Raw genomic sequence first — 57,671 nt, forward strand, 5'->3', positions numbered from 1 at the left:
CCTGATGAGTGAAGCAGCGGATGAATCATAATCTGCTCATGCTTGCACGAATGATTGCTTTTTTGGTGTGGGGTTTGCTCGCCTGTAGCGGCGGCTATTGGCTGATTCAATTGCTGGCCAAACCCATACAGGTACCCAGTCAGGCGCAGCCGGCGCTGGAGCAGCGCAGTGGTCAAGCCGATTTGACGCGCTTGTTCGGCGCGGCTGCGTCGGTGGTGGCCGAAGCGGCACCGGCGGTCGAGAGTCGATTCAAACTGCTGGGTGTTGTCGCGCCTAAGAAGGTCGGGGCGAGCCAAGCGGGTGAGGGCGTCGCCTTGATCGCGGTGGACGGTATTGCCCGCACGGTCCGCGTCGGAGCCTCGGTGGATGGCAATCTGCAATTGTTGTTCGTTGACGGGCGCTCGGCCAGTTTGGGCGAGGCGGGCGTGGTCAGCATGACCTTGCAAATCAGCCCGCTGGCAGCAGCCGCAACCGGGGCCTTGCCTACGGCGCAGGCTTCGCCGGTGGTGCTGGGCTCTTATGCGCCACCTCCTCCACCTCAACAGCCGCAGCTGGAAAGTCAACCGCGGCCATTGAATGATCCGTCCGGGCCGCCCAATTCGCGTTAAGACTCAAGGCGAGGCTGCATCATGCAGATCGGTGAGCAGGGCGGCGGCGCTGCGGATCATCGGCCAGGCCAAGGCCGCACCGGTGCCGTCAGCGCTGTCCATGCCCAGTTCCAGCAAAGCCGAGGCATGAAACATGGCCAGTGCCTCATCCAGGCCGCGGTGCACATGGCTGCGGCAAAACACCGCAAAGTCGGTGACCGGCGGCGCAATTTTTGCGGCAATTTTCAAGGCCGCGCAGGCGGTGATGCCGTCGACGATGATGAGGCTGCGCTTGGAGGCGGCCACCAACATGGCGCCTACCATCACGGCAATCTCGAATCCACCAAACGCCGCTAACACTTCCATCGGGTCGCTGACATCGCGGTGCCGGGCCTGCGCCGCCTGCAAGACATTGAGCAAATGGGCCAGGTCGTCCTGACGCATATCGGGGCCTGAGATCACAAAGTCACGCAAAGGGCAGTCCATCAAGCGCGCCAACACCAAAGACGCGCTCTCGGCCGAGCCCTGGCCCATGCCGGCGCAGGCCAGCACATTGCCGCTGAGCTTGTCGGCAATCTCCATGCCGACGCGCACACCCGCATGGGCTTGCTCCAAAGTCATGGCTGAACTCACTCTTGAGTTGCGCGTGCCGTGAGCGATCTTGCGGGCTAGCAATTTCGCGTGCGGCGCCAGCGGCTCGGCGATGCCGCAATCGACCAGCACCATCTGCATTCCCTGGATGCGCGCAAAAACCGCCAGCGGCAGTCGATTCTGCAGCGCCAGCATGGCTTGCTCGCGCGTGCTGCGGCCCCATTGGCTGCCGATGCCGTCCACGGCCAAGCCGTGATCGGCGGCAAATACGGCCAATGTCGGATCGCGAAAACGTGGCGTGAGGCTGTTCTGAATCAGACCAAGCCGCACCGCCAGCGGTTCCAACTCACCCAGCCCGCCGGCAATGGCCGCATGCCGATCAACCCGGTCACGCAGCGCTTTTTCCAACACTGGATTGGCCGTCGGACTGATCAGGGACTGTTGGATGGGCATTGGCGGGCTGGCGCGCGGCACACGTAGAGGCTGGATTTTGAAGGCGAGGAGGCGTCATGCGCATCCGCACTTGCCCCTGTCGCTGTCAATTCATTTATCCCAGGAATTGTTTGTAAACCGGGTTGTTGGACTCGTCTACATAGGGGTAGTTCAGTGAGTCCAAAAATGCCCGCAGCGCGGCGTTGTCACCGCGCGGCACCTGAATGCCGACCAAAATGCGGCCGTAGTCGGCGCCCTGGTTGCGGTAGTGAAACAGGCTGATATTCCAGTCCGGGTGCATCGAGCTCAAGAAGCGCATCAAGGCCCCTGGCCGCTCCGGGAAGATGAAACGGTACAGATGCTCATTGCGCGCCAAGTCGGAGCGCCCGCCCACCATATGGCGGATATGCAGCTTGGCCAACTCATCGTCGGTCAGGTCCAGCGTTTCGAAACCGTGCTTGGCAAAGGTCTTGGCCAGCTTGAGCGACTCTTCGCGTTTTTGGGTGGCGATGCCGACGAAGATGTGAGCCTTGTTGGCGTCCGAAATTCGGTAATTGAATTCGGTCACGCTGCGTGGCCCCAGCAACTCGCAAAAGCGCTTGAAGCTGCCGCGCTCCTCGGGGATGGTGATGGCAAACAACGCCTCGCGGTGCTCGCCCACTTCGGCGCGCTCGGCCACAAAGCGCAGGCGGTCGAAGTTCATATTGGCGCCGCAGGTGATGGCGACAAAGGTCTGGCCCTTGCAAGCCTGTGCGGCCACATATTGCTTGATCGCCGCGACGCCTAGGGCGCCGGCCGGCTCCAGAATGCTGCGGGTGTCTTCGAACACATCTTTGATGGCAGCGCACACCGCATCGGTCTCCACCAGCACAAAGTCGTCCACCAGCTCACGGGTGATGCGAAAGGTTTCTTCGCCCACCAGTTTGACGGCCGTGCCGTCGGAGAACAGGCCCACGTCGGCGAGCGTGACGCGCTTGCCGGCGCGCACCGAGCGCACCATGGCGTCGGAATCCTTGGTCTGCACGCCGATGACCTTGATCTCGGGGCGCAGCGCCTTGATGTAGGCGGCCACGCCTGAGATCAGCCCGCCGCCACCGATGGCGACAAAGACCGCGTCAATCGGTCCTTGATGCTGGCGCAAGATCTCCATCGCCACTGTGCCCTGTCCGGCGATCACATCGGGATCATCGAAGGGATGCACAAAAGTCAGTCCTTGCTCGCGCTCCAACTCCAGCGCGCGGCCAAAGGCGTCGGTGAAGCTGTCGCCGTGCAAAATGACTTCACCGCCGAAGGACAGCACCGCGTCGATCTTGACCTTGGGCGTGGTCACGGGCATCACGATCACGGCGCGGCAGCCGAGCTTCTTGGCCGATAGCGCGACGCCTTGTGCGTGGTTGCCGGCCGAAGCGCAGATCACTCCTTTAGCCAGAGCCTCGGCGCTCAAGTTCACCATTTTGTTGTAGGCGCCGCGCAGCTTGAAGCTGAATACCGGTTGCTCGTCTTCGCGCTTGAGCAAGACCTTGTTGCCCAATCGTTTGGACAGGTTCTTGGCGGGTGTTAGCGAAGTCTCAACCGCGACGTCATAGACGCGGGCATTCAGAATTCGCTGTAAATAGCTGTTGTCGCTGGGAATCAGCGCAGGGAGGGCTGGCTTAGCTGCTGCGGCAGCTTTTGCGGTCCGGGTTCTTGCGGGGGACGGGCCAGCCATGAAATCTCCGATGCGAAACTGTTGCGGTGCGGCATGATAAGCGAGGCGCTTGGTGCAGGCGCCGGCATATGGCGGGCTCTTGGCGGGCCCTTGGCGGGCAATTGGTGCGCAATTGGCGGGCAAAAAAAAGCCCAAGCTTTTGCAAGCTCGGGCTGAATCCACCATGGAGGCGGTGGAGGAGACAATCGGTGCGAAGCAAGCGCTTGGCTGTAAATCAACTGAAATACCGCTTTAAGACCACTTGCTCATTTCGCTTGGGGTGATTTTAGCCGAAAGTTATGCTGCGCTGCAATATTTCCTTGTGAATACTTGAGTTCTTGTGAAGCATCGCTGCCAAGTTGGCGGCAAAAAATGGAGAGTTTCTATGGAGTGCACGATCAATTGGATGGGCGCAGGTGGTATGGCTTTTGTGGCCGAAACCGGCAGTGGTCATCTCTTGGCAATGGACGGTGCGCCAGACGGCGGCGGGCGCAACTTGGCGCCGCGACCGATGGAGACTGTGTTGGCCGGCACCGGTGGCTGCACGGCGTATGACGTGGTCTTGATCCTCAAGCGTGGTCGCCACGACGTGACCGGCTGCCAAGTCAAACTGACTGCGGAGCGGGCGCCGACCGAGCCCAAGGTGTTCACCGCCATTCACATGCATTTTGTGGTGACCGGGCGCGCGCTCAAGCAAGATGTGGTCGAGCGTGCGGTGGCCTTGTCGCACGAAAAATACTGCTCCGCCAGCATCATGCTGGGCAAGACGGCCGTGATGACGACTTCGGTGGAGTTGATCGAGTGCTAAGCGCCCGAGCGCGCTGACTAAATGTAATGGGCGGTGCGCGTCATCAGACGTGCGGCCAGCTTCATCAGCTTCTTGATCGGGCTGGGCAATGTCCGCGCCCCTGCAGCAAGGGCCTCCTCGGCGTGGCGTGCCTCTTCCTCCTTCATTTGGGACACGATGGCGCGCGAGCGCTGATCACTCAGCGGTAAGCGATCTAAATGAGTCGCCAGGTGTTGTTCCACTTGGCGTTCGGTTTCGACCACAAAACCCAGGCTGACACTATCGCCCGCCATGCCGGCCAGGCTGCCAACGACAAAGGCGCCGCCATACCAGAGCGGGTTCAAGCGGCTGGTGTGGCTGCCCAACTCATCAATGCGCTGCCGAGTCCAAGCGAGATGATCCATCTCTTCCTTGGCTGCCTGGGCGAAGTGGGCGCGCAATTCGGGGTCGCGGGTCAGCAGTGCCTGTGATTGATAAAGCGCTTGCGCGCAAATTTCGCCAACGTGATTGACGCGCATCAGCGCACCAGCGAGCCTGCACTCATCTGGAGTCAAGGTGAAGTCCTGACTCAAGGCCCCGGCCGGTGAGCTGCGAGCGGCTGGCGGTTTGCCGAATACGGTTCTCAATCCATGGTCTGCGCTGGCAAGCAGCGAATCCAATTTTGAGAGCTCGATTTGGGTTGGCATGGGTGGGACAGGGGACGATGTGGTGGTTCAGTTTAAGAGCGGGCGACCAAATCCAAGCGAATATGACGTTGTTGTGATGCTTGTTTTTTGTTGTGAGTCAACAACGCAAACCCTAGTTTTATCGAGCGTGTCGTCGAAAAGCGGCATTCATCTGGTGCAATACGGCAACTTCCGATGAAGGGAGTGGGTCCGGCGAGCGCTGAGTGGCGTTTGCAGATCGGCCCTTTTTGAACACTTAGGAGTATCGAATGAAGAAATCTATTGTTGCTTTGGCCGTACTCGGCTCGTTCGCTGGCGTCGCAGCTGCTCAATCGTCGGTGACCCTGTTCGGCGTGATTGACGCTGCTATGCGTTACACCGATGCGAATGGCAAGCATGTCTACAGCTTGGCTTCCGGTGGCAACACCACCAGCCGTTTCGGCGTGCGTGGCGTTGAAGATCTGGGCGGTGATCTGAAGGCTGGCTTCTGGCTGGAAAGCGAAGTCAATACCGATACCGGTGCTTCCGGTGCATCCTTTTGGGCTCGTCGTGCAACGGTCAGCTTGATCTCGGCCAGCATGGGCGAAGTTCGCCTGGGTCGTTTCAAGACCGTGACCAAGTTGACGATCGAAGAGTTTGACCCGGTGAGCGCCACGGGTCTGGGTTCGGTTTTCAACTTGTACAGCAAGCTGGGTTCGACTGTTGACATGAGCCGCAGCGACAACCAAGTTTCGTACTCGGCTCCTGCCAATCTGGGTGGCTTCTACGGCGGCTTGGAAGCGTCGGCTGGTGAAGGCCCTGCGACGAACTTGAACAAGAGCGTTGGTGGACGCGTTGGCTACAAGGCTGGTGCGTTCAGCTTGGCAGCAGCTTACACAGAATTTGGCGTGAACACCAAGTTCAAGCTGATGACTTTGGGTGGATCTTATGACTTCGGCATGGCCAAGGTCAGCGGTTTGTACTCAACCACCGACTACAGCCCGCACAAGCAAGACCTGTACACGATCGCTGTGACCGCGCCTGTTGGCGTGGGTAGCGTTTGGGCTTCGTACACTGATGCGAGCTACAAGAAGGGCAATGCCCTCAAGGCCGTGTCTGGCGATGCTTACCAATTGGCTGCTGGCTATGTGCACAACCTGTCCAAGCGCACTGCGCTGTACACAACCGTGTCCTACATCGACAACAAGGCTGGCGCAAACTTCGGCGTGAATGGTGTTGGCGCAGCCGCCAACCCAGCTGTTGTTGCAGACGGCCGTTCCGGCGGTGTCGACGTCGGCGTGCGTCACAGCTTCTAAGCTTGACGGCTGATGGGCTTTCGGGCCTGTTGACCAGTAAGCCGCCTTCGGGCGGCTTTTTTTATGCCCGCAGGAACGAGGAGTCTCCTGAGTGACAGGGTTAGCGCCTGTGGGAAGCCCGCAACATAGCCCCCTAAGAGCGAGCTGGATACTCCAAAATCAATTCATTCGAATCTGATAACAGGAGACATCCATGAAAAAATCTTACCTCGCCCTCAGCTTGTTGGCAGCAAGTACCTCCGCCGCTTGGGCGCAGACCAGCAGCGTGACGCTGTATGGCATCGTCGACGCTGGTGTGACTTACACCTCAGGCGTGCGCGGCGGCAACGTCACGCAGTTGGTCAGCGGCATCATGGATGGCTCGCGTTTGGGCGTGCGTGGCACCGAGGACTTGGGGGGCGGTTTCAGTGCCGGGTTTACGCTCGAAAATCGCCTTGAAGCCGATACAGGCGGAACCAATAACCGCCCAGTGTCGGGTTCGCAATTGCCCGATCGCATGACGCAGGCGGCCCTCTTTGTGCCAGGTTTTTCGGCCTTTCCGCCCGCCAATCAAGCCGCAATTCAAGGCGCAGTGACCAAGGTCGCGGGTGCACTTGGCCCCAGCTTCGGAGTCAACGTCGCCAATAACTTCTGGGATCGCCAAGCCTTTGTTCGTTTGGTGACACCAATCGGTGCCGTTTCTGCCGGGCGCCAGTACACGCCTGCATACCTGATGCAAGCCGAGTTTGACATCATGCAGACGCAGTCCAGCTTGGCCGCAGGTCAAGTTGCGAGCTTCCCCTCTGCGATCGACATTCGCCAAAGCAACTCGGTGCAATACGGCATTCAAACCGGTGGCTTCACTGCCGCCGCCATGGTGGCCGCTGGTGAAGGTTCGACCTCGCAAGGCCATTTCATGGGGCTGATGAGCTACTACCGCTCTGACGCCTTCACGGTCGGCTTTGGCTATCAAGAACGTGAAAACGAAAGCGGCCAAAAGTCGCTAAAGAACCTCGTCGTCGGAGCCTCGGCAGCGATTGGCCCGGGAAAGCTGAGTGCCATGTATGTCACGGCCAAGGATGAGAATCCCTCAGGTTTGAGTAGCATTCGCCCACTCTTGATTTCAGGAGGAGCATCTGCCGGCGCTGCTAGTTTGGTGGCAAATGCCTTCATCAACGCCTTCAGGCAAGACTCCGTGTTGATGCATATCGGCTACAAGATGACGATGGGGGCCAACACCTTCTATACGGCCTACTCGAAGCTCAATGACAAAACTAAATTTGACGCCGATACCCAGTCTTACGGGGTGGCCTACACCTACGCTTTCTCCAAGCGTACAGATGTGAATGCAGTGCTGACTCACTTCGATAACAAGGGCTTGGGTCAGATGGCTCCTGGCGGCGCCGGTTTCCTGGGCGGTGTGACCACCAGCGCCGGAACCGATTCCAACAGCTTCGGCGTGGGTTTGCGCCACCGCTTCTGATCAGGCCAACTCGCGGGCGCGCTTGATTCGAGCGCCCGGAGGTGGACGGCGGGCCGCGAAGCGGCCCGCTGCTATTTGGCTTGACGACTTTTGCTTCAATGAGGTCTCCGTATACTCGTCGCATGCCTTCAAGAAACCAGAATGAGCCCCGCTTGCATCACCGTTGTGTTTTGTCGCTGGGCTTGCTCGGTCTCTTGCTGGGCTGCGCCAACCCCGAGCTTCCCACCGCTACGGCGCAAGAGCCTATGTCTGCGGCGCTGGCAGATTGGTCGGCGCGCGAGTTGCCGGGCAAGTTAAGCACGCAGTACTCTATGGCGCACAGGGACGGGCAGGCTTGCGTGTTGGCAAAGGCTTCAAAGTCCGTCAGCCTATGGCGCCGCCCCTTGAAGATTGATCCGGAGCAGATTGCCGGCTTGCAGTTTGATTGGTGGATACAGACGCTCGACTTGCGGGCCTCCGTGCTTGATCCGGATACGGATGACGCGCCGGCACGGTTGCTCTTGGGCTTTGATGGAGACGAAAGCCGCTTGTCGATGCGCAACCGCATGCAGTTTGAATTGGTGCAAACCTTGACCGGTGAGGCGCCACCTTTTGCGACCTTGATGTATGTGTGGGATGCCAACGCCGCGGCCGAAACGATGCTGATCAGCTCGCGCAGCGACCGTATCCGCAAGATCGTCGTTGGCTCGGGCGAAGGCGGGCGCGGGCGTTGGCAGCGCCTGCGGCGGGACGTGAGGGCTGACTACATCAAGGCCTTTGGTGAGGCGCCGGGCAAGCTGAGCTCGATGGCCCTGATGACGGATGGGGACAATACCGGCAGCCGCGCCGAGGCCTGTTACGGCAGTATTTTGTTATTGGGTGCCGACCAGCAAGCGCTCCAGGGCAGCTTGAAATTTTGATGTCACGCCTATCCAGCTAGACTGCTCTAAGGGCTTTCCCGTTTGTGGCGATGCACGCTCTTCGCCATCATGGCCCAGCTTCGGTGGCGAGTCGATCTTTCGGCCGATGCACACTTTCATCTTACTCAGCCTCTCCTGGCAGCCGACGCTCGCGTCGTTCGTCTGGCTCCACCTGTTTCGCGCACATGCTAGTTTTTATTCTCAGACGCCTCGCCCAAGCCATCATCGTGATGCTGACGGTGGCCTTTATTGCTTTCATGCTGTTCCAGTACGTGGGCGATCCGGTGACCAATTTGCTGGGACAGGATGCGACCGAGGAACAGCGTATTGCCTTGCGCCATGACCTCGGCCTCGACGCGCCATTCCCAATCCAGTTCGCCCGCTTCATCGGCAATGCGCTGCAAGGCGAGTTTGGGCTCAGTCTGCGCCAGGGCCGCAAGGTCTCCAGTCTGATCGTCGAGCGCTTCCCGGCAACCTTGGAGCTATCGATGGTGGCCGGTTTGATTGCGCTGGGTGTGGGCATTCCGCTGGGCGTATATGCGGCCTTGCGGCGCGGGCGGGCAAGCTCGCAGTTGCTGATGATGTTTTCGCTCTTGGGCGTCTCACTGCCGACCTTCTTGATTGGCATTTTGCTGATCCTGGTGTTCGCGGTTTGGCTGAAATGGCTGCCCAGCTTCGGCCGCGGCGATGTGACCGCGTTCGGCTCTTGGACCACCGGCCTGCTGACCGCCGATGGCCTGCGTCATGTCTTGCTACCAGCGATCACGCTGTCGGTTTTTCAGCTGACCTTGATCATGCGTTTGGTGCGCTCCGAAATGCTGGAGGTACTGCGCACCGACTACATCAAGTTCGCCCGCGCGCGGGGCTTGAGCAACCGCAGTGTCTACTTTGGTCATGCCTTGAAAAACACCTTGGTGCCGGTGATCACCATCACCGGCCTGCAACTTGGCTCTTTGATCGCCTTCGCCATCATCACAGAGACCGTGTTCCAGTGGCCGGGTATGGGTTTGCTGTTTATTCAGGCGGTACAGTTCGCCGACATCCCGGTCATGGCTGCGTACCTGTGCCTGATCTCCTTCATCTTCGTGACCATCAACCTGCTGGTCGACCTGCTCTATTTCGCGGTCGACCCGCGCTTGCGCGTCGAAGGCAAGGCGCATTGATGATGTCACCCGCTGAACCCCGTCTTCTTGCCGAGTTCCTTCACGCATGAGTTCTCTTTCCTCGACTGCTGCGCCCGGCGTGCTGAGCCGCTTTTTTGCGGGCGACGTCTGGCATTCTTTCCGCTCGTCGCCGGTGGCGATGATGGCGGCGGTGATCGCCTTCATTTGTATTTTCTGTGCGCTGTTTGCGGAATTCATCGCTCCGCACAACCCTTTTGATCTGGCCTCGCTGGAGCTGATGGACGCGCGCTTGCCGCCCGCTTGGATGGAAGGCGGCAGCAGCAAATACCTGCTCGGTACCGACGACCAAGGGCGCGACCTGCTTTCGGCGCTGATGTACGGCGCGCGCATCTCTCTGTTCGTCGGCTTCGCCTCGGTGCTGTTGTCGATGACGATAGGCGTCGGCCTGGGCCTGCTGTCGGGCTTTGTGGGCGGCAAGGTCGATGCCTTCATCATGCGCATCTGCGATGTGATGTTGTCCTTCCCGTCCATCCTGATCGCGCTGCTGATCGACGGCGTTGGCCGGGCGATGTTTCCGAACGCGCATGACAGCTTGGCTTTTTTGGTCTTGATTCTGGCGATCTCTTTGACCGGCTGGGTGCAGTACGCGCGCACGGTGCGCGGCACAACGATGGTGGAGCGCAACAAGGAGTATGTGCAGGCGGCTCGCGTGATTGGCGTGGCGCCGGGGCGCATCATGCGCCGCCATGTCTTGCCCAATGTCCTGGGGCCGGTGCTGGTGCTGGCGACCATTCAGGTGGCGGCGGCCATCATCACCGAGGCGACGCTGTCATTTCTCGGTGTCGGTGTGCCGCCGACCAGCCCCTCGCTGGGGACCTTGATCCGCGTCGGCAATGACTTTTTGTTCTCGGGCGAATGGTGGATCACGATCTGGCCCGGCGCCATGCTGGTGCTGATCGCGCTGAGCGTGAACTTGCTGGGCGACTGGCTGCGCGATGCGCTCAACCCTCGCCTGCGTTGATAGACAACTCTTTCTCTCATGACCCAAGCTCTTCTTGAAGTCCGCCATCTGCGGGTCGAATTCCCCACCCGCCACGGCACTTTGCTGGCATTGGACGACATCAGTTTTGACATCGCGCCGGGCGAGATCCTTGGCGTCGTGGGCGAATCCGGTGCCGGCAAGTCACTGACCGGCGCGGCCATCATCGGCTTACTCGACCCACCGGGCCGCATCGCCTCGGGTGAGATCCTGCTCGAAGGTCGGCGCATCGATAACTTGCCCTATGACGAGATGCGCAAGATTCGCGGCCGGCAAATTGGCGCCATTTTTCAGGATCCGTTGACTTCGCTGAATCCGCTCTACACGGTGGGGCGGCAGCTGATCGAGACCATCACCACACATCTGAACTTGAGTGAGAGTCAGGCGCGCAAGCGCGCCATCGAGCTACTGGAGCAGACCGGCATTCCGGCGGCCGAGGCGCGTATTGACCAATATCCGCACCAGTTCTCCGGGGGGATGCGGCAGCGGGTCGTGATTGCGCTGGCGCTGGCCGGCAGCCCGAAACTGATCGTAGCGGATGAGCCGACCACGGCGCTGGATGTGTCTATCCAAGCGCAAATCATTGCCCTGCTCAAAAGTATCTGCAAGGAGCAGGGTGCGGCGGTGATGTTGGTCACCCACGATATGGGCGTGATCGCCGAGACCTGCGACCGCGTGGCCGTACTTTACGCTGGCCGAGTGGCCGAGATCGGGCCGGTGCATAGTGTTATTCACAAGCCTGCTCATCCCTATACCGCCGGACTGATGGGCGCCATCCCTGCGATGGACGAAGACCGCGAGCGCCTGCTGCAGATCGACGGTGCGATGCCGCGCTTGAATGCGATTCCAAAGGGCTGCGCCTACAACCCGCGCTGTCCGCAGGTGTTCGATCGCTGCCGGGTCGAACGGCCTGAGCTGACTATCGTTGGTGACACTGGTGCCGCTTGCTGGCTGCACAGTGCAACTCAAGGAGTAGCCGTATGAGTGCGCCCTTGGTTGAGGTGAAGGACCTGGCGAAGATTTTCGATGTCTCGCCGCCCTGGTTGAACCGCGTGATCGAGCGCAAGCCGCGGCAGTTTGTGCATGCGGTAGATGGCATCAGCTTCAGCATCGAGCGGGGCAAGACGCTGGCCTTGGTCGGTGAGTCGGGCTGCGGCAAGAGCACGGTGGCGCGGCTGCTGGTGGGCTTGTATGAGCCGACCCGAGGCACGGTGTTGTTCGACGGCATCGACACCGCCAAGACCTTGGCCTCTAGCGGCGCCTTGGCCTTGCGCCGGCGCATGCAGATGATTTTCCAAGATCCCTATGCGTCTTTGAATCCGCGCTGGAAAGTGGTTGACATCGTCGCCGAGCCACTGCGAGAGCATGGCTTGGTGGCAGGCTTGGAGGCGCAGCGGGCGCGGGTTGGTGAGTTGCTGAGTTCGGTCGGCTTGTCGCCGCTGGACCGCGAAAAGTTCCCGCATCAATTTTCCGGCGGCCAGCGCCAACGCATCTCGATTGCTCGTGCACTGGCGACGCAGCCTGAGTTCTTGGTCTGCGATGAGCCGACCTCGGCGCTCGACGTGTCGGTGCAGGCGCAGGTGCTCAACATCATGAAGGACTTGCAGCGCAGCAATGGGCTGACCTATCTCTTCATCTCGCACAACCTGGCGGTGGTGCGCCATGTGGCCGACCAGGTCGGCGTGATGTATCTGGGCCGTTTGGTCGAATTGGCCGACAAGGCCGAGTTGTTCGCGCGCCCGCGCCACCCCTACACGCGGATGTTGCTGGATGCGATTCCCGATATCCATATGACGGGCCGGGCTCGCACGCCGGTGCAGGGCGAGGTGCCCAATCCGCTCAATCCGCCAACGGGTTGCAGTTTCCACCCTCGTTGCCCCTTGGCGACCGAACGCTGCAAGGTCGAGCGCCCGCTGATGCGGCAATTCAAAGGCGTGGCGGTCGCCTGCCACGAGGCAAGCGCGTAAAGGTCAAGGCTTGGCGGGGCTGGACGCAGGTGCGGCCGAAGCTGCTGCCGTACCTGGAGAAGACTCGGGTAGGCGCAAGGGACCCTTTTGTCCGCAGCCCTGCAGCATTGCCGCATAGCTGAGCAGCGTCAGCAGCAAGGCGGCAGGCCCGGGTCGATTTGACCCTGTGCGCTTAACGGCCAAGTTGGGCGAGAATACACTGACCGGCATCTTGTTCGTTTTCATCATTGCGGAAGTTTATCGCCCATGTCTGCTATTTCGTCCGCTGCACCTGCCGCCACCCCCCTCACCGACGCCGAATACCTCGCCAAAACCCGCGCGATGCTGGATCAAATCGAGGCCAAGATTGACGAATGGTTGGACAGCGACGTGATCGACATCGACAGCCATCGCAGCGGCGGCCTGTTGGAGCTGAGCCTGCCCGGCGGCAGCAAGATCATTCTGAACACTCAAGCGCCCTTGCAGGAGTTGTGGATGGCCGCCCGCGCGGGCGGTTTCCACTTTCGCTATGTCGATGGCTTGTGGTTGGACACCAAAACCAGTGCAGAGTTTCTTGCCATGCTTGCCACCCAAGCCAGCGCTCAAGCTGGCAAGCCGCTCAGCTTCAGCGCTTAAACAAATCGAGAATGCTTTTCTTCTCGTCTTCGCCCGCCGCCTTGGGCAAATGAGCCTCGTCATCGCTGAGTGCGGGAACGCCGGCTTTGCCGCTGAATTCGTCAAAGTACCATTCGCCGTTGACGTTCAACACACCTTCGGGCGCCGAGGGTTCGGAGACCGCCACGCCGCGCAGCGCGAAGCCCATGTACTCGATCCAGATCGGCAGCGACAAGCCGCCGCCGGTTTCTCTATCGCCTAGCTTGCGCGGCTGGTCGTAGCCGATCCAGACGACCGCCACCACTTCTTTTTGATAGCCGGCAAACCAGGCATCCATCGAGTCATTGGTGGTGCCGGTTTTGCCATAGATGTCCGGCCGTTTCAGTTGCGCCTGCGCCTTGGCGGCGGTGCCGCTGCGCGTCACTTCTTGCAGCAAGCTGGTCATCAAGAAGGCGTTTCTGGCTTCGATGGTGCGCGATTCCTCACCGAGTTGGCTGGGCGCTGCCTCAAACAAGACGCGGCCCTTGTTGTCGGTCAGCTTGGCGATCAGTTGCGGCGCAACCCGGTAGCCGCCGTTGGCGAACACGGCATAGCCCTGCGCCATCTGCATCGGGGTGACCGAGCCGGCGCCCAGTGCCATCGTCAAATAGGCCGGGTGCTTTTCCGCCTCGAAACCAAAACGCGTCAGCCATTGCTGCGCAAAGCCGACGCCGATCGAGTTGAGGATGCGGATAGACACCATGTTCTTCGATTTTGCCAAGGCGCGCCGCAGCGGCATGGGCCCCTCGAAGGTGCCGTCGTAGTTCTTGGGCTCCCAAGGCTGGCTGCCGGTGGTCGAGGCGCTGAAAAACAGCGGTGCATCATTGACGACGGTGCTCGGCGTAAAGCCTTTTTCGAGCGCCGCAGAATAGATAAACGGTTTGAAACTGGAGCCGGGTTGGCGCCAGGCCTGCGTCACATGGTTGAACTTGTTCTTGGCGTAGTCGAAGCCGCCGACCATCGCCCGGATGCGCCCGTCGCGCGGGTCCATGGCAATGAAGGCGCCTTCAACCTCGGGCAACTGGGTAATCGTCCATTCGTCCTTGCCGGCTTTGCCGGATTTGATGACGCGAATCACCGCACCGCGGCGGATGCGGGTCTTGGGGTTGCCTTTGTCGCTCAGGCCCGAGGTCGCCGGTTTGAGGCCTTCGCCACTGAGGGTCAGGGTTTCGCCGTTTTGCAGCGCCGCCACGACTTTGCGCGGGTCGGCCTCCAGGACCACGGCGGCCAGCAACTCGTCATTGGCCGGGTGGTCCGCCAGCGCCTCGGCGATTCGTACGTCCAGGGCCTTGGGGTCTTTGGGCAGGTCGACATAGGCTTCCGGCCCTCGGTAAATCTGGCGCCGCTCGAAGTCCATGATGCCGCGCCGCAGCGCTCGGTAGGCCGCGGTTTGTTCTTCCGATCGCAGGGTCAGATAGACGTTTAGACCGCGCGTGTAAGCCTCATCCCCATACTGATTGAACATCAACATGCGTGCGGCCTCGGCGACATATTCGGCATGTTGCGGTGATTCGCTGATCGGACGGAAGACCAGTTTTTCGGCCTTGGCGGCATCACGTTGCTCTTCTGTGATGAAGCCGTTCTCCAGCATCCGCTCGATGATGTATTGCTGGCGGATGGTGGCGCGCTTGAGGTTGTTGATCGGGTTGTAGGCGGACGGGGCCTTGGGCAGCCCCGCCAACATCGCGGCTTCAGCGACCGAAATGTCGCGCAGCGGTTTGCCGAAATAGACCTCGCTGGCGGCGGCAAAACCGTAGGCCCGATGACCCAGAAAAATCTGGTTCATATAGATCTCGAGAATCTCGTCCTTGCTGAGCGCGCTTTCTATCTTCAGCGACAGCAAAATCTCATAGATCTTGCGCGTCAAGGTCTTCTCGGTCGAGAGATAGAAGTTGCGCGCCACCTGCATGGTGATGGTCGACGCGCCTTGGCTACGTGATTCGCCGAAATTGGCCAGGCCGGCGCGAATGACGCCAAGATAATCGACCCCGCCGTGCTGGTAAAAGCGCGCATCTTCGATCGCCAAGACGGCGTCTTGCATGCGCTTGGGGATCTCTTTGATCGTCAGGAAGTTGCGGCGCTCTTCGCCGAACTCGCCCAGCAAGACGCCGTCGTTGGACAAGACGCGCATCGGCAGCTTGGGCCGGTAGTCGGTCAATCCGCTGATATCGGGCAGGTTCGGGTAGGCCATGGCCAGCGCTAGGGCGATCAGCAGCAAGCCCGAAAACACACCGGCCAGCATCAAGCCGACCAGCCATGAAGCCGTGCGTCCTAGGACGGACAGGGCGGTGCGCCGCTGTACGGGGGGGGTCTCGGACTTGATTGTTCGAGGGGCAGTCTTTTTGGCTTCGCTCATGGGCCTCCGGATGGGGTGGGCGGATTATAGAAAGCCGGCTCGTCAGTTCCGCGGCAGCTTGGCGAAATGGCACTGCGATTTGCTCGATTTCCAGCTGTTTGACTTGTTGCCCCGTTTTCCCTGCTTTTTCAGTGCTTAAGCCCAGCTCGAAGGCGTGTATGTTTCGCAACGTGGCGTTACTTGCTGTGACCTTGTTTCCGTAGGGGCCCAAGGTCTTTGCTGCTAGCATTCAAATAACTTATTAATAGTCCGGCGATAAACGTTGGGGGATTCACGTCGTGGGAATACTTGACGTATTGAGGGGTCGTAAACATCCGGCCATGATTGGCTTGGATATCAGTTCCTCCAGTGTCAAATTGGTCGAGTTGGGTCAGAACGCCAGCGGCGAAATGGTGCTGGAGCGTTTTGCGACCGAGCCTTTTGAGAAAGGTTGGATCACCGACGGCCAGATCGAAAAATTCGATGAGGTGGCCGATGCTGTGCGCCGGGTAGTTGCGCGCAGTGGCAGCAAGACGCGTGACGCCGTGCTGGCGATGCCGCAGTCCGCCGTCATCACCAAGAAGATCATGTTGCCAGCCGGTCTGCGTGACGAAGAACTGGAAATACAGGTTGAGGCCGAGGCCAATCAATACATCCCGTTTTCACTGGACGAAGTCAGTCTAGACTTTTGCGTGATCGGCCCCAGCCCGACTTCGGTCGGTGACGTGGAGGTGTTGATCGCCGCGTCGCGCAAAGATCGGGTGCAAGATCGCCAAGGTCTGGCCGAGGCCGCGGGTTTGCGTCCGGTGATCCTGGATATCGAATCGCACGCTTCCCGCATGGCGATGGGCCGCTTGATCGCCAATTTGCCGAATGAAGGCAAAGATGCCCTGGTTGCGCTGTTTGAGATCGGTGCCGATACGACCAGCCTCAAGGTCTTGCGTGACGATGAAATGCTGTATGACCGCGACCAGGCTTTCGGTGGTTCGCAGTTGACGCAGCTGATTTCTCGCCAATATGGTTTTTCTTTCGAGGAAGCCGAGCAAAAGAAACTCAGCAATGATTTGCCTGAGGATTTCACGACGGCGGTGTTGAATCCCTTTGTCGACAGCCTTTCGCAGGAGATTGGCCGTGCCTTGCAGTATTTCTTCACCAGCACGCCGCATCACAAAGTGCATTACGTGATGTTGGCCGGTGGTACGGCGACCTTGTCGGGTTTGAAGGAGCGCGTCACCGAGTTGACCGGCTTCGCCTGTATGGTGGTCAATCCATTTGAAAATATGGCGCTCGGCGCGTCGATTCGTGAACCTAAATTGCGCCGCGAGGCACCGGCCTATTTGACGGCTTGCGGCTTGGCAATGCGGAGGTTCTTCCAGTGATATTGATCAACCTACTTCCGTACCGGGAAGAAAAGCGCAAGCGTCGCAAGACCGCCTTTTTTGTCGGGCTTGGCGTTGCTGCAGCCGTGGGGGCTGGCATCGTCGCTGCGGCCTATATGCTGGTGCAGCACATGACCTCTGAGCAGCAGCGCCGCAATCAGTTCTTGACGGTGGAGATCGGGCGGCTCGACGATCAGATCAAAGATATTGCCAATCTGCGCTCCGAAATCGAGTCCTTGAAATCGCGTCAGCGTGCGGTGGAAGATTTGCAGACCGACCGCAATACGCCGGTGCAATTGCTCAATGAGTTGGCTCGCCATACGCCTGAAGGTGTCTATTTGACCTCGATTCGGCAGGCCGACAAGATCGTCACCATCACCGGCATCGCGCAAACCAATGAGCGTGTGTCGGAGTTCTTGCGCAATACCTCGCGCAACTCTGAATGGTTGGATAGACCCGAGTTGGTCGAAATCAAGGTGGCGAATCTGAGCACCAATAGCCGCGACCAGAAGCGCCTGTACGACTTCTCGATGCGAGTTTCGATCAAAGAGCCGAACCGCGAAGCAGGTGCTAAGCCCGCTGTGCCTGGCTCCTCTGCTTCCGGGGCCGCAGCCACATCGGCCGCTGTGTACCCGCTCGCGCCTAACCAGTCCTGAGGCAAGCATGGCGATCAAGGCGATTTCAATGAAGTTCGAGCCCGGAGTCTGGTTCGAGGGAGTGGCGGATCAGTTTCGCGGCCTCAACACCAGCGAGCCGGGCCAATGGCCCTGGGCGCCGAAGCTGACCTCTTTTGCAGCGGTAGCGGTGCTGGTGATGGGGCTGGGCTGGGTGTTTTTGTTGGCGGATGTGCAGTCGGCGCTGGACGCTGAACGCGAGCGCGAGCCCGTGCTGCAGCAAGATTACAAAGGCAAGCTGGCCCAGGCGGTCAATCTGCCGGAGTTGCGCAAGCAGAAGAGTCAGGTTGAGGAATATGTGACGCAGCTGGAAAAGCAGTTGCCCGGCAAGGCCGAGATGGACGCATTGCTGTCCGATATCAACCAGGCCGGCATTGGGCGTGGCTTGCAGTTCGAGTTGTTCCGACCCGGTCAAGTAGTGGTGAAAGACTATTACGCCGAGTTGCCCATTGCGCTGCGAGTGTCCGGGCGGTATCACGACATCGGCGCCTTTGCCGCCGACGTTTCCAATTTGTCGCGCATTGTGACCTTGCACAATTTGAATGTGCTGGCGCCCACGGGCAAGGATGCCGCCAGTGGCAACTTGAGCATGGAAGCGACCGCGAGAACCTACCGCTACCTCGATGCGCTCGAGGTGGCTGACCAGAAAAGAACTGCAGCCAAGGCTGCGGCGGGGGCCAAAAAGTGAAGGCGCGATTGATCTCGGTGATGTTGCTCGGCAGTTTGCTGACGGCTTGCTCGGCCGATATGGACGAGTTGAGTCAGTGGATGGAGCAGCAAAAGCGCGAAGCCAAGCCCACCATCAAGCCCTTGGTACCCCCCAAGAAATTTCTGCCGCAACCTTATGAGGCCGCTGCCGGTGTAGACCCCTACAGCCCTCAAAAGCTCAGTGTCGCGATCAAGCAGGAGGCGGCCCAGCCCAACTCTTTGCTCAGCGCGGAAATGAACCGTCGCCGTGAGCCTTTGGAGTCCTACCCGCTGGACAGCATGTCCATGGTCGGCAGCATGATGCGCCAAGGTCAGCGCTATGCCTTGCTGAGAGCCGATAACTTGCTTTACCGCGTCAGAGACGGCGAGCATCTGGGTTTGAATTTTGGCCGAGTGATGAAGATTTCAGAAACCGAGATCACGCTGCGCGAGGTCGTTCAAGACGCCGCAGGTGAATGGGTAGAACGCACAAGTACCCTCCAGCTTCAGGAGCAGGGACGATGAAAATATTGCAGCAGGAGACATTCGGCATGGGCCATTGGCGCACGTTGGGCATAGGTTTGGCGGCATTGCTCGGCGTTTTGCTGACAACGCAGGCGCAGGCTCAAATCAGTATTCGTTCAATCAACAGCGTTCAGCAGGCTGGCGTTGAAGTGGTGCGCATCGAGATGTCCGAGCCCTTGACCGAGGTGCCCAAGGGCTTCACGGTGCAAACGCCGCCCCGCATCGCCATCGATTTGCCCGGCGTGGTGAATGGCATCGGTCGCTCTTTGGTGGAGGTCAATCAAGGCAATCTGCGCTCTGCCAACGTCGCTCAAGCGGGTGATCGCACGCGGGTGGTGCTGAATCTGCGTCAACCCTCGGGCTACCGTGCCGAGTTGCAAGACAGTGCCTTGTTGTTGATTTTGGAATCAGCCCCTGGCGCCGCAAAGAGCCCCGGAGAGCCGGTGCATTTCGCTTCCAGTTTGAATGCTGAAACGCAGCTCTTGCGCGACATTGATTTCCGCCGTGGTCAGGACAACGCCGGCCGCATCGTGGTCAACCTGCCCAGCAATCAAGTCGGGGTCGATATTCAACAACAGGGCCAGAATTTGGTGGTCGAGTTTTTGCGCTCCAGCCTGCCTGAAAGCCTGCGCCGCCGGCTTGATGTGTCGGACTTCGGCAGCCCGGTGCAGACGATCTCGACCTCGCAAGTGGGGGACCGCGTGCGCATGGTGGTGGAGCCCAAGGGCGCCTGGGAGCACAGTGCGTATCAGAGTGACAACCAGTTTGTGTTGGAGGTCCGGCCTCAAAAGCTCGACCCGAACAAGTTGACGACAGGCCCTGGCTTTGCCGGCGACAAGCTGTCATTGAACTTTCAGAACATTGAAGTACGCGCGCTGCTGCAGGTGATTGCCGACTTCACCAACTTCAACGTCGTCACCAGTGATTCGGTGACCGGCAATGTGACCCTGCGGCTGAAAGATGTGCCTTGGGATCAGGCACTGGACATCATCATGCAGGCCAAGGGCTTGGGTCTGCGCAAGTCGGGCAATGTGCTTTGGATTGCTCCCAAGGACGAGTTGGCGGCCAAGGAAAAGCTGGATCTGGAGTCCCGTGCACAAATCTCGCTGTTGGAGCCGGTGCGTACCCAGGCCATTCAACTCAACTACACCAAGGCCGAGGAAGTGGCCAAGGGCTTGAATGGGCAGAGCTCCGGCGGCAGCGGCGGCGGTGGTGGTGGCGCGAGTGGAGCCGGTGGGCAGAACTCATCGCGCATTTTGTCGCCGCGCGGCAGCGTGATGTTCGAGTCGCGCACCAATCAATTGTTCGTGACCGATATCCCGTCCAAGTTGGAAGAAGTTTTGGCGATGATTGCCAAGATCGACATTCCAGTGCGGCAGGTTTTGATTGAGGCGCGCATTGTCGAGGCTGATGACAAGTTTGGCCGCTCGCTCGGCGTCAAGCTTGGCTTCAATGATTTGCGCGGCCAGCAAGGTGGCATACCGGGCCGCAATGTGGGCGGCAACCAATATGTGGTGGCCGGCGGCAACTACAACGGCGTGGGGTTCAGCACCAAGCAAACGAACGAAAACAACTTCGCCAACACGCAGTTTGTGAACTTGCCGGCCAATGTGTCTTCCGATGCATTCGGCGGCGCCACCGCTGCTAACTTTGCGCTGTCGCTGTTCAGCTCTACCGCCAATCGTTTTTTGAACCTTGAGTTATCTGCGCTGGAGTCCGACGGCAAGGGCAAGATCATTTCAAGCCCGAGGGTGATCACCGCCGATCAGGTCAAGGCCTTGATCGAGCAGGGCGAGGAGTTGCCTTATCAAGTGGCCACTGCCAGTGGCGCCACCTCGATCCAGTTCCGCAAGGCCAATTTGAAGCTGGAAGTCACGCCACAGATCACGCCCGAGGGCAATGTGATCCTCAACGTCGACATCAACAAGGACAGTCGAGGCACGCTGACCCCGCAAGGCTTTGCCATCAACACCAAGCATGTGCAAACGACAGTGCTGGTCGAAAACGGCGGCACGGTGGTGATTGGCGGCATCTTCACGCAGGATGAACGGGACGATGTTTCCAAGGTGCCCGTCTTGGGCGATGTGCCTTACCTCGGCAATTTATTCAAGACCAAATCGCGCTCGTCGATAAAGACCGAGTTGCTGATTTTCCTGACGCCCAAGGTTGTCAGTGATAGAGCAACCGTTCGGTAGTCGTCGACAAACATAGTGGGAGTTGCCGCGTCATGAGGTCGATGCGAGCATTGCAGGAGTATGCAGAAATGACTAGCAGTAAGAAACTTGAAGGCTTCGCCCGGCGCTGTGCGCAGGCTTTACTGAGTCTGGCGGTGGTCGGGGTATTGGCCGCTTGCGGGGGAGGGGGCTCCGACGCTGGCACCCCGATTTTTCAGGATTCCAGCAACCCGGTCACGCCACCGTCGGCCTCGACTTTGGTGGACCTGGCCTTGGTGGCCGACAAGCAAACAGTGCCTAACACCGGCGCCGAGGTGGTTACCTACACCGTCACCGCGCTTGGGGCAGGCAATGCTGCATTGATTGGTGTGGAGGTGCCGGTCACGGTCGAAGTGGATGCTGGTGCCGTGGTGACTCCTTCGGCCAAAGTTACCGATAAGACCTCCGCCAAAATGACGGCAGTGGTAGCCCTGATCGACAAAACAAGTCGCACGGTCAATTTGACGGCCAAGAGCGGGGCCATCAGCAAAAAACTCAGCTTCAATGTGGTGGACAGTGTTACCGGCAGCGCTGTCGCAGATATGTCGGTCGTGGTCGACAAAATTACGATTCCCAATACCGGCGCTGAAGAGGCCAGCATTACCGTGACGACACTAGACGCCGCGCGCTCGGCGATTGGCGGCGTTGCAGTCAGCATGCAAGTCGTTGACGTGGGTGATGCGGTGGTGCTGGATCCCGGCAACACAACCACCGGTGATAGCACCGGCCAACTGACGCGCCGGCTCAAACTGCAAAACAACAAGACCAAGCGGACGATTGCCGTTAAAGCGACCAGCGGAACGGTGTCACGCACCATCACCGTGGACGTCGTAGATCCACCGGCCGGCACAGTGTTGACCGCCAGTGACCTGACGCTTTCCATCAGCAAAAACAGCATCAATAACTCGGGCAGCGAAACAGTCGATGTGATTGCCCGGGCGGTTGACGCCAATCGAAATGCTTTGGCGGGTATCGATGTTATTTTCCGGGTTGATAGCGATGCTGTGCTGACGCCTATTAATACTAAGACCGATGCCAAAGGCGAGGCCAAAGCCACGGTCGGTATTGGCGCAAATCGTACCGTGCGAACGATTACTGTGTCCGCTGAGAGCAGCGCCTTGAAAGGGGTGCGGTTGTTGAGTGTGACCGGTGCGAAATTACAAGCAACTGTCAATCAGCCAAATCGTCTAGTGGGCGAACAGGGGTCCGTCGATTACAGCTTGCTGGATGTCAATGGCAGCCCGATCGATGGGGTGGAGATTGTCGCCACCGGACCGGGCGGCGCAAGTGGCCGCGGGTTCACCAATGGCCAAGGTAAATGGACGTATTCGTACAAAGCCGAAGGCAATGGCAAGATGTCGATCAAGGCGGTTGGCGGTGCCGGTGACACGCCTGTTGAGTCTTTTGTGAATGTGGCAGCAAAACCTGCCGCGCTGGATCCTGCGGTCAAGATCCTGTCGGCAACCATGACCATGGATGCGCTGGTGGTGAAAGTCAACGAGATTGGCAAAGACGTTAACCGAGCCGAAATCAGAATTCTGTTCCGTGGCGAGAAAAACGCGCCGATTGAGAATGTACGTGTCCATATTGGTTTGGGTGCAAACAATACTTCTACCGATGGTCGGTTCAGCGTCAGCGAGAGTGACCCGCCACTGCTATCGGATAAAAACGGTTTAGTGACCGTGAGTTTCATTGCTGGCGAACGCCCTAGCCCGACCGACGGAGTCAAGATACAAGGTTGTTATGGCCGAACCGATGATTTGGGGACCACGGCGAACGGGTGCTTGAACGGCCTCGCCATCAATCCGGTGACCTTGACCGTGGTTGAGACGCCTGTTTCTATCTCTATTGGCGGAGATGATGTCTTGGCGATTGGCGATACTGGCTTGACTTATATTGCCAAATTCACCGTTTTGGTGGTTGACTCAGCCGGTAACCCAAAATCGGATGTACAGGTAACGCCTATGGTCGACCTGCTGGGTTATGGCAAGGGGCAGTATGTTTATGACCTGGCCAATAAGAAATGGGTCATCCCGGTTGATGCCACGCCCCCGCCAAATGGGCCGTTACCAATATTTTTGCAATGCCCAAATGAAGATAGGCTGGATCCTGACGGCGCCAGAAATGGAACCCTTGAGGTGGGCGAGGATATCAATGGCAATCTTCAGCTTGATCCTCGAAAATCAGATGTGTCGGTTGCCTTGGAAGGTAGTACAAAGACCGATAAAAACGGGCTTGCAACTTTGAGAATTGAATATCCAAAAAGTATGGCTTCTTGGGTTCGGTATATGATCAAAGTGAGCGCGCCCGGTGTGTTGAGCCCGCCGGCTTGGTATGGTCGCTATGAAGAGCGATGGTTGCCGGCACTGACTGCGGCCATCAAGAGCGATAGCTCGCCCGCGTTTCAAATCAGCCCCTACGGTATAGATACGACTGGGTATAAGAATAGTTCGACCGACCCTTTGGTCCCGATTGGCGCCGGTTGTTTCACTAAGAAGTAGTTCGTAGGACTAGTCGTTTGATGATCTCACTCGTCGGTATGCCGGGCGGTGGCAAGTCCACCGTCGGTCGTGCCTTGGCGCGGCAATTGGGCGTGCGATTCGTCGACACCGATGCGGAAATTGAAGCGCGCTTGGGTGAATCGATTCGCAGCTTTTTTGATCGCGCCGGTGAAGCGGCCTTCCGGGATATCGAGTCCGAAGTACTGAGTGATATTCTGGCCCGGGAGGGCGAGCTGGTTTTGGCCACCGGCGGGGGCATTGTTCTGCGCGAGGCCAACCGCGATCTATTGCAGCGGCATTCCACGGTTTTGTATTTGCGCTCCACGCCGGAAGAATTGTTTCGGCGCTTGCGCCACGACACACAGCGACCGCTGCTGCAGGTGCGTGATCCTTTGGGTAAATTGCGCGAGCTCTATCTGCAGCGCAATCCGCTGTATCGGCGCTGCGCCCATTTTGTCCTCGAGACCGGCCGTCCCTCGGTCAACGGCCTCGTCAATATGGCGCTGATGCAACTTGAGTTGGCCGGGCTGGTTGACCCTGATCGCGTCGCGGCGACGGTCGGTGCCGAGAAGCATTGATTGAAGGGCTGCAGTGCATGCCGGAGTGGCCTTGTTCGCCTCGTACACTTGACGGCATGACTGCTGCAACCACTTCACTTTCCGCCATCAAGCCTCAGATTGTTCCTATCGCGCTTGACGAGGGCCAGCGTGGCTATGACATCTTGATTGGCGCCGGGCTTTTGGATCAGTCCGCCAGCTTTGAGGGTCTTCCCAAAGCAGCTGCCGCGTTGATCGTCAGCAACGAGACCGTAGCGCCGCTGTTTTTGCAGCGCCTGCAAACGCAATTGGCCAAACAGTATGCGCGTGTGGACGCTGTGCTGCTTCCCGATGGCGAACAGTTCAAGGACTGGGCGTCGCTGAACCTGGTCTTTGATCGCCTGCTGGAGACCGCTTCCGATCGCAAAACAGTGCTGTTTGCCTTAGGAGGCGGCGTGATCGGGGATATGACGGGCTTCGCGGCGGCAGTCTATATGCGCGGGGTACCCTTTGTGCAGGTGCCGACCACCTTGTTGGCACAGGTCGACTCTTCGGTCGGCGGCAAGACCGCCATCAATCATCCGCTGGGCAAGAATATGCTCGGTGCCTTCTATCAGCCGGCCCGTGTGATCGCTGATCTGGACTCCTTGGACAGCCTGCCGCAGCGCGAGTTGTCGGCGGGCTTGGCCGAGGTGATCAAGTATGGGCCGATTGCCGATGCGGCCTTTCTGGATTGGATTGAGCTCAATCTAGATGCCATGCTGGCGCGCGACAAAGTTGCTTTGGCCTATGCGGTCAAACGCTGCTGTGAGATCAAGGCTTGGGTGGTGGGGCAGGACGAGCGCGAACAGGGGCTGCGCGCCATCCTCAATTTCGGCCATACCTTTGGCCACGCGATTGAGACCGGCCTGGGTTATGGCGCATGGCTGCACGGTGAGGCGGTCGGCTGCGGCATGGTGATGGCGAGCGATTTGTCGGTCCGCCTGGGGCTAATGCCGGCCGAGTTTTTGCCGCGCATGCGCAGCTTGATCGAGCGGGCCGGCCTACCTGTCCTCGGCCCGGCTTTAGGCGCGCAGCGCTATCTGGAGCTGATGCGCGTCGACAAAAAGGCCGAAGGCGGTGCGATTCGTTTCGTTTTGGTCGAAGGACTAGGCAAGGCCGGCATGCATGCGGCGCCCGATGATTTGGTGGCCCAGGTGCTGGCCAGCCACTGTGCCTGACAGCCCGGCCATGCAAACGGTGCCCGCGCCTGTGCTTGCACCCTATGCTTGTGATCCCACGCGCAGCCGAGGCCGGCGCGTCTATGAGGCGCCGGCCCCCACGCGCAGCGAGTTTCAACGCGACCGCGATCGCATCATCCACAGCACGGCCTTCAGGCGTTTGGTTTACAAGACGCAAGTATTCCTGAACCACGAGGGTGACTTGTTTCGCACGCGCCTGACCCATTCCTTGGAGGTGGCGCAGCTGGGGCGTTCGATCGGTCGCAGCCTGCGGCTTGATGAGGATCTGATCGAGGCGATTGCCCTGGCCCATGATCTGGGCCACACGCCGTTTGGTCATGCCGGCCAAGACGTGCTCGACGACTGCATGCAGGCTCATGGGGGCTTCGAGCACAACCTGCAATCGCTGCGTGTGGTTGACAAACTGGAGCAGCGCTACCCGGCGTTTGACGGCCTCAATTTGTGTTTTGAGACACGCGAAGGGATTTTGAAGCATTGTGCTCGGCGCAATGCGCTGCTGCTGGAGGCGGCCGAGCCAGGCGGGGTAGGCGAGCGTTTCTTGCTTGGGCATCAGCCCAGTCTTGAGGCGCAGCTTTGCAATCTGGCCGATGAAGTGGCCTACAACGCGCACGATATTGATGACGGCGTGCGCTCGGGTTTGTTGGCCTTGGATCAATTGGCGACGGTGCCCCTTGTGCAAACGTATTTGCGCGAAGCCTTGGCCGCCTATCCCGGCTTGAAAGGCAAACGGCTGCTGGCCGAAACCATTCGGCGCATGCTGTCAGCGCAGGTGTACGACATCATTGATGCCACTGGCGCGGCACTCGCTGCGGCGGCGCCGACCGATGTGGCCGCGGTGCGCTTGTGCGGCCCGCTTTTGCGTTTCAGCCCCGCCATGCGCGCCGCGAGCACCGAGCTGAAGCGTTTTCTTTTTGCGCATTTGTATCGCCACAGCCAGGTGCAATCCACACGCTTGCGTGCCGAGCAAGTATTGCGCGACCTATTTCGCATCTACGCCACCGACCCGCAGCAAATGCCAGCCGAATACCTGCAAGAGATAGCCGCCATCGATCTGCCCCGCGCCTGCGCTGACTACATCGCCGGCATGACCGACCGTTTCGCCATCCGTGAGCACCAAAGGCTGACCGGCTTGAGCCTGTTCTAGTCACTCCTCAAATGCCGCCTCCTTAAATGGGGTCAGGTTCAATTAATTGAGTCGTAAAATGGGGTCAGGTTCATTTACTGCGCCCCTTCAGCTGGGCGACCCGTCATGGCTAGACTTCCTCGACTCATGCTTGCCGAGCAAGCGCATCACGTCATACAGCGCGGCAACAATCACCAAGCAATTGTCCTTAGCGATGCGGATCGCCTGCACTATCTAGAGCAATTGCATGACTGTGCCGCCACCCACAAAGTGTCCATTCACGCCTATGTGTTGATGGACAACCACCTCCATTTGCTTGCTACACCCAAAGAGGACCAGGGCATCAGCCAGATGATGCAGGCGCATGGGCGGCGCTATGTGGCGTGGTTTAACCACAAGTACGATCGCAGCGGCACCCTTTGGGAGGGGCGTTTTCGAGCCGCCCTGATCGATAGCGAGCATTACTTGATGGCTTGCATGCGCTATATCGAGCTCAACCCCGTGCGGGCAGGCATATGTGTAAATGCGGACGACTACCGCTGGTCCAGTTGCGCCCACCACCTTGGTCGCCGTAGCGACCCGCTGGTCAATGATCACGCATTGTTTTGGTCTTTGGGCAACACCCCCTTCGAGCGTGAACTGGCCTACCGCGAGCTGCTTAGCCTCGGTCTGAGCGAGCCTGAGCGAATTCAGTTTCATGATGCGACCATGAAGGGGCGGCCACTTGGCTCGGCAGTATTTCTGCGGCAGCTGGCTGAAAAGACCTTGCTTCCGCTGGAGGCCAAGCCTAGAGGGCGCCCTAGAAAGGTGGCGACGAGTTCGCCAAAAATTGAACCTGACCCCATTTAATTGGTATTTTTTTCGATGGCGACTAATTAAATGAACCTGACCCTATTTAATTGGGCTTGATGACTTTGCTGCGCTGCAGTAACCTTCGGTACGTATTGAATTACCGAGGACAGCGTCATGACCCGATCGACCCAGGCCGAAGCAGGCTTTCAGCAATCGCAAGAGCTGCAGCAGCAACGCGCTGAGAAGCAAGATTTGGCCGAGCATGGCCTGTACCGGCCGCAGAACGAGAAGGACGCTTGCGGCCTTGGTTTCGTGGCGCATATCAAGGGTCTGAAAGCACATTCGATCGTTCAGCAGGGTTTGAAGATCCTCGAAAACCTCGACCACCGGGGCGCGGTCGGCGCCGACAAGCTGATGGGCGACGGCGCCGGCATCTTGATCCAGATCCCGGACGAGTATTTCCGCGCCGAGATGGCCAGTGCGGGCGTGGGCCCTGACGGTTCGGTCGGTGTGGAGTTGCCGCCGCCTGGCGAGTATGGCGTCGGCATGATCTTCTTGCCCAAGGAGCATGCGTCGCGACTGGCTTGCGAGCAGGAGTTGGCCCGTGCGATCAAGGCCGAGGGTCAGGTCTTGCTGGGCTGGCGTGATGTGCCGGTCGATGCCGAGATGCCGATGTCGCCAACGGTGCGTGCCAAAGAGCCCATCATTCGGCAGATTTTCATCGGCCGCGGCCAAGACATCATTGTTCCCGACGCGCTGGAGCGCAAGCTCTATGTGATCCGCAAGACGGCCAGCAGCGCCATCCAGGCGCTGCAGCTGACCCATAGCCGTGAGTACTACGTGCCCAGCATGAGCTGCCGCACCATCATTTACAAGGGTCTTTTGCTGGCCGATCAAGTCGGCAGTTACTACAAGGACTTGGCCGACCCGCGCGTGGTTTCCGCCATCGCCCTCGTCCACCAGCGCTTTTCGACCAATACCTTCCCCGAGTGGCCACTCGCCCACCCCTACCGCATGGTCGCCCACAACGGCGAGATCAACACGGTCAAGGGCAACTTCAACTGGATGCGTGCACGCGAAGGCGTGATGAAGTCGCCGGTGCTGGGTGACGATCTGGACAAGCTCTACCCGATCAGCTTCGAGCACCAGTCCGACACCGCGACCTTTGACAACGCGATTGAGCTGCTGACGATGGCCGGCTATCCGCTGGCGCATGCCGCGATGATGATGATCCCAGAAGCTTGGGAGCAGCACGAGATGATGGACCCGCGCCGCCGCGCTTTCTATGAATACCACGCCGCGATGATGGAACCCTGGGACGGCCCGGCTGCGATGGTCTTCACCGATGGCCGCCAAGTCTGCGCCGCGCTCGACCGCAATGGCTTGCGCCCGGCGCGCTATTGCATCACCGATGACGACCTGGTCATCCTTGCGTCCGAAAGCGGCGTTTTGCCTGTCCCGGAAAACAAGATCGTCAAGAAGTGGCGCTTGCAGCCCGGCAAGATGTTCCTGATCGACCTGGAGCAGGGCCGCATCATTGACGACGAAGAGTTGAAGAATCAGTACGCCAACGCCCGCCCTTATCGGCAATGGATCGAGAACGTTCGGGTCAAGCTGGATGACATCGCGGTGATTGATGCCAAGCCGGTCGCCTTTGAGTCCTCGCTCTTGGATCGCCAGCAAGCTTTCGGTTTCACTCAGGAAGACATCAAGTTCCTGATGGCGCCTATGGCTGCCAATGGCGAAGAAGCGCTCGGCTCGATGGGCAATGACTCGCCGCTGGCCGTGCTGTCCTCCAAGGACAAGCCGCTGTTCAACTATTTCAAGCAGTTGTTCGCCCAGGTCACGAACCCGCCGATCGACCCGATCCGCGAAGCGATCGTGATGTCGCTGAACAGCTTCATCGGACCTAAGCCGAACCTGCTGGACATCAATGCGGTCAATCCTCCGATGCGCCTGGAAGTGTCGCAGCCGGTGCTGGACTTTAAGGACATGGCTCGGCTGCGTCAGATCGAAGCCCATACCCATGGCAAGTTCAAGTCCTATGAGTTGGACATCAGCTACCCGCTGGCCTGGGGTCATGAAGGCGTCGAGGCGCAACTGGCTTCGCTCTGTGCCGAAGCCGTGGACGCGATCAAGAGCGGCCACAACATCCTCATCATCACCGACCGAGCCTTGAGCGAAAGCCGGGTGGCCATTCCTGCTTTGCTGGCGCTGTCCGCCATCCACCACCATCTGGTGCGCGAAGGCCGCCGTACGACAGCCGGCCTGGTGGTCGAGACCGGCAGCGCCCGCGAGGTGCATCACTTCGCCGTGCTGGCCGGCTTCGGCGCCGAGGCGGTTCACCCCTACCTCGCGCTGGAAACGCTGAGCGAGATCGCCGCCGGTCTGCCGGGCGATCTGTCGGCCGATAAAGCCATCTACAACTACATCAAGGGCATCGGCAAGGGCCTGTCCAAGATCATGTCCAAGATGGGCATCTCGACCTATATGTCTTACTGCGGCGCGCAGATCTTCGAGGCCATCGGCCTGAAGAGCGACTTCGTCGAGAAGTACTTCCGTGGCACGCCGACGCAAGTCGGCGGCATCGGCGTGTTCGAGGTGGCCGAAGAAGCTATCCGCCTGCACCGCGCCGCTTTCGGTGACGACCCGGTGCTGGACAGCATGCTGGACGCCGGCGGAGAGTACGCCTGGCGCGCGCGCGGCGAAGAGCATATGTGGACGCCGGACGCGATCGCCAAGCTGCAGCACAGCGCGCGCAGCGGCAAGTTCGACACTTATAAGGAATACGCGCAGATCATCAATGACCAGAGCAAGCGTCACATGACCTTGCGCGGCCTGTTCGAGTTCAAGTTCGACCCGAGCAAGGCGATCCCGCTCGACGAGGTCGAGTCGGCGAAAGAAATCGTCAAGCGTTTCGCTACCGGCGCGATGTCCTTGGGTTCGATCAGCACCGAGGCGCACGCGACGTTGGCCGTGGCGATGAACCGCATCGGGGGCAAGAGCAATACCGGCGAAGGTGGTGAGGACCCTGCGCGTTATCGCAATGAGCTCAAGGGCATCAAGATCGTCGCCGGCACCAAGGTGTCGGATGTGATCGGCAACAAGGTCATCGCGGTCGACTACGAGCTCAAGGAAGGCGACTCGCTGCGCTCCAAGATCAAGCAGGTCGCCTCCGGCCGCTTTGGCGTGACGACTGAATATCTCGTTAGCGCCGACCAGATCCAGATCAAGATGGCGCAAGGCGCCAAGCCGGGCGAGGGCGGCCAGCTGCCCGGCGGCAAGGTGTCAGAGTACATCGGCATGTTGCGTTACTCGGTGCCGGGCGTGGGCTTGATCTCGCCGCCGCCGCACCATGACATCTATTCAATCGAGGATCTGGCGCAGCTGATTCACGATCTGAAGAACGTCAACCCGCGCGCCGATGTGTCGGTCAAGCTGGTTTCTGAAGTCGGCGTCGGCACCATCGCCGCCGGCGTCACCAAGGCCAAGGCCGATCACCTGGTGATCGCCGGTCATGACGGCGGCACCGGCGCATCGCCTTGGTCCTCGATCAAGCATGCCGGCACGCCTTGGGAGCTGGGCCTGGCCGAGACTCAGCAGACCCTGGTCCTGAACCGTCTGCGCGGCCGCGTGCGTGTGCAGGCCGACGGCCAAATGAAGACCGGCCGCGACGTTGTGATCGGCGCACTCTTGGGTGCCGACGAGTTCGGCTTCGCGACCGCGCCGTTGGTTGCCGAAGGCTGCATCATGATGCGCAAATGCCATCTGAATACCTGCCCGGTCGGCGTGGCCACACAAGACCCGGTGCTGCGCGCCAAGTTCACCGGCAAGCCGGAGCATGTCGTCAACTTCTTCTTCTTCATTGCCGAAGAAGCGCGGCAGATCATGGCGCAACTGGGCATACGCAAATTTGATGAGCTGATCGGCCGCAGCGACCTGCTCGACACCAAGAAGGGCATTTCGCACTGGAAGGCCAAGGGCCTGGACTTTGCCCGCGTCTTCCACCGCCCCGAATTGGCCGGCGATGTCGCGCGCATCCACAACGATGTGCAAGACCATGGCCTGGACCGCGCACTCGACGTCAAGCTGATCGAAAAGTGTCTGCCTGCGTTTGAAAAGGGCGAGAAGGTCCAGTTCATGCAAGAGGTGACGAATGTGCGCCGCACTGTCGGCGCGATGCTGTCGGGCGAGCTGATTCGCCGCCGCCCCGAGGGCCTGCCGGATCACACCATCTTCATCCAGATGGAAGGCACAGGCGGCCAGAGCTACGGCGCATTCCTGGCCCAGGGCATTACCTTCTATTTGATCGGAGACGCGAACGACTACACCGGCAAGGGTCTGTCGGGCGGCCGCATCGTGGTGCGCCCCAGCATCGATTTCCGTGGCGACGCGACCCAGAACATCATCGTGGGCAACACCGTCTTGTACGGTGCGACCCGCGGCGAGGCCTTCTTCCGCGGCGTGGCCGGCGAGCGCTTTGCGGTGCGACTGTCGGGCGCTTCGGCGGTCGTCGAGGGCACGGGTGACCATGGTTGCGAGTACATGACCGGTGGCACCGTCGTCGTCTTGGGCAAGACCGGCCGCAACTTCGCTGCCGGAATGAGCGGCGGCATTGCCTATGTCTATGACGAGGACGGCTTGTTCGCCAAGCGCTGCAACACGTCTATGGTGGCACTGGACAAGCTCTTGCCCGCTGCCGAGCAAGAAGCGACGGTGGATCGCGCCATCTGGCATCACCTGGGCGATGCGGCTGCGCAGACCGATGAAGCCATCTTGAAGAAGATGCTGGAAGACCATCATCGTTGGACCGGCAGCCAGCGCGCCCGTGATCTGCTCGACCACTGGGCCGACTCGCGCGCCAAGTTCATCAAGGTGTTCCCGCATGAATACCGCCGCGCCTTGGGCGAGATGCATGCCGCCAAGCAGGCCGTCGAAACCATCGAGCACGCCAAGGCGCCTGCCGCCAAGTCCGTCAAGGCCTAAGAAGAGAGAACGTCATGGGAAAAATCACTGGCTTCATGGAGATCGAGCGTCTGGAAGAGGGCTATGAGCCCGTCAGCGCTCGAGTCAGGAACTACAAGGAATTCGTCATCGGCCTGAACGCCGATCAGGCGAAGCTGCAAAGCGCGCGCTGCATGGACTGCGGCACGCCCTTCTGCAACAGCGGCTGCCCGGTCAACAACATCATCCCGGACTTCAATGACTTGGTTTATCGGGGTGACTGGGCCAATGCCATCACCGTGCTGCACAGCACCAACAACTTCCCCGAGTTCACCGGCCGCATCTGCCCCGCCCCTTGCGAGGCCGCTTGCACGCTGAATGTCAATGACGACGCGGTCGGCATCAAATCGATCGAGCACGCCATCATCGACCGAGCTTGGGCCGAGGGCTGGGTCAAGCCAGTGTTGCCCAAGCACAAGACCGGCAGATCTGTCGCCGTGGTCGGCTCCGGCCCCGCCGGCATGGCGGCTGCCCAGCAACTGGCGCGCGCCGGCCACAGCGTGACCTTGTTTGAGAAGAACGACCGCGTTGGCGGCCTGCTGCGCTACGGCATCCCCGACTTCAAGATGGAGAAGAGCCACATCGACCGCCGCGTCGCGCAGATGGAGGCCGAGGGCGTGGTCTTCCGCACCGGCGTGCTGGTGGGCGCGCTGCCGGCAGACTCTAAGGTCACCAACTGGGCCAAAGAGAGCATCAGCCCGGACGAGCTGAAGGCGCAGTTCGACGCCGTGCTGCTGACAGGCGGCGCCGAGAACTCGCGCGACCTGCCCATGCCCGGCCGAGAGCTGAGCGGCATCCATTTCGCGATGGAATTCCTGCCGCAGCAGAACAAGGTCAATGCCGGCGATAAGCTGAAGGGCCAAATTCGTGCCGACGGCAAACATGTCGTCGTTATCGGCGGTGGCGACACCGGCAGCGACTGTGTCGGCACCAGCAACCGCCACGGCGCCAAGAGCGTCACCCAGTTTGAGGTGATGCCGCAGCCGCCTGCAGAAGAGGACCGGCCGATGACTTGGCCCTACTGGCCGCTGAAACTGCGCACGTCCAGCAGTCACGAAGAAGGCTGCGAGCGCGAGTTCGCGATCTCGACCAAGGAATTCATCGGTGGCGAAGGCAAAGACAAGGGCAAGCTCACAGGCGTGAAGACGGTGCGAGTCGAGTGGCAGGGCGGCAGACCCGTTGAAGTGCCCGGCTCCGAGCAGGTCATCAAGGCCGATCTGGTCTTCCTGGCGATGGGTTTTGTCTCGCCAGTGGCAACGGTGCTGGATGCTTTCGGTGTGGCCAAGGATGCACGCGGCAATGCCAAGGCCACGACCGATTTCAACGGCGGCTACAAGACCAATGTCGACAAGGTTTTTGCCGCCGGCGACATGCGCCGCGGCCAGTCCTTGGTGGTCTGGGCGATTCGCGAAGGGCGTCAGGCCGCGCGAGCTGTCGATGAGTACTTGATGGGCGTGAGCGACCTGCCGCGCTAAGCACTTGGCCTCTGGCCACATTGATACAGAAGCCACCTTCGGGTGGCTTTTTTTATGGCTTCGAGTTCTCGGCTTTGCGCGACTATGTTTGTTGTAGCACCTCGTTACCTGTTTGCGCCGCTGGTCGCAAGCCCTCCCCCGCCTATCTGCGGGGGGCTGGGAAGTGTGAAGTCCTTCACATCCAATAGGGCGCGAGCTGCAGAGAATGTCATCAATCGCTGCGCAAACCCCCTGTCTGGGGCAGCGGCCACCAGGAGTCCAAGCCATCATGAACAAACGCACGCCAATCAAGCACATCAACTCAGCCTTGGTGAGCGGCTTCACCTTGATTGAACTGATGGTTACCGTGGCGATTGTGGGTATCTTGGCCTCGGTGGCCGTGCCCACCTACAAGGACTACATCCGTCGCGGTCAATTGCCCGAGGCATTCTCTGGTATGTCAAATTACCGCATCAAGATGGAGCAGTATTACCAGGACAACCGCAAGTATGGCGCAACCACTTGCGCCGACGGCGCCAATGCCCCGGCTTGGAATACCTTCAGCGATGGCTCCAACTATTTCACCTTTGCTTGCGCACTTTCGGATTCCGGGCAGGGCTTCAAGTTGACCGCAACCGGCTCAAGCGGCCAGGCCTCAGGGCACACCTACACCCTGGACCACAACAATAGCAAGGCCACCACCAAGTTCAAGAACTCGGCCAGCAGCAAAGCGTGTTGGTTGCAAAAAGGGGATGAGTGCTGATGAATACGCTGCGACGCCGCAGCGGCGCGCCGCTGCACGCTTTCGATCAAGGTTTTTCCTTGATTGAATTGGTGGTGGTGATCGCCATTCTGGGCTTCGCTATGGCGGCCGTCCTGCCTGAGGTTGGCTCTTGGATGCGCAGCCTTGCAGTGCGCAACTCGGCCGAATCCCTGCGCTCCGGCATAGAGCGTGCGCGCATGGAGGCGCTTAGGCGCAACACCAATGTCAGCTTTTGGCTGGTCTCCGAGAGCGCCAAGACCTTGTCGAATAGTTGTGTTTTGTCGAATTCTGGCCCCTCTTGGGTGGTCAGTGGTGCGGACCCTGCTGGCAAATGTGGCAGCGAGCCTTCCCGCACTGAGGACCCTATGTTGATCGAAAAGTGGTCTGCGGCCGATGGTTCCAGCGGCGCCATCTTGACGTCGGTGGACAGTGACGGCACATCCGCCGGCAGTGTCACATTCAACAGTCTCGGGCAAGTGTTGAGCACGGGGACACAAATTGCGCGCATCGACGTCGAACATTCGGCAAGCGGGGTGCGCACCTTGCGCGTGGAGATCGAGCCCGGGGGTGCGGTTCGCGTTTGTGATCCGGCGGTGGATGCCTCTGATCCACGCCATTGCAGGGAGAACGGAGCGTGAAACATCAACTCAAATCCAGGTCGCAGGCTGCTCGTCCGGGTGAGCGCGGCGTTGCCATGATCGAGGCCTTGGTGGGGATCTTGATCTTCGCGTTTGGTGTTTTAGGCTTGGTGGGCCTGCAGGCGACGATGACCAAGGCCCAAACGGGGGCAAAGTTCCGCGCCGATGCGGCCAATGCCAGTCAGGAACTGATTGGCGTGATGTGGAGCGATAGCGCGGCCAACCTGAGCAAATACAGCACAGCAAATTGTGCGACTTATGCGCGCTGCAAAGAATGGTCAGATAAGTTAAAGCAACTCTTGCCAGGAGCAGCGACTGCCGTGGTGGTTGACGGCGCCAGCGGCGAGGTCACGATCACCATTTCATGGACGCAGGCCGGCGAAGGCAACCACAGTTTTACCAGTTCGGCAATGGTGGTGCTGCTATGAATATACGCAATCAGAATCAGCGATCCGAAGCGCAACAAGGCGGATTTTCCTTGATCGAGTTGATGGTCGGCATGGCCATCGGCTTGCTCTGCACCTTGGTCATCGCGACCGTCTTGAGTTCGGCTGAAGGACATCGCCGCGGTACCACGCAGGGCTCGGACGCGCAGGTGAATGGCACCGTGGCGCTCTACACCGTGCAGCGCGAGTTGGCGATGGCAGGATACGGGTTTGCCAGTGAATCTGCGGCCGTGGGTTGCCAGTTACAGGCCTTTTACAACGGTGTGGCCGTGCCGGCCTTGCCGGCGCGCTTGCTGCCCGTGATCATCACGCAGGGAGCTGGCGGCGCAAGTGACAACGTGCGCGTGTTGGCGAGTTCCAAGTTTGTCGATGGCAGTGTCGCGACCCGCCACGATGTGGGCTACACCATACCCACGCGTATCACATCAAGCTATGACCCGCTCGACACCGGACCCACCAAGCGCTTTCAGTATCAGGTGTCTTCTTTGTTGAGCATCGTGCCCGGCGACTTGATGGTGGCGGTGGTCAATGCGGCGAGTCCATGTGGTTTGTTTCAGGCGACCGGCGTCCAAGTCAGCGCGACGATGGGACGCTTGGTCTTGCGTGCTGACGACGCCGCTAAATGGAATGCACCCAATCACCCCTCTCAGCTGGCACCCAACGGCAGCTTTCTGGTCAATCTGGGGCGGCTGATTGATGTGTCTTACAGCGTCGACGGACAGCAGTATTTGACGAGTAGCCAGTTTGACAGCCTCACGCGTGGCCGCAACGAACGCCAATTGCAAGGCAATATTGTCTTGCTCAAAGCCCTCTACGGGCGCGACACCGATGCCGTCCCCGATGGCGTGGTCGATACCTATGACTACAACACGCCGACCAATAACGCCGAGGCATTGCGTGTGCTGAGTGTGCGTGTTGTGGTGGTGGCACGCAGTGCGCAGTTCGAGAAGGAGGAGGTCACCACCAGCTTGCCAAAATGGGACGTCGGCAAGGCCACTGCCGTGGCAGGCGCTGTCGCATGCGAGAGCAGCAAATGTATCGAGCTGAAGATCGATGCGGCTGACGATTGGAAGCACTACCGCTACAAGGTGTTCGACACGGTGGTGCCGCTGCGAAACCAACGCTGGAAATCAGGGGATGCACCATGAATCGCACTGAGACTTTCAACTTGGTCAAAGGGCGGCAGACGGGGATGGCATTGATCTTCGCCCTGCTGGCCCTGGTTGCCTTGACGATGGGGGCCGTGGCCTTGATACGTTCGGTTGATTCAGGCGTGATGGCACTCGGGAATCTCGCTTTCAAGCAAAGCGGCGTCACGTCCGGTGCCAAAGCGACAGAGCAAGCGATCGGCTGGGTTCGCGATAGATTGGCGGGCAACACTTTGAATACCGACAGCGTGGCCAATGGCTATTACGCGACCGATATTGCAACCCTGGACATCACTGGTCGTACCGTGGGCACCAATAATGTGTTGGCGATGGTGGATTGGAATTTGGATGACTGCAAGGTCAATGGCCATGCTTCTGGCACCATCAGTTGCGCTACCAAACCCTCCGCGGCCGTCACCATAGGTGGTGATCAAGTGCAGTATGTGGTGACGCGCTTGTGCCGTGAACAACTGCCTCCGTCACAGACAGATTGCTCAACGCCGGTCACCCAAAACAGCACGCAGGCGCTGGGGCGCGGCAGTCTTGACTATGGCTCGCCGGAGCAACTTGGCGTTTCAAGCTACAGCCCTTACTACCGCATCATCACGCGAACGGTAGGCCCCAAGGGCACCGTCAGCTTCACCGAAACGATGATTCATTTTTGAATCTGAACAGTTTCCACCGATTTCGCAAGGAGGCGCTATGTCGTACTTTCTATTCAATGCCCGCCGTTTGAATCGGGGTAGCAAGCTGTCGCTGTTGAGTTTGAGCCTGTGCATCTGGGCGGGCGCCGCCTGGGCCGTGGACACCAGCATCTCGCAAACACCGCTGGTGACTGCCTCCGGCACCCCCGTCAAGCCGAATCTGCTCTTCATCCTGGATGACTCGGGCAGTATGAGCTACGATTTTTTGCCGGAGGCCGCCAGTTTCAGTGCGAGCCGCTATGGGGCCGCCAGCGCACAATGCAATGGTTTGGCCTATAACCCCCAGCCCGAAGTGCAGTATTTGCCGCCGCTTGATGCTAATGGCGACCCCAAGGCCAATGCGCCCAAGTCTCTGGCCATGCAACTGCCGGATACGACGGATTACCACAGCATTGATGTGCCGTCTCCGGTGAAAGTGCAAACCAGTGGCAACCTGACAATGACTTTGCGCTCGGCCTTGTCTGCGCCGACCACCGCTGGCTCACCCGTCACTCTGTACAGCAATTCAGATAATTCAATCTGGATGAAGGCCACAGTCAGCAACTGGAATGGCGCAACAAAGGTGCTGACAGTTGCCGTCAGTGAGGGCTACCCCGAAGTCGGGACCGCGCTGCCAACACCGCGCGTGGTCAATGGTCACCCGACCGGCCTTAGCTATTACAAGTACACGGGTGCACAGCCGGCCTTGAGTTACACCTATGCATCTGATACCGGTGCGACCGTCACCAGCAGTGCTTTTTACAAGGAATGCAACAGCAGCATCGGCCAGTCGCCCGGTAAGTCGGTGTTCAGCTTGACCACCTTGGCTGCCGATGAACAGCAAAAATATGCCAATTGGTTGATGTTCTACAGCGACCGCATGAGAATGATGAAGACCGTCGTCTCTCAGGCTTTCAAGAACATCGATCTTAAGTACAGAGTCGGTTACGCCACCATCTGGAACAAGTCCTATATCGAAGGCGCAGACCCGTCGATGTGGTTGAACGGCAATTTTTATCAAAAGAGCGTCAAAGATTTTCTGCCCGTGCGCGATTTTGAATCGACTCAGAAAGCCAAGTTTTATGACTCCTTGAACGCGGCCATCCCGGGCAATGGCACACCGCTGCGCGCTGCCTTGTCAACGGCCGGTCGCTACTACGCCAAGAAGCTCGACAGTCAAGCCGGGGCAGGGGCTGTGACGGCTGATCCGATGCAGTTTTCCTGCCAGAAGAATTTCACCATCTTGGCAACCGATGGGGCTTGGAACGAAGGCAGTAGCGAGGCGCTCTCATTGAGCGGCACCCAAATCGCCAATGAGGACGGCACGTCTGCTCGGCCGATGCGCGACGGCACCGGTACGCCGACCGGGGCGTCGTCGACTTCCTTGGCAGACGTGGCCATGCATTTCTATAGCAGCGATCTGCGCACCACCGAGTTGGGCAATTGCACCGGTGATGGCGGAGCCGACGTGTGCAAGAACGATATAGCCAACGCCGGCACCGGACGCGACACCGCGATCAACCAGCGCATGGTGACTTACACCATGAGCTTGGGTCAAAACGGTACCTTGCCCTACATCAAAGATTACGAAACCTCGGCAACCGGGACTTACGCCGGCCTCTTGACCGGTGGCGTGCAGTGGCCGGTGCCCAATAACGACGCGCGCAAAGTCGATGATCTATGGCACGCTGCTGTGAATGGGCGAGGCATCTATTTCAATGCCTCTGATCCGACCGATGTGAGCAACGGCCTGAAAACGGCCTTGGCCAAGATTGACGCCCAAATCGCGTCAGGCTCGGCCGCTGCCACCAGCACGCTGCGGCCGGTTGAGGGCAATAACCAAGTCTTCATCGCGCGCTACAAGTCGGTAGAGTGGTACGGCGATCTGCGTGCCTACAAAATTGACCCCAAGACAGGGCAGCCTCTTGTCGTCACCAATCCCGACAATCGAGAGTTGGACAATGCCGATTGGAGCGCCTCGGCCAAGCTTGGTGCCAGAGTGACAGCGCGCGAGATCAAATTCATGTCAGGTTCGTCCCTCAAATCCTTTGTTTGGTCGGAGCTTTCGGCCGCTCAGAAGGCCTTGTTTGCAGGACGCTGCGATACCGTACCGAAGCTGAATCAATGCCCGTCCTTAGACGCAGGTGAAAAACTCAGTGCCAACAATGGTGAAAACCTGGTGAATTACATTCGCGGCACCGAGTTTGCGGGTGTCTTTCGAGCCAGAACCAAGAAGCTCGGCGATATGGTGGGCTCTTCGCCCGTGTATGTAGGCAATGCGCCGATGAAGTATGCGGACACGGGCTACGCCGACTTTCAAACTCAGCAAGCCAACCGCCGGCGCATGGTCTATGTGGGCGGCAACGACGGCATGTTGCATGCATTTGATGCGAACAACGGTGAGGAACTTTGGGCCTTCGTTCCCAGCTTGGTGATGCCGAACTTGTACAAGTTGGCGGATGAAAACTATGCCAGCAGTCATCAGTTCTTTGTCGATGGCTCGCCGGTGGTGGCTGATGTTGCAGGCGCGGACGGCGTGTGGAAAACGATTTTGGTGGGCGGGATGGGCGCTGGTGGCGCTGGCTACTTTGCCCTGGATATCACCGACCCTGCCAACCCCAAAGCGCTCTGGGAGTACAGCGAACCGGCTGTGCTGGGTTTGACCATGGCGCCCGCCTTGGTCACCAAGCTGAGCGGCGGAACTTGGGTGGTGGCCTTGAGTTCGGGCTACAACAACAGCGATGGCAAGGGCCATTTGGTCTTGTTCAATGCCTTGCAAGGCCCCACCGTGAACCGTCAAACCATTGACACCACGGCCTACGATGCCGGCCTGGCCACGGGCTTGGGTCCTCTGAATGCCTGGGTCGAGAATATGTCCGACAACATCGCAACGCGCTTCTACGCTGGCGATATGCAGGGACGGCTGTGGCGCTTCAATCCTTCAGACGGCACGGCGTTTTTGCTGGCGACCTTGAAAGCCGATGACAAGGCGCAGCCCATCACGACGCAACCTCAACTGGCCTTGATCGATTACAAGGGTTTCAAGACGGCGGCGGTCTATGTCGGCACAGGTCGACTGCTGGGTTTGGGGGATATCTCCAATACCGATAAGCAGACCATTTACGGCATCAAGGATGTACTCGGTGCCACTTACCTGGGCGACGTTCGCAACAATGGCACCATGGTAGAGCAGACTCTCACCACCAGCGGAACAACGCGCACCGCCAGTGGCAATTCGGTCGACTGGACCTTGAAAAACGGCTGGTTTGTCGATATGCCCGATGCAGGCGAGCGCATCAATATCGATATGTTGCTGCAATTCAATACCTTGACGGCGGCCTCGAATACACCCATCAGCGCAGCCTCATGCGCGAGCGGAGGCGGCACGGCGTGGTTGTATTACTTCGATATCGCCAACGGATCCAACACCGGCGAGCATGTCGGCACGGCGATTGGGGACGCCATGGTGGTGGGTTTGAGTTCGTTCGTATTGGCAGACGGCAAGAACGGTGTGATCGTCAATAAATCGGTCAAGGATCCGGACTCAAAAATCATCCCGACGCCAGCTGCGCCGAATCCACAGGGCCGGCGCTCGTCTTGGCGCGAATTGGTTGATCGCTGATGTTTCAAGGCCGCAGCAGGCTGGCATCATCCGCTTTGGTCTTGGCGGCTAGTGTCGGCGGCTCGGTACTTTTGCATGCACTGGCCTTGACGCGAAGTTGGCCTGAGCAAGCGCCCAGCAAGCCGGTGCTTAAGCGGGCCGCAATGCGTTTGGCGCAGCGTCATACCGGTTCTGGGGTACCTTCAAATGGTGGTCCTTCCTCGACAGTGGCAGCACTTGAATTCGATACGCGAGGTGAGGGCGCGGCCATTGAAGCTTTGGTGCCGACTGTCATCGACGCGCTCGAAACGAACGCGCTGCAGCCCGTGTCAACCGCCCCATCGGGAAGCTTGTTGCCGAGGGGAGAGTGGGATGCCTATGTGCCGAGACCTTTGCTCACCAAGCCACCTCAGGCGCTGGAGTCGGTGCTGTTGGCTTGGCCGGACTTCCCGGCGGAACAAGCTCATTTTGAAGCGGTGGCGGCGCTGTACATCGACGAGGCAGGTGTTGTGCAGGCCCTGCGAGTCCAACAGGGTCAACTCCCGGAGCCTTTGCTAGAGGCGGCGCGGCGAGCCTTTGAGGGGCGGCGATTCATTCCTGGCGAGTTGAATGGTCAAGCCGTTAAAACGCGGATCTATGTCGAGATCATGTTTGACCAGCCGCAGGCGCCCAAGTCCCTTGCTCGGGGGATATCCCGGTAACCCATATTTACTGGGTTTCATCGGGGCATCCAGCGCCATCCGGTCGAACTACAGTGTTTCCCCTATGATGTGCCCTTTTGAAGTTCGGGCTCTCGGCCCGCCCCAAAAGGCTCATGGCCGTAAATCCCACCTCGCTTACTGCTCAAGCCATACCGCTGGTTGAATTACGTGATGTCACCTGTGGCTACGGTGACAGAGTCATTCTGGAGCAGGTCAATCTGTGTGTGCCGCGCGGCAAGGTGCTGGCCTTGATAGGCACCTCGGGCGGCGGCAAGACCACCGTTTTGCGCCTGCTGGGTCGGCAGATTCGGCCAATCAAGGGTCAGGTCTTGTTTGACGGCCAAGATATTGGACCTCTCAATCTCGCTGATCTCTATGCCGTACGTCGTCGTATGGGCATGCTGTTCCAGTTCGGCGCCTTGTTCACCGACCTGTCGGTATTCGAGAACGTGGCTTTTCCATTGCGTGAACACACCAAGTTGACCGAATCGATGATTCGTGATTTGGTGCTGATGAAGCTCAACTCGGTTGGACTTCGGGGCGCGCGGGACCTGATGCCGTCCGAGATTTCCGGTGGCATGGCCCGGCGCGTGGCGCTGGCACGTGCCATCGCTTTGGACCCCGACCTGGTCTTGTACGACGAACCCTTCGCCGGCCTCGATCCGATTTCGCTGGGCGTTGCGGCTCGCCTGATTCGCGATTTGAATGATGCCTTGGGCTTGACCAGCATCATCGTCTCGCACGACTTGCATGAGACCTTTGCGATCGCCGACGAGGTCGCCATGATCGCCAATGGCCGGGTGGTGGCGCAGGGCACGCCGGACGAGTTGCGCCGCAGCGAAGATCCGCTGGTGCGCCAATTTGTCGGTGCCGAGCCCGAGGGGCCGGTGCATTTCCATCAGCCTGCAATGCCCGTCGTGGATGACTTTGGTTTGGGTGCGCGCACATGACGACAATTGCAAGCAGCCTGTCGGGTATCGGGCAGACGCTGCGCCTCAAGCTGGCCGACATTGGTGCGGCAACGCGTCTGTTTTTCCAAATATTGGCACGCTTGCCGCAAAGCCTGCTGCGTTTTGGCTTGGTGCGCGACCAGGTGTTTTTCCTCGGCAACCATTCGGTGTCCCTGATCGGGGTGGCTGGCTTGTTTGTGGGCTTTGTGCTGGCGCTGCAGGGCTATTACACGCTGCAACGCTATGGATCGGCCGAGGCGGTAGGCTTGCTGGTGGCGCTCAGTCTGGTGCGGGAATTAGGGCCGGTGGTGGCCGCCTTGCTGTTTGCAGGGCGTGCCGGCACCTCGCTGACGGCCGAGATTGGTTTGATGAAGGCCGGCGAGCAATTGACCGCGATGGAAATGATGGCCGTTGACCCCTTGACCCGGGTGTTGGCGCCGCGGTTTTGGGGTGGCCTGATCGCCATGCCTTTGCTGGCTGCGCTGTTCTCGGCCATCGGTGTGATCGGTGGTTGGCTGGTGGCGGTGGTGCTGATCGGCATTGACGACGGCGCGTTCTGGTCCCAGATGCAGGGCGGTGTGGATGTGTGGGCCGATGTCGGAAATGGGGTCATCAAGAGTTTGGTGTTCGGTGTGACGGTGACCTTTGTAGCGCTGCTGCAGGGCTACGCTGCAAAACCGACGCCTGAGGGCGTGGCACAGGCGACGACGCGTACCGTGGTGGTTTCCTCTTTGGCGGTACTCGCACTCGACTTTGTGCTGACCGCCATGATGTTTGCTATTTAGTTTTTCAGTATTTATTGGAATTTGGAGTTGAGCATGCAACAAGCCTCCAGGCATGACGCAGCGGTTGGATTTTTCGTGCTCTTGGGTGGGGCGGCGCTATTGTTCCTGGCCCTGAAGGCCGGCAATTTGCTGAGCCTGAACTTTGACGAGACCTATCAAGTGAGTGCCAAGTTCGACAATATTGGCGGACTGAAAAGCCGTGCATCGGTCAAGAGTGCCGGCGTTGTGATCGGGCGGGTTGAGTCGATCACTTTTGACGATAAGACCTTTCAGGCCAAGGTTTTGATCAGTTTGAACAAGAAAGTAGCTTTCCCCAAGGACAGCTCGGCGAAAATTTTGACCGCAGGTTTGCTCGGCGAGCAGTACATTGGCTTGGAGGCCGGAGCTGATGAGAAGAACTTGGGCGCCGGCGACGCGATCAAGCAGACCCAATCGGCGATCGTGCTGGAAAACCTGATTGGCCAGTTCTTGTACAACAAGGCAGCAGATTCTGGTTCTGCCGCAGGAGAGTCCAAACCATGAATGTGGGCAGGCCGAGATCCTTGCTGACGCGGAGCTTGTTGCTGGGCCTCGTCTTGTTCTTGAGCGCCTGTGCGAGCATGCGCAGCGCGCCGGGCAGCGCCGGCCAAAAGCTCGATCCTTGGGAGCCCTGGAATCGCAAGGTATTCGCCTTCAACGAATCTTTGGATACGAATTTTCTCAAGCCGGTGGCGACGGTCTACAGCAATATCGTGCCCGGGCCGATTCGGCAATCGGTCGACAACTTCGTCAACAATGTGGCCGATGCTTGGACCACCGTCAATCTGGTGCTGCAGTGGCGCTTGAAAGCCAGCGTCGAGCAAGGCATGCGCTTTGCGGTGAACTCGACATTGGGCTTTGGTGGCTTGATCGACATTGCCTCCGAGGTCGGTTTGGAGCGCAAGAACGAAGATATGGGCAAGACTTTCGGCCGCTGGGGTACCGGCACCGGAGCCTACATCGTGTGGCCGCTGCTTGGCCCTTCCTCGGTACGCGACACCTTGGCGATGCCTTTTGACTGGCAGGCCTCGCCAGCATTCATTTTCCGCGACGGCACCAGCAAGCTGGCAATTTACAGCCTGCAGACCATCAATACGCGGTCCAATTTTTTGCGCGCCAGCGAGATGCTGGAAGGTATCGCGCTGGACAGGTACACCTTCTACCGCGACGCTTTTTTGCAGCGGCGCGGCAACATCGGGGATGACGACGAGTTCGAGGTCTTGGTCCCCGCTGTCAAGGATGAGAGCAATCCGCAGGCCGGGCCGTGAATTGCGTAAGTAAACCCAATGCGGTTGAGCGTGTGAGCGCTATCGATCAGCAGCAACGAGAGATGTAAATATATGCGAGTGACAAGACTAGATTTGAGTAAGCGGGCTTTGCTGCTGGGCGCCTTGGTGGCGTCAATGGCTTTCGCTGCGCCTGCGATGGCAGCCGACGCGAGTGCGCCGGATCTGCTGATTCGCCAGCTCTCGCTGGAGACCCTCGAGGCTGTCAAAGCCGACAAATCGATTCAGGGCGGGGATTTGCAGAAGATCATCGGCTTGGTCGATACCAAGGTGATGCCGCATGTGAACTTTCAGCGCATGACGGCCTCGGCGGTCGGTCGCTTTTGGCGCCAGGCCACGCCCGAGCAGCAAAAGCGTTTGCAGGACGAGTTCAAGACTTTGCTGGTGCGGACCTATGCCGGGGCCTTGACTCAGGTGAAAGATCAAACGATCGCATTGAAGCCTTTGCGCGCCGGTGCTGACGACACTGAGGTGGTGGTGCGTACCGAGATTCGCGGCAAGGGTGATCCGATCCAGTTGGACTACCGCTTGGAGAAAGTCTCCGGTGTGTGGATGATTTTTGACGTCAATGTGCTTGGAATTTGGCTGGCCGACCAATACCGCAACAGCTTCGCGCAGGAAATCGGCGCGAACGGCATCGATGGCTTGATCAAGACCTTGGCCGACAAGAATCAAAAGGCCGCAAACCCCGCCGCCAAGGCCTGAGCATGTCGGCTCAAATGCTCAAGCTGCCAAGCTCGGTGCGGGTAGACGCGGCGCCTGCGCTTTGGTCGAGCTTACAGGCCAGTTTGCGGGCCGAAGCGGCGCAGGTCAGCAATGGCGCCGGGGCCGAGTTGAGCATCAACGCGGCGGAGTTGCAGCAGTTCGACTCGGTGGTATTGACGCTCTTGCTCAGCGCAGCCCGGCTATGCGCTGACCTGGGCCTGCATTTGCGGGTGTTGAATGTACCGGCCAAGCTGCAGGAGTTGGCCCGCGTCTACGGCGTAGCGGAACTGCTTTGGCCCGAATTGCTGGAATCCGGCCAGACTGCTTGATGTCTGGCTTAAACGTAGCGTTTGCTACGCAGATTCTTCTTGATCTCTTGCAGCATAGGCCGCAAGGTCGACCCCAGACGCAGCGCAACGCCAGTGGTCAGGATATCGATCGCAATCAAGTGCAAGAGCCTTGAAACCATCGGGCTATAACGGTCAAAGTCCTCGGGGTGATCGACCGCCAGCAAGACCTGACCCTGGCTCAAGCCCAGTGCTGCCAACGGTGAACCGCTGGCGGTGATGATGATGATGGTGGCACCCTTTTTGCGCGCGATCTCAGCGGCGTCCAACAGGTCGCGGCTGCGCCCCGAGTTGCTGATGATGACGGCGCAGTCGCCCGGCTGCAGCATCGTGGCACTCATCAACTGCACATGGCCGTCGCTGCAGGCGGCGGTGTTGACGCCCAAGCGAAAAAACTTGTGCTGTGCGTCCTGCGCCACGATGCCGGAGTTGCCCACACCATAGAACTCGATCCGCCGCCCGGTCCGCCCGGCTTCGGCCAAGGCGTTGATGGCGATCTCGAAGGCATGGCTGGCGGCGTCATTGCGGTAATGCAGCAGGGCCGCGACCGCGTTATCGACCACCTTGACGATCAGATCACCCGGCTTTTCGTCCTCATCCACCGCGCGGTGCACAAAGGGCACGCCCTCGTTGACGCTGCCGGCCAGCTTGCGCTTGAAGTCGGTCAGGCCGTCATAGCCGACGCTGCGGCAAAAGCGCACCACCGTCGGTTTGGAGACATGCGCCCGGTCGGCCAATTCGCTGACCGGCAGATTGGCAAACGAGCGCGCGTCGCTGAGCAATAACTTTGCAACGCGTTGCTCGGCGGGCGGCAGGGCCGGCAACGCCGCCTTGACCCGCTCCAGGATGCTCATGTCAGCGCTCCAGTGACCATGCTCACTGTTCTTCCGCCCATGCGAAGCCATCCCGCGCCACCAAGGCGCTGGCCGCAGCCGGGCCCCAGGACCCGGCCGAGTAGGGCCTCGGGCCGACGCTGTCTTGCTTCCAGGCATCCAGAATCGGCTCGACCCAGCGCCAAGCTTGCTCTTGCTCGTCGCTGCGCACGAACAGGTTCAGGCGGCCGGCGATGGCGTCCAAGAGCAAGCGCTCGTAAGCGCCGACGCGGTTGGCCGCAAAGGCCTTGTCGAAGTCCAGATCCAGTGACACCGGCGTCAGCGCCTCGTTGTCCGCGCCGCCCTTGTGGGCCAGCAATTGCAGCTCCAGACCGTCTTCTGGCTGCAGCTTGATGACCAGGCGATTCGGCTGATTGGCGCCCGGGAAGATCGGGTGTGGCACCGGCCGGAAATTGATGACGATCTGCGCATCGCGCTCGGCCAAACGCTTGCCGGTGCGCAGGTAAAAAGGCACGCCCGCCCAGCGCCAGTTTTGCACCTCGGTGCGCAAGGCAACAAAGGTTTCGCAGTGGCTGTCGGCCGGCACCTTGGCTTCGTCCAAGTAACCCGGTACTGCCTGGCCAGCAATATTGCCGGCGCGGTATTGACCGCGGATCACATCGCGGGCGACGCTCTCGGCGGTGAAGGGCTTGAGTGAACGCAAGACCTTGAGCTTTTCGTCGCGGATCGCGTCGGCGTCATTGGTCGACGGCGGCTCCATGGCGATCATGGTCAGCAGTTGCAGCGCATGGTTCTGGATCATGTCGCGCAAGGCGCCGGTGCCGTCGTAGAAAGCGCCGCGTGTGCCCACGCCCAGGCCTTCGGCCAGCGTGATCTGGATATTGGCAATGCTTTCGCGGCGCCACAGCGGTTCGAACAAGGCGTTGCCGAAACGCAGCGCCATCAGGTTTTGCACCGAAGGCTTGCCCAGGTAATGGTCGATGCGGAAGGCCTGCTCTTCGGCGAACACCGAGCGCACCACACGGTTGATGTCTTGCGCGCTGGCGAGGTCTTGGCCCAGCGGCTTTTCAAGCACCACGCGCACGCGCTTTTCGTTCAGACCGGCGGCGCCGAGTTGCTCACAAATTTGCGTGAAGAGATGCGGGCTGGTGGCCAGGTACAGCACCACGGTGTCGGCCGCGCGCTCACCCAACCATTCCTTCAGTCGTTGGTAATGCTCGGGCTGCGACAAGTCCATGCGGCGGTAGTGCAGCAGTGCGGCAAACTTTTCGAACTCTTCCTCATTCGGGCGCTTGGAGCCATCAACCTCCCGGAAGCGCTCCTTCAGCCATTCACGGTAGCGCTCGTCCGTCATCTCGTCGCGCGCCACCGCCAAAATGCGGCCGCCGGCCGGCAGCTTGCCGTGGCGGAAGGCCTGGAACAGCGCCGGCATCAGCTTTCTCCAAGTGAGATCGCCGGTACCGCCGAAGAAAACGAGATCGAATGACATGTGCCGAGGCCCTATCTATGGCTGCGCCGCTTGGCTGTTTTTCAAGCGGCACTTGATGTAACTAAGTTTCTAGTTTTATGATGCCGGAGTTTCTTGCAAAGGTCAATACTGAAGTCCCTATTGGCCGCGCTCATGGGGGTTTTTCTTTGGGCCACCTTGTAACTGGCCTCCTTGCGCAGCGCGGTGTGGCGGCGCTCACAGCGGTTCTAATACGGTCTGGCTAGCCTCTTTGAAGAAAGACAAACAATCATGCATCAACTGGATCAACTTAAATCTGTGACCACCGTGGTGGCCGACACCGGCAACTTTTTGCAGCTGGCGCAGTTCGCGCCGCGAGACGCCACCACCAACCCGTCCTTGATCTTGAAAGCGGTGCAGTCTGCCGACTATGCGCCCTTGCTGACCGACACGGTCGTCGCCCACAAGGGTTTGGCGCTGGACGAGATCGTGGACCGGGTGCTGGTGCGTTTCGGCCTGGAGATTTTGAAGGTCGTGCCGGGTCGCGTCTCGACCGAAGTGGATGCGCGCCTGAGCTTTGACAAGGCCGCGACGCTGGCACGCGCCCGCCGCATCATTGGTCTGTACGAGGCGGCCGGCATTGCACGCGAGCGCGTGCTGATCAAGATCGCGTCGACCTGGGAGGGCATCCAGGCCGCGCGTGAGCTGGAGCTTGAAGGCATCCATTGCAACCTGACCTTGCTGTTCTCGTTCTGCCAGGCGGTCGCCTGCGGCGAGGCTGGGATCCAGTTGATCTCGCCCTTTGTTGGCCGCATCTACGATTGGTACAAGAAGAGTGCCGGCGCTGCTTGGGACGAGGGGGCACAGGCCGGCGCCAATGACCCCGGCGTCAAGTCGGTTGCGCAGATCTTCAATTACTACAAAAAGCATGGCGTCAAGACCGAGGTGATGGGTGCGAGCTTCCGCAATGTCGGCCAGATCCAGGCCCTGGCCGGTTGCGACTTGTTGACGATCAGCCCGGATCTGCTGGCCCAGTTGCAAAAGCTCGAGGCCGCCTTGCCGCTGGCGCTGGACGCCGCTGCGGCCCGGCAGCTGGACTTGCCAAAAGTTTCTTTCGATGAAGCGGCGTTCCGCTTCGCCCTCAACCAGGATGCCATGGCGACAGAAAAGCTGGCCGAAGGCATCCGCCTGTTTGCTGTTGACTCGGCCAAACTGGATCAGATGATTGTGAGTTGATATGTCCTCGTCTTCACCCGCCGTATCGCGTTGTGACCAAAGCCCCGCCTGGGGCTTGCTGCAAGCGCATTTTCATAGCTCCGGCCGGCAGTTTGACCTGCGTCAGGCCTTTGCCGCCGACGCTGGGCGTTATGCCGCCTGGACGCTGACGGCGCCCGAGGTGTTCGCCGATTTGTCCAAGAACCGCATCGATGCCGACACCCAGGCTTTGTTGCTGCAATTGGCCAGAGACTGCGGCCTGGAGGCCAAGCGCGATGCGATGCTGGCGGGTGAGGCCATCAATCTGACCGAGGGCCGCGCGGTGCTGCACACGGCCTTGCGCGCGCCGGCAGGCCCGGAGTTTTTGTTCAGCGAGGAGGTGCAAGCCTCGCTCAGCAGCATGCTGGCCTTTGCCGAAAGCGTGCGGGATACAAGCAAGAGCGGCATCACTGACGTCGTGCACATCGGCATTGGCGGCTCGGATCTCGGCCCGGCGATGGTGGTGCGCGCCTTGCAGGCCTACACCCAGCATGGGCTGAAGCTGCACTTCGTCTCCAATGTTGATGGGCATGATTTGGCGCCGGTGTTGCGCGAGCTGACTCCGGCCACCACGCTGTTCGTGATCGCCTCCAAGACTTTCACCACACAAGAGACGCTGGCCAATGCCATGGCCGCCAAGGCCTGGTTTGTGGCTGCGGGTGGCACCGACATCGCGCGTCACTTCGTCGCCACCAGCAGCAACACGACGGCTGCCGCCGCCTTCGGCATCACCACGACCTTTGGCTTTTGGGACTGGGTGGGCGGGCGCTATTCGCTCTGGTCGGTGATAGGCCTGCCAATTGCCATCGCCATCGGCGCCGACAACTTCCGTGCGCTGCTGGCCGGCGCGCATGCGATGGATCAGCATTTCGCGCACACGCCGCTGGAGCAGAACCTGCCGGTGCGCTTAGGCTTGCTGGACATCTGGTACCGCAACTTCCACGGCTTCAGCAGCCGCAGCGTGGCGCCTTATCACCAGGGCCTGGGCCGCTTGCCGGCCTATTTGCAACAGCTGGAGATGGAGAGCAATGGCAAGGGCGTGGACTTGGAGGGTCAGGCCTTGCCCTATGCGACCAGCCCGGTGGTCTGGGGGGAAGCTGGCACCAACGGCCAGCATGCCTACTTCCAGATGCTGCATCAGGGCACGGATGTGATTCCGGTCGAGTTCATTGCGGTCAAGACGCCCAATTTCGGCGCCGAGGTGCAGGGCGAGCTGAAGAGCTTGCTGCTGGACCAGCATCGAAAGCTGTTGGCCAATTGCTTGGCGCAATCGCAGGCGCTGATGCAGGGCAAGTCGTTTGAGGAAGCGCTGCAGGAGTCGGCGCCGACGGCCTCCAAAGAGCTGGATGCCGCCACCGTTGCGCGCCACCGCAGTTTTCCTGGCAACCGGCCGAGCACAACGCTGGTGCTGGAGCAGCTAACGCCCAGGTCCCTGGGCGCCCTGATTGCGCTCTATGAGCAGCGCGTGTTTGTCAGCGGCGCGCTGTGGGGCATCAACAGCTTCGATCAATGGGGCGTCGAGTTGGGCAAGGCTTTGTGCGGGGCTTTGCTGCCGCGCCTGAGCAGCGGCTACACCAGCGGCCTTGATGCCTCTACTGCTGGACTCTTGAAACACCTGACGGCATGAATATCGTCTTTGATTTTGGTGGCGTGGTGTTTCGCTGGCACCCGGCCAGCTTCTTGGCGCGGGTCTGGCCGCATCGGGTTGCCGACGTGGCCCAGGGCGCGACAGTGGCTGCGCAGTTCTTCGAGAACTACGGTGGCGACTGGGGCGCGTTTGATCAAGGTTTGATCGATGCAGACACTGTCATCCAGCGGATTGTCGCGCGTACCGGATGGCCGGAGGCCGAGGTCGCGCAGGTCGTGGCTGCAGTGCCAGATGAGCTGCAATTGCAATCAGATACGGCCGCGCTGATCACAGAGCTGAAGCAGGCCGGCCATCGGCTGTTCTACTTGTCGAATATGCCCGAGCCCTATGCCGATCATCTGGAGCAAACTCACCCGCTGCTCGAGTGGTTCGAGGCCGGTGTCTTCTCGGGTCGGGTCAAGCATTCCAAGCCGCGCACAGAGATCTTCAAGATTGCGTCGCAGCGCTTTGGCCTGGCGCCCGAGGCCTGTGTGTTTCTGGATGACCATCCCGTCAATATCGAGGCAGCTCGCGCCTTGGGCTGGCAGGCGCTGCTGTTCACCACGGCTGCGCAGGCCCGGCAGGACTTGTCCGCCTTAATGCCGTAGCGAGTCGTCTTCCACCGGCGGGCTGGCTGGTACGGCGAAGCTCTCGCTGGCCCAGGCGCCAAGGTCGATCTGGCGGCAGCGTTCGCTGCAGAACGGCCGCCACAAATTGCTGGGCGCAAAAATCGAGTCGCCGCCGCAGGTCGGGCAGCGGACGATCTTGGGTGAGGGGGCGGATGTCATCGCGATGTTGCCTGTGTTGCCGAGTGGCGCCCATGGAACCGGCTTTGCCGGGCCATCGGGCGCGCCCCCTTGCGGGGGTGGCGCGATGCGCCTACGGGGGTGGGCCAAGTCATGCGCACAGCGTCAGCTCAAAGCTGGCGTCCTGCTGGGTAGATTTAAGCCGGCCGTCTTCGTCCTGACGCATCATGCGGATCGAGATCATCAGGCGGTGCCCGCTGATCTCGGGTACCAAGCCCAAGCTCGGGTCGATGCGCATGCGCAGCAACTGGAAGACGCGGCCGGCGCCCAGACTTTGCTGGAACTGCCCAGCCACGGCGGCCACCTTGTGCGGTGTGCCGGAGTCACGCAGCAGGCCCAAGAGCACTTGCAGTGCTTCGGCCAGCGGCATCAGGCTCTGCGTCCACTGCATCAGGTCGTTACGTCGGCGCACCGGCAAAAATTGCTGCCAGGTGTAGTAGGCCGGTAGATCGAATTCGCAGGTGCCGCCGGGAATGCTGATGCGGCTGCGAATGCTCATCAGCCATTCATTCGTGCTCAGGCAGGCGCCGGCCTTGCCGACCAGTTGATTCAAGCCTGCATAGGCCTTGTCGATGCGGGCGATCACGTCGTCCAACAGCCCTTCGGCAACGCCGGGGTTGCCGCGGTAGCCATTGAGCTGAGTTTTGTGACGATCGAGCTCCTTGAGCAGATCCGACTTCAGATCGGCCCGCGAGGCCACATCGATGATCTCGAACATCGTGACCAGGGCGAAGTGGTGATCGAGTGGAGTTTCGCGCGCCATCAGCTGGCCGAGGCGGTCGAACAGATGCTCCAGACGCAGCATCGTGCGGATGCTCTCGTTGAATGGGTACTCGTAAAGGACCAAGGCGGTCATCCCTATCGGTCAGCGTGAAGGTCACAGTGCTGCGTTGTAGTGCGCAGCGAATCTTGCAATTGTTTCACAGCCAGAGCAGGCTTCTTCACAATGTCGATGGGGAGGGGCCTAATTTGTTCGGTCCGCGCCAATCGGCGGCAAGGGTCAGGACTTGCGCGTTGAGAGCTGCGAGGCTCAACCCCTCGTTGTAGATGACGGCGTCCGCGCAGGCGCGGCGTTGCGCCCGGCTAGCCTGGGCGGCCAGCACAGCCGCAGCCGCAGCGACGCTCCAACCCGGTCGAGTGCTGACTCGGGCGAGCTGGGTTTGCTCGCTGCAGTCGACCACCAGCAGCCGCTCAACTCGTGCGCGCCAATGACCGGACTCCACCAACAAGGGCACGTCATAGACGATCAGCTGCACCCCTGCCGCGGTTGCCGCATCGGCTTGCTGGCGCGCCTCGGCGCCTATCAGGGGATGGAGGATGGCCTCCAGGCGCCGCTTGGCGCTGGTGTCGGCAAAGGCCAATTGGCGCATGGCAGCACGATCAAGTGCACCGTCAGGGCTCAGCATTGACGCGCCGAACTCAGCCGCAATCGCCGGCATTGCCGCGCCGCCGGGGGCGCTGAGCTGACGAGCAATTGCATCGGTGTCGATCAAGGTCGCTCCCGCCGCTTGCCAAAATCCTGCGACCGTGCTTTTGCCGCTACCGATGCCGCCGGTCAAACCAATTTTCATGCCCAGCCGAGCCAGCCAAGCACACGGGGTGCTCCTGCAAAAAGCACGACGAAGCCGCCGCCCGCCAAGAAGGGCCCGAAGGGCACATAGCGGCCTTCGCGCAGATTGGCATTCATCTTCATGCCTATGCCGACGATGGCGCCTATCACCGAGGCGCCGAGCACAATCGGCAACACCATTTGCCAGCCCAGCCAGGCCCCCAGGGCGGCCAGCAATTTGAAGTCACCATAGCCCATGCCTTCCTTGCCGGTGACCAATTTGAACAACCAGTAGACCGACCACAGCGACAGGTAACCGACCAAGGCACCTGTTAGCGCATCGGACAAGGGGATGGTCAGACCCAACAGCGCAGCGCTCAAACCGGCCCACAGCAGCGGCTGGTTCAGTGAGTCGGGCAACAGCGTAGTGTCCCAGTCGATCGCGGCCAGGGCCAAGAGCGCGGCACTGAAACCGCACCACAGCAGCGTGCTGGGCTGCGCACCAAAACGCCAGGACAGCGCGGCAAAGAGCAGGCCGCAAGTCAGCTCAATCAATGGGTAGCGCACCGAGATCGATGTCTTGCAGGCCGAACATTTGCCGCCCAGCCGCAGCCAGCCCAGCAAGGGCAGGTTCTCATGCCAGGCCAACTGATGGCCGCATTTGGGGCAACGCGAGCGCGGCAGGGCGATCCCCAGGGCCGGCAACTTGCCCAGGCGCTCGCTCAAGGCATTGGCCGCACCGGCGAGCTTGTCGGCTTCGGCCTTGGGCAGCGTACTGGCGCGGCTCAATTCGGTGGCGTCGCCGAGTTGACCGGCGGCATCGGCCAGCCACTGGCGCTCAAGAATCAGCGGTGTGCGGTGGATCAACACATTGAGAAAACTGCCTATGCACAAGCCAAACAAGCCCAGTACCCAAGGCGAGAGGAGGAATTCGTAGTCTTGCATGGGTGGATTAAACGACTTGTCCGAGTTTGAAGATGGGCAGATACATGGCGACGACGATGCCGCCGATGATGGTACCCAGGATGACGATGATGAAGGGCTCCATCAGGCTGGCCAGGGCGTTGACAGCTTCATCGACCTCGTCCTCGAAAAACTCGGCCGACTTGGCCAGCATATGGTCGAGTGAGCCCGATTCCTCGCCGATGGCGGCCATCTGCAAGACCATGCTGGGGAAGATGCCGGTGGCTTGCATTGACGTGGTCAAGGCGGTGCCGGTTGAAACATCTCGCTGAATTTTTTCAGTGGCTTCGGAAAACACCGCATTGCCGGCTGCGCCGCCGACCGAGTCGAGCGCCTCCACCAGCGGCACGCCGGCGGCGAACATGGTGGACAGGGTACGCGTCCATCGCGCCACCGCAGATTTGTACAGCAGGTCGCCAAACACCGGGATCTTCAGCAAGATGCGGTCCATGGTCGCTTGCATCTTGACCGAGCGCTTCCAGGATTGGAAGAAGAAGTAGAGCCCGCCGCCGATGCCGCCAAAGATTGCCCACCAGTAGGAGACGAAGAACTCCGACATGGCGATCACGATCAAGGTCGGCGTCGGCAAGGTGGCCCCAAAGGACTTGAAGACATCCTTGAAGGCGGGCACGACAAAGATCATGATCACGGCCACCACCACAAACGCGACCGACAATACGGCGATCGGGTAGGTCAGCGCCGACTTGATCTTGTTTCTGAGCGCCATGGTCTTTTCCTGATAAACCGCCAAACGGTCCAGCAGCGACTCCAAGATACCGGCTGCTTCGCCGGCCTCGACCAGATTGCAGTACAGCGCATCAAAATACAGCGGGTGCTTGCGCAGCGCGGTCGACAAACTGGTGCCGGTTTCGACGTCTTGGCGAATGTCATTCAATAAGCGAGTCAGCTGAGGGTTGGTGCTGCCGCGCCCGACGATTTCGAATGATTGCAAGAGCGGCACACCGGCCCGCATCATGGTGGCGAGTTGACGCGTGAAGACGGCAATGTCCTTTTGCTTGATCGCTTTGCCACCGCTGCTGCGACGTTTTTTGACCTTGCTGACCAAGATGCCTTGGCGGCGCAGTGTGGCGCTGACCATGGCCTCGCCGCCGGCGCGGATCTCGCCCCGCACAATCTTGCCATTGCGATCTTTGCCTTCCCACTCAAAGGTAGCTTCGTTAGCCGGCTTGGGTTTTGTCGCCATGTCCATCCACTCCCGGATTCAAACTATTCATTTGTCGCTGCCAGCACTTCTTCCAAGGTGGTGACACCAAGCTTGACCTTGACCAAACCGAACTGGCGCAGGTCGCGCACGCCTTCGGCGCGGGCTTGCACCGCAATATCCATGGCCGATCCTTCGGCCAGGATGATGCGCTGAATCGGCTCCGAAATTGGCATCACTTGGTAAAGTCCTACGCGTCCGCGGTAACCGCTGTTACAACTTGAACAACCGACCGCCCGGTACTGCTTCCAGCTGCCGTCCAGTTCTTCCTCCAGGAAGCCGGCCCGCAGCAAGGCCTCACGCGGGTATTCGGCCGGCGCCTTGCAGTTTTCACAGAGCCGGCGCACCAGGCGCTGCGCCGTAATCAGCAGCACGCTGGAGGCGATATTGAAGGGTGCCACGCCCATATTCAGCAGCCGGGTCAGCGTCTTAGGCGCGTCATTGGTGTGCAGCGTCGACATCACCATATGGCCGGTTTGTGCGGCCTTGATGGCAATATCGGCAGTCTCCAGATCACGTATCTCGCCGACCATGATGATGTCTGGATCCTGGCGCAGAAACGATTTCAGCGCGGCCGAAAAACTCAAGCCCGCCTTGTCGTTAACATTTACCTGGTTGATGCCGGGCAAGTTGATTTCGGCAGGGTCTTCGACGGTTGAGATGTTGACGCCCGGCTGATTGAGGATGTTCAAACAGGTATAGAGCGACACCGTTTTACCGGAGCCGGTAGGGCCGGTCACCAGCACCATGCCGTAGGGCCGCGAGATGCAGGCCAGCAAGCGCTCTTTCTCGATCTTTTCGTAGCCCAGCGCTTCAATCCCCAACTTCGCCGACGAGGGGTCCAAAATCCGGATCACGATCTTCTCGCCAAACAATGTAGGCAAGGTGCTGATGCGGAAGTCGATCGACTTGGCGCCGAATTTCAGCTTCATGCGGCCGTCTTGCGGCACCCGGCGCTCGGCAATGTCCAATCTCGACAACACCTTGATGCGCGAAGCCAGCTTGTCCTTGATGGCGATCGGCGGTTGGGTGATTTCACGCAACTCGCCGTCGACCCGAAAGCGCACGCGGTAGTGATATTCGTAGGGTTCGAAGTGCAGGTCCGAGGCGCGCATATTGATGGCGTCGACCAGCATCTTCTGCAGAAAACGCACCACCGGCGCGTCCTCGACATCGCCCAATTCGGCGGCTTCCGGGGCCGGCGCGGCTTCGCCTTCGTCGATATCAAAGTCAAAATCGCCGCCGGCCATAGACTCCAGCGTTTCGCTGGCGCTGCTCCCAGCGCCCGCCAGCAGCTTGGCCAGCTTGTCGTGCTCAACAATGATCCATTCGGGCGCCAACTGGGTGGCAAACTTGATCCGCTCCACCACTTCCTGGTCGGTCGGATCGGCTCCGCCGATGAAGAGTCGGCTGCCGCGGCGCCCCAGCACCACCACCTGGTATTGCAAGGCCAGCTTGCCATCGATGATGTTGTGCGGCATGCGCTGCGCATCCATCGCGTTCAGATCCAGCAGCGGCAAGGCCAGCGCCGTCGACAAGGTGTGGGCGAGGTCAACCGAAGAGACCACACCGGCGGCAATCACCGAGTTGACGAAGCTGATTTTTTTCTCGCGGGCCTGACGCGCCAAGTCCTCGGCAACCTTTGGCGCCAGCTTGCCCGCATGCACCAACATGCGAGCCACGCCTGAGAGGGCTGACTGGGGTGGTTCGGCCAGAGTGGCATCCATGGAGGGTGAGGTTTAGTCTAGAAAAGTTTGCAATTCACACTGTAAACCGCCGGCCAGCGTCGCGCAGCAGGCCGAGTGTGTCCTAGCTCACGATTAGGCCAGTGCATCGTCGGTCCTGTACGTCCAAACAACAATGGTTTACCCAGGCTGGGGCGTCGATTGAGCTTTGCTGACTTGGGCGCTGCTGACCGGCAGCAAAACGCTTACCGTGCTGCCCAGGCCTGGTTCGCTGGTGATTCTCAGTTCTCCGCCTTGCAGATCGAGGATGTCCTTGACGATACTCATGCCAAGACCGGCTCCCAGCACCGTGCCCGATTTGTCGGCACGGTAGAAACGTTCGGTGATATGCGGGAGCTGCTCCGCCGTCATGCCAATGCCATGATCTTGTACTTCGATGGCAATTTGTGTGGCCGCTGCGTCTGCAGGTCGAAGCAGTCGGACTTGCACGGCGCCGCCGCCGGGGGAGTATTTGAAGGCATTTGACAGCAGGTTGCGCATCACGTGCAGCAAGCTGATGGCGTCAACCTTGACAAAACATGG

General features: G+C 59.9%; 51 protein-coding genes (1 of these 51 only partly in view). 38 read left to right on the forward strand and 13 right to left on the reverse strand.

All coding sequences use genetic code 11. The annotated features are described in order from the left end of the window. The first annotated feature begins 38 nt into the window (after window positions 1-38). Window positions 39-608, forward strand: coding sequence for a hypothetical protein (locus LNV09_RS18650; protein ID WP_263558575.1), 570 nt, complete (start codon window positions 39-41; stop codon window positions 606-608). A gap of 3 nt (window positions 609-611) precedes the next feature. Here the strand turns inward: LNV09_RS18650 and LNV09_RS18655 are convergent, their stop codons facing one another. Next, the gene (locus LNV09_RS18655; RefSeq protein WP_263558576.1) at window positions 612-1,631 is read right to left on the reverse strand and encodes a nicotinate-nucleotide--dimethylbenzimidazole phosphoribosyltransferase; all 1,020 of its coding nucleotides are present in this window, start codon (window positions 1,629-1,631) and stop codon (window positions 612-614) included. A gap of 94 nt (window positions 1,632-1,725) precedes the next feature. Beyond that, the gene (ilvA, locus tag LNV09_RS18660) at window positions 1,726-3,318 is read right to left on the reverse strand and encodes a threonine ammonia-lyase, biosynthetic (RefSeq protein ID WP_263558577.1); all 1,593 of its coding nucleotides are present in this window, start codon (window positions 3,316-3,318) and stop codon (window positions 1,726-1,728) included. A 364-nt stretch (window positions 3,319-3,682) separates the two neighbouring features. Here ilvA and LNV09_RS18665 point away from each other — a divergent pair, with 364 nt between their 5' ends. Then, on the forward strand, window positions 3,683-4,105 hold the full coding sequence (locus LNV09_RS18665; protein WP_263558578.1) for an OsmC family protein: 423 nt from the start codon (window positions 3,683-3,685) through the stop codon (window positions 4,103-4,105). 17 nt (window positions 4,106-4,122) lie between these two features. On the opposite strand, the gene coq7 is transcribed toward LNV09_RS18665, so the two are convergent. Beyond that, entirely contained in the window at window positions 4,123-4,770 is a 648-nt protein-coding gene (coq7, locus tag LNV09_RS18670) for a 2-polyprenyl-3-methyl-6-methoxy-1,4-benzoquinone monooxygenase (protein ID WP_263558579.1), read from the reverse strand. Between the two features lie 248 nt (window positions 4,771-5,018). Here coq7 and LNV09_RS18675 point away from each other — a divergent pair, with 248 nt between their 5' ends. From LNV09_RS18675 to cyaY, 8 genes are all read left to right on the forward strand, one after another. Beyond that, window positions 5,019-6,044 (forward strand): porin, encoded by a 1,026-nt coding sequence (locus tag LNV09_RS18675; RefSeq protein WP_263558580.1) that lies wholly within the window; start codon window positions 5,019-5,021, stop codon window positions 6,042-6,044. A gap of 193 nt (window positions 6,045-6,237) precedes the next feature. After that, the gene (locus tag LNV09_RS18680; protein WP_263558581.1) at window positions 6,238-7,506 is read left to right on the forward strand and encodes a porin; all 1,269 of its coding nucleotides are present in this window, start codon (window positions 6,238-6,240) and stop codon (window positions 7,504-7,506) included. A gap of 122 nt (window positions 7,507-7,628) precedes the next feature. Continuing rightward, window positions 7,629-8,405, forward strand: coding sequence for a DUF3047 domain-containing protein (locus LNV09_RS18685; RefSeq protein ID WP_263558582.1), 777 nt, complete (start codon window positions 7,629-7,631; stop codon window positions 8,403-8,405). Window positions 8,406-8,590: 185 nt separating this feature from the next. Continuing rightward, window positions 8,591-9,568 (forward strand): ABC transporter permease, encoded by a 978-nt coding sequence (locus tag LNV09_RS18690; protein WP_263558583.1) that lies wholly within the window; start codon window positions 8,591-8,593, stop codon window positions 9,566-9,568. Window positions 9,569-9,614: 46 nt separating this feature from the next. Then, window positions 9,615-10,550 carry an ABC transporter permease gene (locus LNV09_RS18695; protein ID WP_263558584.1) on the forward strand — a complete coding sequence of 312 codons (936 nt, stop codon included), beginning with the start codon at window positions 9,615-9,617 and terminating at the stop codon, window positions 10,548-10,550. Window positions 10,551-10,568: 18 nt separating this feature from the next. Continuing rightward, a complete protein-coding gene (locus LNV09_RS18700; RefSeq protein WP_263558585.1) occupies window positions 10,569-11,552 on the forward strand; it encodes an ABC transporter ATP-binding protein in 984 nt (327 codons plus the stop codon). Then, a complete protein-coding gene (locus LNV09_RS18705; protein ID WP_263558586.1) occupies window positions 11,549-12,535 on the forward strand; it encodes an ABC transporter ATP-binding protein in 987 nt (328 codons plus the stop codon). The genes LNV09_RS18700 and LNV09_RS18705 overlap by 4 nt, the downstream gene beginning before the upstream one ends. 246 nt (window positions 12,536-12,781) lie before the next feature. After that, window positions 12,782-13,150 carry an iron donor protein CyaY gene (gene cyaY / locus LNV09_RS18710; protein WP_263558587.1) on the forward strand — a complete coding sequence of 123 codons (369 nt, stop codon included), beginning with the start codon at window positions 12,782-12,784 and terminating at the stop codon, window positions 13,148-13,150. Here the strand turns inward: cyaY and LNV09_RS18715 are convergent. Then, window positions 13,140-15,524, reverse strand: a complete 2,385-nt coding sequence (locus LNV09_RS18715; RefSeq protein ID WP_411969316.1) for a penicillin-binding protein 1A — start codon at window positions 15,522-15,524, stop codon at window positions 13,140-13,142. The two genes, cyaY and LNV09_RS18715, sit on opposite strands and share 11 nt — an antisense overlap. 320 nt (window positions 15,525-15,844) lie before the next feature. Between LNV09_RS18715 and LNV09_RS18720 the strand changes: the two genes are divergently transcribed. The 25 genes from LNV09_RS18720 (at window position 15,845) to LNV09_RS18840 (ending at window position 45,685) form a co-directional block, all read left to right on the forward strand. Next, entirely contained in the window at window positions 15,845-16,882 is a 1,038-nt protein-coding gene (locus tag LNV09_RS18720; protein ID WP_263558588.1) for a pilus assembly protein PilM, read from the forward strand. Next, window positions 16,879-17,538, forward strand: coding sequence for a PilN domain-containing protein (locus LNV09_RS18725; protein WP_263558589.1), 660 nt, complete (start codon window positions 16,879-16,881; stop codon window positions 17,536-17,538). Before LNV09_RS18720 ends, LNV09_RS18725 begins: the two co-directional genes overlap by 4 nt. A 7-nt stretch (window positions 17,539-17,545) precedes the next feature. Continuing rightward, entirely contained in the window at window positions 17,546-18,244 is a 699-nt protein-coding gene (locus tag LNV09_RS18730; protein WP_411969317.1) for a type IV pilus inner membrane component PilO, read from the forward strand. A gap of 20 nt (window positions 18,245-18,264) precedes the next feature. Further along, window positions 18,265-18,768 carry a pilus assembly protein PilP gene (locus tag LNV09_RS18735; RefSeq protein ID WP_263558636.1) on the forward strand — a complete coding sequence of 168 codons (504 nt, stop codon included), beginning with the start codon at window positions 18,265-18,267 and terminating at the stop codon, window positions 18,766-18,768. Then, window positions 18,765-20,963 (forward strand): type IV pilus secretin PilQ, encoded by a 2,199-nt coding sequence (locus LNV09_RS18740; protein WP_263558591.1) that lies wholly within the window; start codon window positions 18,765-18,767, stop codon window positions 20,961-20,963. Before LNV09_RS18735 ends, LNV09_RS18740 begins: the two co-directional genes overlap by 4 nt. A 68-nt stretch (window positions 20,964-21,031) precedes the next feature. Next, window positions 21,032-23,482: an Ig-like domain-containing protein gene (locus LNV09_RS18745; RefSeq protein WP_263558592.1), complete on the forward strand. Its 2,451-nt coding sequence runs from the start codon at window positions 21,032-21,034 to the stop codon at window positions 23,480-23,482. Between the two features lie 17 nt (window positions 23,483-23,499). Then, on the forward strand, window positions 23,500-24,060 hold the full coding sequence (locus LNV09_RS18750) for a shikimate kinase (protein ID WP_263558593.1): 561 nt from the start codon (window positions 23,500-23,502) through the stop codon (window positions 24,058-24,060). A 56-nt stretch (window positions 24,061-24,116) separates the two neighbouring features. After that, window positions 24,117-25,238 carry a 3-dehydroquinate synthase gene (gene aroB / locus LNV09_RS18755; protein ID WP_263558594.1) on the forward strand — a complete coding sequence of 374 codons (1,122 nt, stop codon included), beginning with the start codon at window positions 24,117-24,119 and terminating at the stop codon, window positions 25,236-25,238. Window positions 25,239-25,248: 10 nt separating this feature from the next. Next, a complete protein-coding gene (locus LNV09_RS18760; RefSeq protein WP_263558595.1) occupies window positions 25,249-26,403 on the forward strand; it encodes a deoxyguanosinetriphosphate triphosphohydrolase in 1,155 nt (384 codons plus the stop codon). A gap of 105 nt (window positions 26,404-26,508) precedes the next feature. Beyond that, complete coding sequence (locus LNV09_RS18765; protein ID WP_411969318.1) at window positions 26,509-27,231, forward strand: transposase; 723 nt, start codon at window positions 26,509-26,511, stop codon at window positions 27,229-27,231. 117 nt (window positions 27,232-27,348) lie between these two features. After that, window positions 27,349-32,160: a glutamate synthase-related protein gene (locus LNV09_RS18770; protein ID WP_263558597.1), complete on the forward strand. Its 4,812-nt coding sequence runs from the start codon at window positions 27,349-27,351 to the stop codon at window positions 32,158-32,160. A gap of 14 nt (window positions 32,161-32,174) precedes the next feature. Further along, entirely contained in the window at window positions 32,175-33,653 is a 1,479-nt protein-coding gene (locus LNV09_RS18775) for a glutamate synthase subunit beta (RefSeq protein ID WP_263558598.1), read from the forward strand. A gap of 268 nt (window positions 33,654-33,921) precedes the next feature. Next, a complete protein-coding gene (locus tag LNV09_RS18780; protein WP_263558599.1) occupies window positions 33,922-34,395 on the forward strand; it encodes a type IV pilin protein in 474 nt (157 codons plus the stop codon). Next, entirely contained in the window at window positions 34,395-35,033 is a 639-nt protein-coding gene (locus LNV09_RS18785) for a GspH/FimT family pseudopilin (RefSeq protein ID WP_263558600.1), read from the forward strand. Before LNV09_RS18780 ends, LNV09_RS18785 begins: the two co-directional genes overlap by 1 nt. Further along, window positions 35,030-35,461, forward strand: a complete 432-nt coding sequence (locus tag LNV09_RS18790) for a type IV pilus modification PilV family protein (protein WP_263558601.1) — start codon at window positions 35,030-35,032, stop codon at window positions 35,459-35,461. Before LNV09_RS18785 ends, LNV09_RS18790 begins: the two co-directional genes overlap by 4 nt. After that, entirely contained in the window at window positions 35,458-36,627 is a 1,170-nt protein-coding gene (locus LNV09_RS18795) for a PilW family protein (protein WP_263558602.1), read from the forward strand. The genes LNV09_RS18790 and LNV09_RS18795 overlap by 4 nt, the downstream gene beginning before the upstream one ends. Beyond that, window positions 36,624-37,292 carry a pilus assembly PilX family protein gene (locus tag LNV09_RS18800; RefSeq protein ID WP_263558603.1) on the forward strand — a complete coding sequence of 223 codons (669 nt, stop codon included), beginning with the start codon at window positions 36,624-36,626 and terminating at the stop codon, window positions 37,290-37,292. Before LNV09_RS18795 ends, LNV09_RS18800 begins: the two co-directional genes overlap by 4 nt. 37 nt (window positions 37,293-37,329) lie before the next feature. After that, entirely contained in the window at window positions 37,330-40,932 is a 3,603-nt protein-coding gene (locus tag LNV09_RS18805; RefSeq protein WP_263558604.1) for a pilus assembly protein, read from the forward strand. Next, entirely contained in the window at window positions 40,932-41,612 is a 681-nt protein-coding gene (locus LNV09_RS18810) for an energy transducer TonB (protein ID WP_263558605.1), read from the forward strand. The genes LNV09_RS18805 and LNV09_RS18810 overlap by 1 nt, the downstream gene beginning before the upstream one ends. Window positions 41,613-41,725: 113 nt before the next feature. Next, window positions 41,726-42,562: an ABC transporter ATP-binding protein gene (locus LNV09_RS18815; protein WP_263558606.1), complete on the forward strand. Its 837-nt coding sequence runs from the start codon at window positions 41,726-41,728 to the stop codon at window positions 42,560-42,562. Further along, window positions 42,559-43,347 (forward strand): lipid asymmetry maintenance ABC transporter permease subunit MlaE, encoded by a 789-nt coding sequence (gene mlaE, locus LNV09_RS18820; RefSeq protein ID WP_263558607.1) that lies wholly within the window; start codon window positions 42,559-42,561, stop codon window positions 43,345-43,347. Before LNV09_RS18815 ends, mlaE begins: the two co-directional genes overlap by 4 nt. A gap of 33 nt (window positions 43,348-43,380) precedes the next feature. Next, on the forward strand, window positions 43,381-43,869 hold the full coding sequence (gene mlaD, locus LNV09_RS18825) for an outer membrane lipid asymmetry maintenance protein MlaD (protein WP_263558608.1): 489 nt from the start codon (window positions 43,381-43,383) through the stop codon (window positions 43,867-43,869). Continuing rightward, entirely contained in the window at window positions 43,866-44,633 is a 768-nt protein-coding gene (locus LNV09_RS18830) for an MlaA family lipoprotein (protein WP_263558609.1), read from the forward strand. Before mlaD ends, LNV09_RS18830 begins: the two co-directional genes overlap by 4 nt. A 72-nt stretch (window positions 44,634-44,705) precedes the next feature. Beyond that, window positions 44,706-45,356: an MlaC/ttg2D family ABC transporter substrate-binding protein gene (locus LNV09_RS18835; protein WP_411969320.1), complete on the forward strand. Its 651-nt coding sequence runs from the start codon at window positions 44,706-44,708 to the stop codon at window positions 45,354-45,356. Between the two features lie 14 nt (window positions 45,357-45,370). Further along, on the forward strand, window positions 45,371-45,685 hold the full coding sequence (locus LNV09_RS18840; RefSeq protein ID WP_263558610.1) for an STAS domain-containing protein: 315 nt from the start codon (window positions 45,371-45,373) through the stop codon (window positions 45,683-45,685). 8 nt (window positions 45,686-45,693) lie between these two features. Here LNV09_RS18840 and LNV09_RS18845 read toward each other — a convergent pair whose 3' ends face one another. Continuing rightward, window positions 45,694-46,551 carry a MurR/RpiR family transcriptional regulator gene (locus LNV09_RS18845; protein WP_263558638.1) on the reverse strand — a complete coding sequence of 286 codons (858 nt, stop codon included), beginning with the start codon at window positions 46,549-46,551 and terminating at the stop codon, window positions 45,694-45,696. Window positions 46,552-46,579: 28 nt separating this feature from the next. Then, the gene (zwf, locus tag LNV09_RS18850; RefSeq protein ID WP_263558611.1) at window positions 46,580-48,025 is read right to left on the reverse strand and encodes a glucose-6-phosphate dehydrogenase; all 1,446 of its coding nucleotides are present in this window, start codon (window positions 48,023-48,025) and stop codon (window positions 46,580-46,582) included. A 249-nt stretch (window positions 48,026-48,274) separates the two neighbouring features. Between zwf and tal the strand changes: the two genes are divergently transcribed. The 3 genes from tal to LNV09_RS18865 are packed head-to-tail and all read left to right on the forward strand — an operon-like array spanning window position 48,275 to window position 51,472. Then, window positions 48,275-49,219 carry a transaldolase gene (gene tal, locus LNV09_RS18855; RefSeq protein WP_318023307.1) on the forward strand — a complete coding sequence of 315 codons (945 nt, stop codon included), beginning with the start codon at window positions 48,275-48,277 and terminating at the stop codon, window positions 49,217-49,219. A 1-nt stretch (window position 49,220) separates the two neighbouring features. Beyond that, entirely contained in the window at window positions 49,221-50,864 is a 1,644-nt protein-coding gene (pgi, locus tag LNV09_RS18860; RefSeq protein ID WP_263558612.1) for a glucose-6-phosphate isomerase, read from the forward strand. Beyond that, window positions 50,861-51,472, forward strand: coding sequence for an HAD family hydrolase (locus LNV09_RS18865; RefSeq protein WP_263558613.1), 612 nt, complete (start codon window positions 50,861-50,863; stop codon window positions 51,470-51,472). Before pgi ends, LNV09_RS18865 begins: the two co-directional genes overlap by 4 nt. Here the strand turns inward: LNV09_RS18865 and LNV09_RS18870 are convergent. The 7 genes from LNV09_RS18870 to LNV09_RS18900 form a co-directional block, all read right to left on the reverse strand. Then, on the reverse strand, window positions 51,461-51,652 hold the full coding sequence (locus tag LNV09_RS18870) for a DNA gyrase inhibitor YacG (protein ID WP_263558614.1): 192 nt from the start codon (window positions 51,650-51,652) through the stop codon (window positions 51,461-51,463). The two genes, LNV09_RS18865 and LNV09_RS18870, sit on opposite strands and share 12 nt — an antisense overlap. 109 nt (window positions 51,653-51,761) lie before the next feature. Next, window positions 51,762-52,517, reverse strand: a complete 756-nt coding sequence (zapD, locus tag LNV09_RS18875; protein ID WP_263558640.1) for a cell division protein ZapD — start codon at window positions 52,515-52,517, stop codon at window positions 51,762-51,764. Window positions 52,518-52,611: 94 nt separating this feature from the next. Continuing rightward, complete coding sequence (gene coaE / locus LNV09_RS18880) at window positions 52,612-53,241, reverse strand: dephospho-CoA kinase (protein ID WP_263558615.1); 630 nt, start codon at window positions 53,239-53,241, stop codon at window positions 52,612-52,614. Then, the gene (locus tag LNV09_RS18885) at window positions 53,238-54,164 is read right to left on the reverse strand and encodes a prepilin peptidase (protein WP_263558616.1); all 927 of its coding nucleotides are present in this window, start codon (window positions 54,162-54,164) and stop codon (window positions 53,238-53,240) included. The genes coaE and LNV09_RS18885 overlap by 4 nt, the downstream gene beginning before the upstream one ends. A 7-nt stretch (window positions 54,165-54,171) precedes the next feature. Then, window positions 54,172-55,386, reverse strand: a complete 1,215-nt coding sequence (locus tag LNV09_RS18890; RefSeq protein WP_263558617.1) for a type II secretion system F family protein — start codon at window positions 55,384-55,386, stop codon at window positions 54,172-54,174. Between the two features lie 23 nt (window positions 55,387-55,409). Continuing rightward, window positions 55,410-57,131, reverse strand: coding sequence for a type IV-A pilus assembly ATPase PilB (gene pilB, locus LNV09_RS18895; protein WP_263558618.1), 1,722 nt, complete (start codon window positions 57,129-57,131; stop codon window positions 55,410-55,412). 138 nt (window positions 57,132-57,269) lie between these two features. After that, window positions 57,270-57,671, reverse strand: partial view of a CHASE domain-containing protein gene (locus LNV09_RS18900; protein WP_263558619.1) — the 3' portion only. 2,379 nt of this gene lie beyond the right edge of the window; 402 of the gene's 2,781 nt are visible here — the last part of the coding sequence; its start codon lies beyond the right edge, outside the window; the stop codon is at window positions 57,270-57,272.

The sequence above is a fragment of the Paucibacter sp. B2R-40 genome (genome assembly GCF_025717555.1).
GTDB lineage: Bacteria > Pseudomonadota > Gammaproteobacteria > Burkholderiales > Burkholderiaceae_C > Paucibacter_A.

Coding starts and splice junctions, on each gene's coding strand:
- LNV09_RS18780 (WP_263558599.1), top strand. CDS start 33,922: ATGAACAAACGCACGCCAATCAAGCACATCAACTCAGCCTTGGTGAGC.
- LNV09_RS18815 (WP_263558606.1), top strand. CDS start 41,726: ATGGCCGTAAATCCCACCTCGCTTACTGCTCAAGCCATACCGCTGGTT.
- LNV09_RS18770 (WP_263558597.1), top strand. CDS start 27,349: ATGACCCGATCGACCCAGGCCGAAGCAGGCTTTCAGCAATCGCAAGAG.
- LNV09_RS18810 (WP_263558605.1), top strand. CDS start 40,932: ATGTTTCAAGGCCGCAGCAGGCTGGCATCATCCGCTTTGGTCTTGGCG.
- LNV09_RS18745 (WP_263558592.1), top strand. CDS start 21,032: ATGACTAGCAGTAAGAAACTTGAAGGCTTCGCCCGGCGCTGTGCGCAG.
- LNV09_RS18740 (WP_263558591.1), top strand. CDS start 18,765: ATGAAAATATTGCAGCAGGAGACATTCGGCATGGGCCATTGGCGCACG.
- LNV09_RS18840 (WP_263558610.1), top strand. CDS start 45,371: ATGCTCAAGCTGCCAAGCTCGGTGCGGGTAGACGCGGCGCCTGCGCTT.
- LNV09_RS18650 (WP_263558575.1), top strand. CDS start 39: ATGCTTGCACGAATGATTGCTTTTTTGGTGTGGGGTTTGCTCGCCTGT.
- cyaY (WP_263558587.1), top strand. CDS start 12,782: ATGTCTGCTATTTCGTCCGCTGCACCTGCCGCCACCCCCCTCACCGAC.
- LNV09_RS18760 (WP_263558595.1), top strand. CDS start 25,249: ATGCAAACGGTGCCCGCGCCTGTGCTTGCACCCTATGCTTGTGATCCC.
- LNV09_RS18655 (WP_263558576.1), bottom strand. CDS start 1,631: ATGCCCATCCAACAGTCCCTGATCAGTCCGACGGCCAATCCAGTGTTG.
- LNV09_RS18890 (WP_263558617.1), bottom strand. CDS start 55,386: ATGGCGACAAAACCCAAGCCGGCTAACGAAGCTACCTTTGAGTGGGAA.
- LNV09_RS18765 (WP_411969318.1), top strand. CDS start 26,509: ATGGCTAGACTTCCTCGACTCATGCTTGCCGAGCAAGCGCATCACGTC.
- zwf (WP_263558611.1), bottom strand. CDS start 48,025: ATGTCATTCGATCTCGTTTTCTTCGGCGGTACCGGCGATCTCACTTGG.
- LNV09_RS18795 (WP_263558602.1), top strand. CDS start 35,458: ATGAATATACGCAATCAGAATCAGCGATCCGAAGCGCAACAAGGCGGA.
- LNV09_RS18835 (WP_411969320.1), top strand. CDS start 44,706: ATGCGAGTGACAAGACTAGATTTGAGTAAGCGGGCTTTGCTGCTGGGC.
- ilvA (WP_263558577.1), bottom strand. CDS start 3,318: ATGGCTGGCCCGTCCCCCGCAAGAACCCGGACCGCAAAAGCTGCCGCA.
- LNV09_RS18870 (WP_263558614.1), bottom strand. CDS start 51,652: ATGACATCCGCCCCCTCACCCAAGATCGTCCGCTGCCCGACCTGCGGC.
- LNV09_RS18665 (WP_263558578.1), top strand. CDS start 3,683: ATGGAGTGCACGATCAATTGGATGGGCGCAGGTGGTATGGCTTTTGTG.
- mlaD (WP_263558608.1), top strand. CDS start 43,381: ATGCAACAAGCCTCCAGGCATGACGCAGCGGTTGGATTTTTCGTGCTC.
- LNV09_RS18700 (WP_263558585.1), top strand. CDS start 10,569: ATGACCCAAGCTCTTCTTGAAGTCCGCCATCTGCGGGTCGAATTCCCC.
- LNV09_RS18830 (WP_263558609.1), top strand. CDS start 43,866: ATGAATGTGGGCAGGCCGAGATCCTTGCTGACGCGGAGCTTGTTGCTG.
- coaE (WP_263558615.1), bottom strand. CDS start 53,241: ATGAAAATTGGTTTGACCGGCGGCATCGGTAGCGGCAAAAGCACGGTC.
- pilB (WP_263558618.1), bottom strand. CDS start 57,131: ATGGATGCCACTCTGGCCGAACCACCCCAGTCAGCCCTCTCAGGCGTG.
- LNV09_RS18705 (WP_263558586.1), top strand. CDS start 11,549: ATGAGTGCGCCCTTGGTTGAGGTGAAGGACCTGGCGAAGATTTTCGAT.
- LNV09_RS18885 (WP_263558616.1), bottom strand. CDS start 54,164: ATGCAAGACTACGAATTCCTCCTCTCGCCTTGGGTACTGGGCTTGTTT.
- LNV09_RS18785 (WP_263558600.1), top strand. CDS start 34,395: ATGAATACGCTGCGACGCCGCAGCGGCGCGCCGCTGCACGCTTTCGAT.
- LNV09_RS18805 (WP_263558604.1), top strand. CDS start 37,330: ATGTCGTACTTTCTATTCAATGCCCGCCGTTTGAATCGGGGTAGCAAG.
- LNV09_RS18695 (WP_263558584.1), top strand. CDS start 9,615: ATGAGTTCTCTTTCCTCGACTGCTGCGCCCGGCGTGCTGAGCCGCTTT.
- mlaE (WP_263558607.1), top strand. CDS start 42,559: ATGACGACAATTGCAAGCAGCCTGTCGGGTATCGGGCAGACGCTGCGC.
- LNV09_RS18715 (WP_411969316.1), bottom strand. CDS start 15,524: ATGAGCGAAGCCAAAAAGACTGCCCCTCGAACAATCAAGTCCGAGACC.
- tal (WP_318023307.1), top strand. CDS start 48,275: ATGCATCAACTGGATCAACTTAAATCTGTGACCACCGTGGTGGCCGAC.
- LNV09_RS18800 (WP_263558603.1), top strand. CDS start 36,624: ATGAATCGCACTGAGACTTTCAACTTGGTCAAAGGGCGGCAGACGGGG.
- aroB (WP_263558594.1), top strand. CDS start 24,117: ATGACTGCTGCAACCACTTCACTTTCCGCCATCAAGCCTCAGATTGTT.
- LNV09_RS18675 (WP_263558580.1), top strand. CDS start 5,019: ATGAAGAAATCTATTGTTGCTTTGGCCGTACTCGGCTCGTTCGCTGGC.
- LNV09_RS18690 (WP_263558583.1), top strand. CDS start 8,591: ATGCTAGTTTTTATTCTCAGACGCCTCGCCCAAGCCATCATCGTGATG.
- pgi (WP_263558612.1), top strand. CDS start 49,221: ATGTCCTCGTCTTCACCCGCCGTATCGCGTTGTGACCAAAGCCCCGCC.
- LNV09_RS18680 (WP_263558581.1), top strand. CDS start 6,238: ATGAAAAAATCTTACCTCGCCCTCAGCTTGTTGGCAGCAAGTACCTCC.
- LNV09_RS18735 (WP_263558636.1), top strand. CDS start 18,265: ATGTTGCTCGGCAGTTTGCTGACGGCTTGCTCGGCCGATATGGACGAG.
- coq7 (WP_263558579.1), bottom strand. CDS start 4,770: ATGCCAACCCAAATCGAGCTCTCAAAATTGGATTCGCTGCTTGCCAGC.
- LNV09_RS18730 (WP_411969317.1), top strand. CDS start 17,546: ATGGCGATCAAGGCGATTTCAATGAAGTTCGAGCCCGGAGTCTGGTTC.
- LNV09_RS18720 (WP_263558588.1), top strand. CDS start 15,845: ATGATTGGCTTGGATATCAGTTCCTCCAGTGTCAAATTGGTCGAGTTG.
- LNV09_RS18865 (WP_263558613.1), top strand. CDS start 50,861: ATGAATATCGTCTTTGATTTTGGTGGCGTGGTGTTTCGCTGGCACCCG.
- LNV09_RS18685 (WP_263558582.1), top strand. CDS start 7,629: ATGCCTTCAAGAAACCAGAATGAGCCCCGCTTGCATCACCGTTGTGTT.
- LNV09_RS18775 (WP_263558598.1), top strand. CDS start 32,175: ATGGGAAAAATCACTGGCTTCATGGAGATCGAGCGTCTGGAAGAGGGC.